The sequence below is a fragment of the Acinetobacter sp. CIP 53.82 genome, assembly GCF_000369465.1.
Taxonomy (GTDB): domain Bacteria; phylum Pseudomonadota; class Gammaproteobacteria; order Pseudomonadales; family Moraxellaceae; genus Acinetobacter; species Acinetobacter indicus.
In genome coordinates, this window is sequence record NZ_KB850045.1 from 564,630 (window position 1) to 621,668 (window position 57,039).

General features: G+C 46.8%; 56 protein-coding genes and 4 tRNA genes (1 of these 60 cut by a window edge). 35 read left to right on the top strand and 25 right to left on the bottom strand.

Annotated features, from left to right (window positions below; translation table 11 throughout):
• The 7 genes from F905_RS03195 to F905_RS03225 all read right to left on the bottom strand — a co-directional run.
• On the bottom strand, positions 1-22 hold the 5' end (the start) of the coding sequence (locus tag F905_RS03195) for a CoA transferase subunit B (RefSeq protein WP_005177056.1). Its footprint begins 617 nt before the window's first position; only the first 22 of its 639 coding nucleotides appear in the window; it begins with the start codon at positions 20-22; its stop codon lies off the left edge, out of view.
• 3 nt (positions 23-25) lie between these two features.
• Complete coding sequence (locus F905_RS03200; RefSeq protein WP_005177058.1) at positions 26-730, bottom strand: CoA transferase subunit A; 705 nt, start codon at positions 728-730, stop codon at positions 26-28.
• Positions 731-826: 96 nt separating this feature from the next.
• Positions 827-1,729, bottom strand: a complete 903-nt coding sequence (locus F905_RS03205) for a hydroxymethylglutaryl-CoA lyase (RefSeq protein ID WP_005177060.1) — start codon at positions 1,727-1,729, stop codon at positions 827-829.
• Positions 1,726-3,720, bottom strand: coding sequence for an acetyl/propionyl/methylcrotonyl-CoA carboxylase subunit alpha (locus F905_RS03210; protein ID WP_005177062.1), 1,995 nt, complete (start codon positions 3,718-3,720; stop codon positions 1,726-1,728). The genes F905_RS03205 and F905_RS03210 overlap by 4 nt, the downstream gene beginning before the upstream one ends.
• 20 nt (positions 3,721-3,740) lie before the next feature.
• Entirely contained in the window at positions 3,741-4,535 is a 795-nt protein-coding gene (locus F905_RS03215) for an enoyl-CoA hydratase/isomerase family protein (protein WP_005177064.1), read from the bottom strand.
• A gap of 12 nt (positions 4,536-4,547) precedes the next feature.
• Positions 4,548-6,149 (bottom strand): carboxyl transferase domain-containing protein, encoded by a 1,602-nt coding sequence (locus F905_RS03220; protein ID WP_005177066.1) that lies wholly within the window; start codon positions 6,147-6,149, stop codon positions 4,548-4,550.
• 34 nt (positions 6,150-6,183) lie between these two features.
• The gene (locus F905_RS03225; RefSeq protein WP_005177068.1) at positions 6,184-7,356 is read right to left on the bottom strand and encodes an isovaleryl-CoA dehydrogenase; all 1,173 of its coding nucleotides are present in this window, start codon (positions 7,354-7,356) and stop codon (positions 6,184-6,186) included.
• A 147-nt stretch (positions 7,357-7,503) separates the two neighbouring features.
• Here F905_RS03225 and F905_RS03230 point away from each other — a divergent pair, with 147 nt between their 5' ends.
• From F905_RS03230 to F905_RS03250, 5 genes are all read left to right on the top strand, one after another.
• Positions 7,504-8,133, top strand: coding sequence for a TetR/AcrR family transcriptional regulator (locus F905_RS03230; protein WP_005177074.1), 630 nt, complete (start codon positions 7,504-7,506; stop codon positions 8,131-8,133).
• A 102-nt stretch (positions 8,134-8,235) separates the two neighbouring features.
• Complete coding sequence (locus tag F905_RS03235) at positions 8,236-9,924, top strand: AMP-binding protein (protein WP_005177077.1); 1,689 nt, start codon at positions 8,236-8,238, stop codon at positions 9,922-9,924.
• 317 nt (positions 9,925-10,241) lie between these two features.
• Positions 10,242-10,913, top strand: a complete 672-nt coding sequence (locus F905_RS03240) for a class I SAM-dependent methyltransferase (protein ID WP_005177082.1) — start codon at positions 10,242-10,244, stop codon at positions 10,911-10,913.
• A gap of 63 nt (positions 10,914-10,976) precedes the next feature.
• Positions 10,977-11,774: a thioesterase family protein gene (locus F905_RS03245; RefSeq protein WP_005177084.1), complete on the top strand. Its 798-nt coding sequence runs from the start codon at positions 10,977-10,979 to the stop codon at positions 11,772-11,774.
• A gap of 84 nt (positions 11,775-11,858) precedes the next feature.
• Positions 11,859-12,635 (top strand): Rossmann-like and DUF2520 domain-containing protein, encoded by a 777-nt coding sequence (locus tag F905_RS03250; RefSeq protein ID WP_005177087.1) that lies wholly within the window; start codon positions 11,859-11,861, stop codon positions 12,633-12,635.
• Positions 12,636-12,791: 156 nt separating this feature from the next.
• Here the strand turns inward: F905_RS03250 and trmB are convergent, their stop codons facing one another.
• On the bottom strand, positions 12,792-13,508 hold the full coding sequence (trmB, locus tag F905_RS03255; protein ID WP_005177088.1) for a tRNA (guanosine(46)-N7)-methyltransferase TrmB: 717 nt from the start codon (positions 13,506-13,508) through the stop codon (positions 12,792-12,794).
• Between the two features lie 220 nt (positions 13,509-13,728).
• Between trmB and F905_RS03260 the strand changes: the two genes are divergently transcribed.
• Positions 13,729-16,137, top strand: a complete 2,409-nt coding sequence (locus F905_RS03260) for an ExeM/NucH family extracellular endonuclease (RefSeq protein WP_005177089.1) — start codon at positions 13,729-13,731, stop codon at positions 16,135-16,137.
• Between the two features lie 69 nt (positions 16,138-16,206).
• Here the strand turns inward: F905_RS03260 and F905_RS03265 are convergent, their stop codons facing one another.
• Positions 16,207-17,652 (bottom strand): SulP family inorganic anion transporter, encoded by a 1,446-nt coding sequence (locus F905_RS03265; protein WP_005177090.1) that lies wholly within the window; start codon positions 17,650-17,652, stop codon positions 16,207-16,209.
• Positions 17,653-17,870: 218 nt separating this feature from the next.
• Here F905_RS03265 and F905_RS03270 point away from each other — a divergent pair, with 218 nt between their 5' ends.
• The gene (locus tag F905_RS03270) at positions 17,871-18,482 is read left to right on the top strand and encodes a glutathione binding-like protein (RefSeq protein ID WP_005177091.1); all 612 of its coding nucleotides are present in this window, start codon (positions 17,871-17,873) and stop codon (positions 18,480-18,482) included.
• A gap of 119 nt (positions 18,483-18,601) precedes the next feature.
• Here the strand turns inward: F905_RS03270 and F905_RS03275 are convergent, their stop codons facing one another.
• The 5 genes from F905_RS03275 to F905_RS03295 form a co-directional block, all read right to left on the bottom strand.
• Positions 18,602-19,387, bottom strand: coding sequence for a thiazole synthase (locus F905_RS03275; protein ID WP_005177093.1), 786 nt, complete (start codon positions 19,385-19,387; stop codon positions 18,602-18,604).
• Positions 19,388-19,399: 12 nt separating this feature from the next.
• Positions 19,400-19,597, bottom strand: a complete 198-nt coding sequence (gene thiS / locus F905_RS03280; protein ID WP_005177095.1) for a sulfur carrier protein ThiS — start codon at positions 19,595-19,597, stop codon at positions 19,400-19,402.
• A gap of 32 nt (positions 19,598-19,629) precedes the next feature.
• Positions 19,630-19,995 (bottom strand): DUF423 domain-containing protein, encoded by a 366-nt coding sequence (locus tag F905_RS03285; RefSeq protein WP_005177099.1) that lies wholly within the window; start codon positions 19,993-19,995, stop codon positions 19,630-19,632.
• Between the two features lie 221 nt (positions 19,996-20,216).
• On the bottom strand, positions 20,217-21,086 hold the full coding sequence (gene rpoH, locus F905_RS03290) for an RNA polymerase sigma factor RpoH (RefSeq protein ID WP_005177101.1): 870 nt from the start codon (positions 21,084-21,086) through the stop codon (positions 20,217-20,219).
• A gap of 136 nt (positions 21,087-21,222) precedes the next feature.
• Entirely contained in the window at positions 21,223-21,459 is a 237-nt protein-coding gene (locus F905_RS03295) for a sulfurtransferase TusA family protein (protein WP_005177103.1), read from the bottom strand.
• A 386-nt stretch (positions 21,460-21,845) separates the two neighbouring features.
• Between F905_RS03295 and F905_RS03300 the strand changes: the two genes are divergently transcribed.
• Complete coding sequence (locus F905_RS03300; protein ID WP_005177104.1) at positions 21,846-22,058, top strand: cold-shock protein; 213 nt, start codon at positions 21,846-21,848, stop codon at positions 22,056-22,058.
• Positions 22,059-22,153: 95 nt separating this feature from the next.
• On the top strand, positions 22,154-23,305 hold the full coding sequence (gene rhlB, locus F905_RS03305) for an ATP-dependent RNA helicase RhlB (protein WP_005177106.1): 1,152 nt from the start codon (positions 22,154-22,156) through the stop codon (positions 23,303-23,305).
• 112 nt (positions 23,306-23,417) lie between these two features.
• On the opposite strand, the gene F905_RS03310 is transcribed toward rhlB, so the two are convergent.
• Positions 23,418-23,798, bottom strand: coding sequence for a hypothetical protein (locus tag F905_RS03310; protein WP_005177108.1), 381 nt, complete (start codon positions 23,796-23,798; stop codon positions 23,418-23,420).
• 224 nt (positions 23,799-24,022) lie between these two features.
• On the opposite strand from F905_RS03310, the gene F905_RS03315 reads away from it, so the two are divergent.
• The 14 genes from F905_RS03315 (at position 24,023) to F905_RS03380 (ending at position 37,243) form a co-directional block, all read left to right on the top strand.
• Positions 24,023-24,598, top strand: a complete 576-nt coding sequence (locus F905_RS03315) for a nitroreductase family protein (protein ID WP_034597478.1) — start codon at positions 24,023-24,025, stop codon at positions 24,596-24,598.
• Positions 24,599-24,628: 30 nt separating this feature from the next.
• The gene (locus F905_RS03320; RefSeq protein WP_005177113.1) at positions 24,629-25,702 is read left to right on the top strand and encodes an NAD(P)H-dependent glycerol-3-phosphate dehydrogenase; all 1,074 of its coding nucleotides are present in this window, start codon (positions 24,629-24,631) and stop codon (positions 25,700-25,702) included.
• 84 nt (positions 25,703-25,786) lie between these two features.
• Positions 25,787-26,242 carry a SixA phosphatase family protein gene (locus tag F905_RS03325; RefSeq protein ID WP_005177115.1) on the top strand — a complete coding sequence of 152 codons (456 nt, stop codon included), beginning with the start codon at positions 25,787-25,789 and terminating at the stop codon, positions 26,240-26,242.
• Positions 26,243-26,275: 33 nt separating this feature from the next.
• Positions 26,276-27,415 carry a type II secretion system protein GspL gene (gene gspL / locus F905_RS03330; RefSeq protein ID WP_034597481.1) on the top strand — a complete coding sequence of 380 codons (1,140 nt, stop codon included), beginning with the start codon at positions 26,276-26,278 and terminating at the stop codon, positions 27,413-27,415.
• Positions 27,415-27,894, top strand: a complete 480-nt coding sequence (gene gspM / locus F905_RS03335; protein WP_005177121.1) for a type II secretion system protein GspM — start codon at positions 27,415-27,417, stop codon at positions 27,892-27,894. The genes gspL and gspM overlap by 1 nt, the downstream gene beginning before the upstream one ends.
• 90 nt (positions 27,895-27,984) lie before the next feature.
• Complete coding sequence (locus F905_RS03340; protein ID WP_016658357.1) at positions 27,985-28,986, top strand: quinone-dependent dihydroorotate dehydrogenase; 1,002 nt, start codon at positions 27,985-27,987, stop codon at positions 28,984-28,986.
• Positions 28,987-28,990: 4 nt separating this feature from the next.
• The gene (locus tag F905_RS03345) at positions 28,991-29,566 is read left to right on the top strand and encodes a CvpA family protein (RefSeq protein WP_005177127.1); all 576 of its coding nucleotides are present in this window, start codon (positions 28,991-28,993) and stop codon (positions 29,564-29,566) included.
• 24 nt (positions 29,567-29,590) lie between these two features.
• Positions 29,591-31,129, top strand: a complete 1,539-nt coding sequence (gene purF, locus F905_RS03350; protein WP_005177128.1) for an amidophosphoribosyltransferase — start codon at positions 29,591-29,593, stop codon at positions 31,127-31,129.
• A gap of 90 nt (positions 31,130-31,219) precedes the next feature.
• Positions 31,220-33,109, top strand: coding sequence for a M48 family metallopeptidase (locus F905_RS03355; protein WP_005177130.1), 1,890 nt, complete (start codon positions 31,220-31,222; stop codon positions 33,107-33,109).
• 136 nt (positions 33,110-33,245) lie between these two features.
• Positions 33,246-33,917: a hypothetical protein gene (locus F905_RS03360; protein WP_005177134.1), complete on the top strand. Its 672-nt coding sequence runs from the start codon at positions 33,246-33,248 to the stop codon at positions 33,915-33,917.
• A complete protein-coding gene (locus F905_RS03365; protein ID WP_005177136.1) occupies positions 33,914-34,882 on the top strand; it encodes a 2-hydroxyacid dehydrogenase in 969 nt (322 codons plus the stop codon). Before F905_RS03360 ends, F905_RS03365 begins: the two co-directional genes overlap by 4 nt.
• A gap of 82 nt (positions 34,883-34,964) precedes the next feature.
• Positions 34,965-36,404: a M48 family metalloprotease gene (locus F905_RS03370; RefSeq protein WP_005177138.1), complete on the top strand. Its 1,440-nt coding sequence runs from the start codon at positions 34,965-34,967 to the stop codon at positions 36,402-36,404.
• Between the two features lie 38 nt (positions 36,405-36,442).
• Positions 36,443-36,838: a GFA family protein gene (locus F905_RS03375; RefSeq protein ID WP_005177142.1), complete on the top strand. Its 396-nt coding sequence runs from the start codon at positions 36,443-36,445 to the stop codon at positions 36,836-36,838.
• Positions 36,839-36,886: 48 nt separating this feature from the next.
• Entirely contained in the window at positions 36,887-37,243 is a 357-nt protein-coding gene (locus F905_RS03380; RefSeq protein WP_034597653.1) for a hypothetical protein, read from the top strand.
• A gap of 117 nt (positions 37,244-37,360) precedes the next feature.
• Here F905_RS03380 and F905_RS03385 read toward each other — a convergent pair whose 3' ends face one another.
• Together F905_RS03385 and rpsU are read right to left on the bottom strand one after the other, a co-directional pair.
• Positions 37,361-37,807: a GatB/YqeY domain-containing protein gene (locus F905_RS03385; RefSeq protein WP_005177146.1), complete on the bottom strand. Its 447-nt coding sequence runs from the start codon at positions 37,805-37,807 to the stop codon at positions 37,361-37,363.
• Positions 37,808-37,840: 33 nt separating this feature from the next.
• Entirely contained in the window at positions 37,841-38,056 is a 216-nt protein-coding gene (gene rpsU / locus F905_RS03390; protein ID WP_001136722.1) for a 30S ribosomal protein S21, read from the bottom strand.
• A gap of 147 nt (positions 38,057-38,203) precedes the next feature.
• Here rpsU and tsaD point away from each other — a divergent pair, with 147 nt between their 5' ends.
• Positions 38,204-39,220, top strand: coding sequence for a tRNA (adenosine(37)-N6)-threonylcarbamoyltransferase complex transferase subunit TsaD (gene tsaD, locus F905_RS03395; RefSeq protein WP_005177148.1), 1,017 nt, complete (start codon positions 38,204-38,206; stop codon positions 39,218-39,220).
• 47 nt (positions 39,221-39,267) lie between these two features.
• Here the strand turns inward: tsaD and F905_RS03400 are convergent, their stop codons facing one another.
• Positions 39,268-40,419: an IS4-like element ISAbe18 family transposase gene (locus F905_RS03400; protein WP_005177151.1), complete on the bottom strand. Its 1,152-nt coding sequence runs from the start codon at positions 40,417-40,419 to the stop codon at positions 39,268-39,270.
• A 234-nt stretch (positions 40,420-40,653) separates the two neighbouring features.
• On the opposite strand from F905_RS03400, the gene F905_RS03405 reads away from it, so the two are divergent.
• On the top strand, positions 40,654-41,289 hold the full coding sequence (locus F905_RS03405) for a hypothetical protein (protein WP_005177153.1): 636 nt from the start codon (positions 40,654-40,656) through the stop codon (positions 41,287-41,289).
• A 113-nt stretch (positions 41,290-41,402) separates the two neighbouring features.
• Here the strand turns inward: F905_RS03405 and F905_RS03410 are convergent, their stop codons facing one another.
• Entirely contained in the window at positions 41,403-42,275 is an 873-nt protein-coding gene (locus tag F905_RS03410; RefSeq protein ID WP_005177155.1) for an ATP-binding protein, read from the bottom strand.
• Positions 42,276-42,455: 180 nt separating this feature from the next.
• Between F905_RS03410 and F905_RS03415 the strand changes: the two genes are divergently transcribed.
• The 6 genes from F905_RS03415 to F905_RS03440 all read left to right on the top strand — a co-directional run bounded on the left by F905_RS03415 (position 42,456) and on the right by F905_RS03440 (position 45,365).
• Positions 42,456-43,970, top strand: coding sequence for a DUF3336 domain-containing protein (locus F905_RS03415; protein WP_005177157.1), 1,515 nt, complete (start codon positions 42,456-42,458; stop codon positions 43,968-43,970).
• Complete coding sequence (locus F905_RS03420; RefSeq protein WP_005177160.1) at positions 43,936-44,772, top strand: protein kinase domain-containing protein; 837 nt, start codon at positions 43,936-43,938, stop codon at positions 44,770-44,772. The genes F905_RS03415 and F905_RS03420 overlap by 35 nt, the downstream gene beginning before the upstream one ends.
• Positions 44,773-44,879: 107 nt before the next feature.
• A tRNA-Leu gene (locus tag F905_RS03425) sits at positions 44,880-44,964 on the top strand.
• Positions 44,965-44,997: 33 nt separating this feature from the next.
• Positions 44,998-45,071: transfer RNA gene (locus F905_RS03430), tRNA-Trp, on the top strand.
• A gap of 39 nt (positions 45,072-45,110) precedes the next feature.
• Positions 45,111-45,195 (top strand) — tRNA-Leu (locus F905_RS03435).
• 85 nt (positions 45,196-45,280) lie between these two features.
• A tRNA-Leu gene (locus F905_RS03440) sits at positions 45,281-45,365 on the top strand.
• A 158-nt stretch (positions 45,366-45,523) separates the two neighbouring features.
• Here the strand turns inward: F905_RS03440 and F905_RS03445 are convergent.
• Complete coding sequence (locus F905_RS03445; RefSeq protein ID WP_005177162.1) at positions 45,524-45,727, bottom strand: hypothetical protein; 204 nt, start codon at positions 45,725-45,727, stop codon at positions 45,524-45,526.
• Between the two features lie 452 nt (positions 45,728-46,179).
• Here F905_RS03445 and F905_RS03450 point away from each other — a divergent pair, with 452 nt between their 5' ends.
• The gene (locus tag F905_RS03450; protein WP_005177167.1) at positions 46,180-46,452 is read left to right on the top strand and encodes a hypothetical protein; all 273 of its coding nucleotides are present in this window, start codon (positions 46,180-46,182) and stop codon (positions 46,450-46,452) included.
• 15 nt (positions 46,453-46,467) lie between these two features.
• Here F905_RS03450 and gloB read toward each other — a convergent pair whose 3' ends face one another.
• Complete coding sequence (gene gloB, locus F905_RS03455; protein WP_005177169.1) at positions 46,468-47,202, bottom strand: hydroxyacylglutathione hydrolase; 735 nt, start codon at positions 47,200-47,202, stop codon at positions 46,468-46,470.
• Positions 47,203-47,331: 129 nt separating this feature from the next.
• On the opposite strand from gloB, the gene F905_RS03460 reads away from it, so the two are divergent.
• Positions 47,332-49,308 carry an acyltransferase family protein gene (locus F905_RS03460; protein ID WP_005177170.1) on the top strand — a complete coding sequence of 659 codons (1,977 nt, stop codon included), beginning with the start codon at positions 47,332-47,334 and terminating at the stop codon, positions 49,306-49,308.
• Between the two features lie 60 nt (positions 49,309-49,368).
• Here F905_RS03460 and F905_RS03465 read toward each other — a convergent pair whose 3' ends face one another.
• Entirely contained in the window at positions 49,369-50,601 is a 1,233-nt protein-coding gene (locus F905_RS03465; protein WP_005177173.1) for a pyridoxal phosphate-dependent aminotransferase, read from the bottom strand.
• A gap of 155 nt (positions 50,602-50,756) precedes the next feature.
• Between F905_RS03465 and msrB the strand changes: the two genes are divergently transcribed.
• Together msrB and F905_RS03475 are read left to right on the top strand one after the other, a co-directional pair.
• Complete coding sequence (gene msrB, locus F905_RS03470) at positions 50,757-51,176, top strand: peptide-methionine (R)-S-oxide reductase MsrB (RefSeq protein WP_005177175.1); 420 nt, start codon at positions 50,757-50,759, stop codon at positions 51,174-51,176.
• Positions 51,173-51,655: a glutathione peroxidase gene (locus tag F905_RS03475; protein WP_005177178.1), complete on the top strand. Its 483-nt coding sequence runs from the start codon at positions 51,173-51,175 to the stop codon at positions 51,653-51,655. Before msrB ends, F905_RS03475 begins: the two co-directional genes overlap by 4 nt.
• A gap of 124 nt (positions 51,656-51,779) precedes the next feature.
• Here the strand turns inward: F905_RS03475 and dapC are convergent, their stop codons facing one another.
• The 3 genes from dapC to purT are packed head-to-tail and all read right to left on the bottom strand — an operon-like array spanning position 51,780 to position 56,866.
• Positions 51,780-52,949 carry a succinyldiaminopimelate transaminase gene (gene dapC / locus F905_RS03480; protein WP_005177188.1) on the bottom strand — a complete coding sequence of 390 codons (1,170 nt, stop codon included), beginning with the start codon at positions 52,947-52,949 and terminating at the stop codon, positions 51,780-51,782.
• Positions 52,950-52,973: 24 nt separating this feature from the next.
• Positions 52,974-55,637, bottom strand: coding sequence for a [protein-PII] uridylyltransferase (gene glnD, locus F905_RS03485; protein WP_005177196.1), 2,664 nt, complete (start codon positions 55,635-55,637; stop codon positions 52,974-52,976).
• 23 nt (positions 55,638-55,660) lie between these two features.
• Positions 55,661-56,866 carry a formate-dependent phosphoribosylglycinamide formyltransferase gene (gene purT / locus F905_RS03490; protein ID WP_005177197.1) on the bottom strand — a complete coding sequence of 402 codons (1,206 nt, stop codon included), beginning with the start codon at positions 56,864-56,866 and terminating at the stop codon, positions 55,661-55,663.
• Between the last annotated feature and the right edge of the window lie 173 nt (positions 56,867-57,039).

Genomic DNA, 57,039 nt, shown 5'->3' on the forward strand with positions numbered 1-57,039 from the left:
TTTGATTACGCGTCCAAGCCATGGTTTAAGCCTCCGCCTTTAAAGTCATTTGTTCAATACGTTTTTCAGGATGTGCATTTAACACAATGCGGTTGACATAAATCCCCGGCAGATGAATTTCATCTGGATCGAGCGCGCCAATCTCTACAATTTCTTCGACTTCGGCAATGGTGATTTTGCCCGCCATGGCACAGACCGGATTAAAGTTTTGTGCAGTTTTACGGAAAATCAGGTTGCCGGCCTTGTCGGCTTTATAGGCTTTGACCAGGGCAACATCGGCAGTTAAAGATTCTTCTAAGATATAATCCTGACCTTTAAACTGGCGCACTTCTTTGCCTTCCGCGATGACGGTACCGACACCGGTGGCGGTAAAGAAGGCTGGAATACCTGCACCGCCGGCACGTAATTTTTCTGCCAGCGTACCTTGCGGGGTCAGTTCAACTTCCAGTTCACCACTCAGGAACTGGCGTTCAAATTCCTTGTTTTCACCGACATAGGATGAAATCATTTTTTTAATCTGTTTGGTTTCAAGCAGCAGCCCCAGACCAAAACCATCGACACCGGCATTGTTGGAAATACAGGTCAGCTGTTTGGCACCGGTGTCTTTTAGCGCGGCAATTAATGCTTCAGGAATCCCGCACAGGCCAAAACCACCTACGGCCAGGGTCTGGCCATCCTGAACCACGCCATTTAAGGCGGCTTGTGCGCTGTCATAGACTTTATTTGCCATGTGTCACCTCTATTTTTTATCCTTTTTCAGCAGGTTGCTGCTGTTACATCCTTGAGTGGCTTGAGGGCATTGCTCAAGCCGGGTTTTATTCGGTTATTAAGCGCAGGCTTTTTGCCAGTAGGCATTGGCATAATTTGATGGATTATTGCGCTGTAAAACATTGCTGATATTACGACTGGCCTGCATCAAGGCATCCAGCTGAATACCGGTTTCATAGCCCATGTTGGACAGCAGATAATACAGATCTTCGGTCGAGACATTGCCGGATGCGCCTTTGGCATAAGGACAGCCCCCTAAACCGGCAATCGACGAGTCAAAAACGCGAATACCTTGCAGCAGTGATTGATAAATATTGGCGATAGCCATGCCATAGGTATTATGAAAATGACCGGCCAGCACCGTTGCATCCAGCTCAGCCAGACAGGCATCCCAGACTTTTTTCACCCGGTCGGGTGTGGCGGTGCCAATGGTTTCACCTAAAGACACTTCATAGCAGCCCATATCCAGCAGGCGCTGCGAAACTTTTGCCACCTGCTGTGGATCAATCGCGCCTTCGTACGGACAATCGACCATACAGGACACATAACCACGCACACGAATGTTGTGCGCTTTGGCTTCACGCATCACATCGCTGAATTTTTCAAAACTTTCATCAATTGAGCAGTTGATATTTTTACGGGTAAAACTTTCAGAGGCTGCGGTAAAGACCGCAACTTCTGTACAACCCACTGCCAGCGCAGATTCAAAACCTTTCAGATTTGGCGTGAGCAGGCTGAACTGAATGTTTGGATCTTTGGGCAAGCCGGCAAACAGCACATCGCTGTCTGCCATTTGTGGTACCCATTTGGCCGATACACAGGAACCAACTTCAATGGCCTGTAAACCGGTTTGCATTAAATCCAGAATCAGCTGTCTGCGGTCATCCAGGGTTAAGGGTGTTTTTTCATTTTGCAGGCCATCGCGTGGCCCGACTTCAACAATTTTGACAAATTCGCTCATGCGACTTCCTCCGCCAGCGGCTGGAATTCCACCAGCTCATCGCCAGCTTTGACCTGATCACCGGTCTGGAAGTAAGAGCTGGCCACGATGCCATCATGCGGTGCACGAATCGAGTATTCGATTTTCATGGCTTCGAGGGTCATCAGGACATCGTCTTTTTTGACTTTGTCATTGGCCGCGACCAGTACCTGAGTGATGACACCCGGCATTGGCGCAGTCAGGTTGTTTTCAGCACCTTGTTCATCATCCTGGTTAAATACCGGTTTCAGATAGGTAAATTTATAGCTCTGGCCATTCTGGAACAGGGTAATGCCATGTTCAGTCTGGCTAAAGGCCAGTTTTTGCTGTTTGCCGGCCAGCTTGAATTGCAGGGTATGCGCATCCAGTAACTGACCCTCAAGCTCAAAAGTCTGACCCTCATACTGTGCGACAAAGCCATGTTCTTGTGCTGCAAACTGGATATTTAAGGTTTTGTCATTACATTGTAATTTGATTGTCTGCCCCGATTGCAGGTTTAAACGCCAGAAAGCATTGGTCTGCCAGACCGGATTGCTGGCGCTCGGGTTCTGGGTCAAACGTGACAGCAATTCGATGAAGGCCGCGCTGACCACCAGTGTACTGTTCAGCTCTGTGGCCGGTTTTAGCAGGAATTCTTCTTCGCGCTGAATCAGGCCAGTATCCAAATTGGCATTCTTGAAAGAATCGCACAGTACCAGACGATCCAGGAAGGCAATGTTGTTGCCCAGACCATCGACATGGAACTGACCTAAAGCATGGTGCATTTGCGTTAATGCTGCTTCACGGTTTTTGCCCCAGACAATCAGTTTGGCAATCATCGGGTCGTAGTAGGTGCTAATTTCATCGCCTTCAACAATACCGCTGTCGACACGTACCGCTTCATTTTGTGCTGGATAATGCAGATAGCTGATTTGACCAATCGCCGGAATAAAGCCTTTTTCAGGTTCTTCGGCATAAACACGTGCTTCTAAAGCATGGCCGTGAATCTGCAATTCGTGCTGCTGTTTTGGTAAAGGCTCACCAAAGGCGACGCGTAATTGCCACTCGACCAGATCCTGACCGGTAATCATTTCAGTCACCGGGTGCTCAACCTGCAGACGGGTGTTCATTTCCATGAAGTAGGCGGTCCCGTCTTGCTCGACAATAAACTCGACGGTGCCGGCACCGACATAATTTACGGCACGCGCGGCATCAATTGCGGCCTGGCGCATGGCTTCCAGTTTATCTTCCGGCATTTTCGGTGCTGGTGCTTCTTCCAGTACTTTCTGATGGCGGCGCTGTACCGAGCAATCACGCTCAAACAGATGCACATAGTTGCCATGGGTATCGCCAAACACTTGCACTTCAATATGACGCGGCTGCACTACATAGCGTTCAATCAGTACATCTTCATTGCCAAAGCTGGAACGGGCTTCACTCTTACATGAGGCTAGGGCGCTAAGGAAATCTTCACTGCGCTCAACCAGACGCATCCCTTTACCGCCACCGCCGGCGCTGGCTTTAATCAGCACCGGATAGCCAATGTCATCGGCTTGCTGTTTTAAGAACGCAGCATCCTGATTGGTGCCATGATAACCCGGTGTCAGTGGTACGCCGGCTTTTTCCATCAAGGCTTTAGAGGTGGCTTTTAAACCCATCGCCAGAATGGCGTCAACTGGCGGGCCAATAAAGACAATGTTGTTGTCCTGACAGGCAAAAGCAAACTGGTCATTTTCAGACAGGAAGCCATAACCCGGGTGAATGGCTTGTGCGCCGGTGCTTTTTGCGGCTTCGATAATCCGTTCAATCTGTAAATAGCTTTGTGCTGCTGGTGATTCACCAATATAGACTGCTTCATCGGCCAGTTTGACATGCTGGGCCTGAGCATCTGCATCTGAATAGACTGCAACAGTTGCAATTCCCAGTTTTTTGGCAGTACGAATGACACGGCAGGCAATTTCACCACGGTTGGCAATTAAAATCTTTTCAAACATCGTTAGGATCCTTCTAGTTGTTATGCCGTGGTCTTGATCCAGGCCGGGCTTTGTTTGTTAAGGAAAGCATTTAAGCCGTTTTTCGCCTCATCTCCCTGGCGAACGTGGGCAATATGCTGTGCGGTTTGCAGCAAGAGGTCCTCGGTCAGGACTTGCTGGTTCACCATCTGAATGAGCTGTTTCGATGCGTGCTGTGCTTCAGGGCCACCGAGTAATAAGGCCTGCACAATTTCATCAATTTTGCTGTCCAGCTGTTCCGGTGCGGTCACTTCATGTGCCAGACCAATAGCGTGTGCCTGTGCTGCAGAAATCCGTTCAGCAGTTAAAAAGTAACGTGATGCCTGACGTGCGCCAATGGCACGAATGACATAAGGGCTGATGGTGGATGGCGCCAGGCCTAAACGTACCTCAGAGGTGGCAAATTTGGCATCGGTGCTGGCCACACAAATATCACAGGCCGAGGCCAGACCCATACCACCGCCAAAGGCAATGCCATGTACGCGGGCGATGGTTGGCTGTTTTAAGGTGGCCAGACTTTGCAGCATTTTGGCTAGCTTGAGTGCATCGGCTTCATTGTCGGCTTGTGAGGCCTGACCGGCCTGTTTCATCCAATTCAGGTCGGCGCCGGCAGAGAAGCTCTTGCCGCGTCCTGCCAAAATCACCACGCGTATATCATCACGAGTATTCAGATGCTGAAAGCAGGCGTGTAATTCTTCAATGACCTGCGTATTAAAGGCATTGTGCAGTTCGGCACGGTTAATCCACACCGTGGCCACCTGATCTTGCTGTTCGAGTTGTAAAAATTGATAATCCATTTTTGTCACCTCTTACATGCGGAACACGCCGAATTTGGTTGGCTGGATTGGGGCATTTAATGCCGCCGCCAGACTGAGCGCCAATACTTCACGTGATTGTGCTGGATCAATAACACCATCATCCCATAAACGCGCAGAAGCATAATATGGATGACCCTGACGTTCATACTGGTCACGAATAGGCTGTTTAAACTGATCTTCTTCTTCCGCTGACCAGCTGCCACCTTTGCTTTCAATCTGGTCGCGTTTTAAGGTCGATAGTACACTCGATGCTTGCTCACCGCCCATCACCGAAATACGCGAGTTTGGCCAGGTCCACATAAAACGTGGTGAATAGGCGCGGCCACACATGCCATAGTTGCCGGCACCAAAAGAACCGCCAATCACCAGGGTCAGTTTTGGTACATTGGCTGTCGCGACTGCCATTACCAGTTTGGCACCATTTTTGGCAATGCCTTCATTTTCATACTGACGGCCAACCATAAAGCCGGTGATGTTCTGAATAAACAGTAGGGGAATGTTGCGCTGGGTGCACAGTTCAATAAAGTGTGCGCCTTTTTGTGCCGACTCGGAAAACAGAATCCCGTTGTTGGCAATAATACCAACCGGCATACCGTACAGTTTGGCAAAGCCGGTGACCAGCGTGGTCCCAAAACGTGCCTTGAACTCGTCAAAACGTGAACCATCGACAATACGGGCAATCACTTCACGCACATCAAACGGTTTACGTGCATCAGTCGGGACAATGCCGTACAGCTCTGACGCATCGAATAATGGTGCTTCGACATTTTCCGGCTGCGGATTTGGTTTTTTATTTAAATTGGCGACGATGTTGCGGGCAATCGCCAAAGCATGTTCGTCATTTTCTGCCAGATGATCGGCCACACCTGAAAGGCGAGTGTGCACATCGCCACCGCCCAGATCTTCACTGCTGACCACTTCACCGGTGGCAGCTTTCACCAGTGGCGGGCCCCCCAGGAAAATCGTACCCTGATTCCGCACAATAATGGTTTCATCGGACATGGCAGGGACATAAGCACCGCCAGCAGTACAGCTGCCCATCACCACGGCAATCTGGGCAATGCCCATGCTCGACATGCGCGCCTGATTGTAGAAAATACGGCCGAAGTGGTCACGGTCTGGGAACACTTCATCTTGCAGCGGTAAATAGGCACCGCCAGAATCGACCAGATAGATACAGGTCAGATGGTTCTGCTCGGCAATTTCCTGAGCGCGTAAATGCTTTTTCACAGTCAGCGGATAATACGTTCCGCCTTTGACTGTCGCATCATTGGCAATGATCATACAGGTCACGCCATTGACCTGACCGACACCGGCCACCACACCGGCAGCAGGCACATCATCCTGATACACCTGATAGGCAGCCAGCTGACCAATTTCAATAAAAGCCGTACCCGGATCAATCAGGTGGTCAATCCGTTCACGTGGCAGCAATTTGCCACGGTCTAAATGTTTTTGGCGTGCCGTTTCACCGCCGCCCAGGGCAATTTTCTGGACTTTCTGTTTCAGGTCATCGACCAGGGTTTGCATCGCTGCGTGGTTGTTTTTGAACTCTTCGCTGCGAATATTGATTTTGCTCTGTAATTGATTCATGCCAACATCCTTGTCTATTCTTGTGATTTATTTTTTAGGCAGTTTCGTTAAACAGTTCGCGGCCAATCAGCATACGGCGAATTTCCGAGGTGCCTGCACCAATTTCATAGAGTTTGGCATCACGCCATAAACGTCCAGCAGAAAATTCATTGATATAACCGTTCCCACCTAGCGTCTGAATGGTTTCACCGGCCATCCAGGTGGCTTTTTCGGCTGCATATAAAATTGCGCTGGCAGCATCTTTACGCAGGCTGCGGCTATGCTCGGCTTTGTCACATTCTGCACCTACGGCATAGACCAGTGCCTTACATGCCAACCAGGTCGAATACATATCAGCAATTTTGCCTTGCATCAGCTGGAATTCGCCCAGTGCCTGACCAAACTGTTTACGCTCGTGGATATACGGAATCACGGTGTCTAGGCAGGCATCCATAATGCCCAGTGGGCCTGCGCTTAATACAGCACGTTCATAGTCCAGACCACTCATCAGCACTTTTACACCATTGCCGACACCGCCGAGGACGTTTTCTTTCGGTACGCGCACGTTGTCAAAGAACAGTGGATAGGTATTCGAGCCGCGCATGCCCAGTTTGTCCAGGTGCGTACCGTGGCTAAAGCCCGGCATGGTTTTTTCAATCAGGAAAGCGGTCATGCCTTTGGCGCCGGCTTGGGTATCAGTTTTGGCATAGACCACCAGCACATCTGCATCGCCACCGTTGGTGATCCACATTTTTGAACCGTTTAGCAGATAATGATCGCCCTGATCTTCAGCTTTGAGTTTCATGCTCACCACATCGGAGCCGGCATTCGGTTCTGACATGGCCAATGCGCCGACATATTCACCTGAAATCAGTTTCGGTAAATAGCGCTGTTTCTGTTCTTCGTTACCATTACGCTTAATTTGGTTCACACATAGGTTAGAATGTGCCCCGTAGGAAAGGCCAATGGATGCTGAGGCACGTGAAATTTCCTGCATGGCAATAATATGTGCCAGATAACCGAGGTTGGTGCCACCATATTCCTCACTTACAGTCAGACCGAGTAAACCCATGTCCCCAAACTTTTTCCAAAGATGAGCAGGGAATTCGTTGTCACGGTCGACCTGTTGAGCAATGGGTGCGATCTCTTTTGCACAAAATGCAGCAACTGAATCACGAAGGGCGATCAGTGTTTCATCCAAACCGAAATCCAAGCTTTGTAAATTCATTTCTTCATCCATCCTGCGGTTATATTTGTTGTTTCCAAAAAAGCATTTTTGTTGTGCTTGGTTTTTAACATACATCGAAAATTTAAAAAAGTGAACTAAAATTCACAAAATGATTTACAATTCATTTTATCTGGTTGAGAATAAGATATGAGTTATAAAAGATCATCATTGATGCAGGAACGAATGGAACAGAATCGCCTGTCGATTTTGCAGTCCGCTCGTGAACTAATTGCTCAAGGGGGCTTTAAAGAGGCGTCGATTCAGGCCATTGCGGAACGCGCCGGTGTATCTACCGGTCTGGTCTATCGATATTTCGAAAACAAAAGCCAGATTTTAATTGAAGTGTTGTCGAATGCGATTCAGCATGAGGTTGAAATTTTGAACCACATTGCCGGCTCGGATTTATCGCCAAAACAGAAATTGCAAAAATCTGTTACAACTTTTGTGAAGCGTGCCATGAACAGTCCCCAACTGGCGTATGCGCTCATGTTTGAACCGGTTGATCCGGAAATGGAACATGAACGTTTTCGCAGTAAACAGCTGATCAAGCAGAGCATTAAGGAAATTTTGGCTGAAGGAAAAGTCAATGGTGAGTTTGAGTTTGAAGATTTGAACACCGCCGCACTGGGCGTGGTTGGCTCTATGACTTTTGTGGTGATTGAACCTTTAAACCCATCTCGCAATGTGATGTTTGATCAAAACTATAAGGATTACTTTGTCAAACAGATTGCCGATTTTTGTGTGAATGCAGTACGTCGACAGGAGGGAAGTGAGTAAAAAACGATAAAAACGGCAGGGAAGACAGACAGGTAGTCGTGGTTCAAAAACAATTAGTAGAGTTGAAAATCAGAATTACAAAGAATCAAGGAGAACGATTCAATGACACAAGTACGGTTAAGCTACGCCTACGGAACGAGCAGCCAGCCTTTACTGGGCACAACGATTGGTGAAAAATTTGATCAGGCTTGCGCGCAATACGCCGAACAGGATGCGGTGGTCAGCCTGCATCAGAATGTGCGTTTGAGCTACCGGCAGTTGCAAGAGCAGGTGAATGCCTTTGCCTGCAGTTTGCTGAAATTGGGCTTTCAAAAAGGTGACCGTCTTGCAATCTGGTCGCCGAACTGCGTGGAATGGACCATTACCCAGTTTGCGGCCTTTAAAGCCGGCATTATTCTGGTGAACCTGAACCCGGCCTATAAAAGCAATGAGCTGGAATATGTACTGAATAAAGTGTCGTGTAAGGGACTGGTGATTGCCTCGCAGTTCAAGACCACCAATTATCAGGAGATTCTGACCAAAATTGCCCCGGAGCTGAACCAGGCAGCAAGCAAAGTGCTGAAAGCCGAGCGCCTGCCGCATCTGAAACATATTATTAAAATTGATGATCAGGAACATGCCGGATTACACCGCTTTCAGGATTTACTGACCCCGCCAAGCAAAAAAATACTGCAAAAACTGCAGCAGATTTCTAGTGAATTGCAGTTTGATGAAACTATTAATATTCAGTTTACATCGGGCACCACCGGGAATCCGAAAGGCACCATGCTGACCCATAACAACATTTTAAATAATGGCTATTTTGTCGGTGAAGCAATTCATCTCAGCCCGGCAGATCGGGTCTGTATTTCAGTGCCGTTATTCCACTGTTTCGGGATGGTGATGGGGAACTTGGCCTGTATCACTCATGGTTCCACCATGGTTTATCCATCAGCCGTATTTAACCCGCTGGATACTTTAAAAGCCATTCAGCAGGAAAAATGTACCGCCACTTATGGCGTACCGACCATGTTCATTGCCATTTTAGAGCATGAACAGTTTGATGAGTTTGACCTGTCAAGCTTGCGCACCGGTATTATGGCCGGCAGTCCATGTCCGCAGGAAATCATGCAGCGCGTGATTGACCGCATGCATATGTCGGAAATTACCATCTGCTATGGCATGACTGAAACAGCACCGGTAAGTGCGCAAAGTTCAACGGAAGATTCGGTGGAACGTCGCGTCAGTACCGTAGGCCGAGTCCATCCACATCTGGAAGTCAAAATTGTCGATGAAGAGGGCAAAGTGGTACCACGTGGACAGCTCGGTGAACTCTGTGTTCGCGGTTATTCGGTAATGCTCGGCTATTGGGAAGATCAGGAAAAAACCGCAGAAGTGATTGATGCTGCACGCTGGATGCATACCGGTGATATCGCTGAAATGGACGATGAAGGCTTTGTCAAAATTAAAGGCCGGATTAAAGATGTGGTGATTCGTGGCGGTGAAAACCTGTTCCCGAAAGAAATTGAAGATTTCCTCTATACCCATCCGGCGGTTTGCGATGTACAGGTGATTGGCGTACCTGACCATAAATATGGCGAAGAACTCTGCGCCTGCATTATCTTGCATGAAAACGACCCTTGCACAGAAGAAACCATTCGCCAGTACTGCGCCGAGCATATTTCACACAATAAAGTGCCACGTTATGTGCGTTTCTTTAGCGAGTTTCCAATGACGGCATCGGGTAAGGCGCAGAAGTTTAAGCTGCGTGAATTTATGCGTGAAGAGTTAAACCTAAAAGAAATTGCTTGATTCATGCAGGCATCTAATCACATGACAGGGCGACAGGAATGTCGCCGTTTCACTGTATGTGAAAAACTCTGATGTGAGCATGTAGGCGAGATCTTACTTTTGACGGGCCAAAAGTAAGCAAAACCCCTCTATTTTGCTGAAGGGACATCCTTGTCCCTCAGCAAAATGGCGACCTCCATGTCGCCGGTCATGTGATTGAATCTCGGGAAAAATCAAATCAGAGCAAAATTGCTTTGCTTTCCGCGAGCTGTCATGACTTTCCAACAAGAATGATCTTCGCAAGTCTATTCAAAAGTCAGAGGTAGAGTGAGTTAAAGATGGCCAAAAACTTTCACAGTGAAGTCATTGTCGCCGGCTATGATGATCACATCCGTAAACTGATTCCCGGCTATGAACTGGTACATCAACAGATTGATGCCATTCTAACAGCAGAATTACCGGAAACTGCGCATATTCTGGTGGTCGGGTGCGGGACAGGCTATGAGCTGACCTATTTATTGGCGCATCATCCACAGTGGCAGATTACCGCCATTGATCCCTCCCGTGCCATGCTGGAACAGGCACAAAATACGATCCGGTCAATTGCAGGTGCCGAGCGGGTGCAGTTTATTCAGCCCGATACCCAGAGTTTAGAGTCCCCTCAGCCTTTTGATGCGGCACTGGCCATTCTGGTGGCGCATTTTATTCCCATGCCGGCCAAAGCCGATTTTTTTCAGGACATCTGCCAGCGCTTAAAACCGGGTGGTGTTTTCCTCAGTTATGACCTGATGCAGCCTGAAACATTGGCTGAACAGCAAGTGCTGCAGCATGTAGCGGTGCAACAGGGCTTAACAGTGAGGCAGAGTGAAAAGATGATTGCACATCTGGATGATGATTTTGAACTGGTTTCGGCTGAACAGACCAAAGACGTATTAACAAAAGTCGGATTTAAAAGTTGCAGGGTTTATTGTCAAATCATGAATTATTATGGTTTTTTTGCACGAAAATAAACGAAACAGAGGCTACACAGGCAGGTAGCACACAGACCAAAGAGCAAGGAAGTAGGGAAAATAATGTCGGCATATTACAGTTTTATCAGACGTGAACAGCATGCAGATGGTAGCAGCACAGCTTATTATGAATCGAATATTCATGCTCAGGGCGCGTGGAATCCGCATGAGCAGCATATGGCACCTGCCACCGGTATTCTCTGTGCAGAGCTGGAACAGTTCCAGCCACGTGCAGAAATGCGCATTGGCCGGGTCGGGCTGGATATTTTTGGTTTGATTGCCTTTGGTGAATTTTCGATTACCACCCGCATGATTCGCCCAGGCAAAACCATTGAGTTGATTGAAGCGGAAATGTGTGCCAATGGCAAAACCTGTATTGTGGCACGTGCCTGGAAAATGCTAACCTCCGACACTCGGGCCATTGCCGGTCTGGAAGATTTACCGGCAGAAAGTCCGGACTATTTACCCGAGTGGGATGGCATGCGCTGCTGGCCAGGCGGCTATATTCAAAGTATTCAGACCCGTGCCCATCTGGACCATCGTCCGGGCAAAGGCATTGTCTGGCTCAGTAATCAGCTTGAAATGATTGACGGCCAGCCGACATCCGATTTTACCCGCCTGATGGGCATGGTAGATACTGCCAATGGCGTGGTGCCACGTCAGGACCCGAATGCCGGTTGGGGCTTTCCAAATTTGGATCTGCAAATTCATCTGCACCGCTTGCCGCAAGGCCAGTGGCTGGGACTGGAAGTGGTACAACAATATGGTGAAGATGGTATTGGTCTGACCAGCGGCATTCTGCATGATGTTCATGGGCCATTTGGACGCAGTGAACAGATTCTGACCTTAAGAAAGTTCTAAAACTGGCTCAAATCTATCAGGACGAATTGATTCGTCCTTTTTTTATTGGCATGCTGTGGGCAGTTCAAAATATAGATGAAACAGATGCGAATCGGGATTATTGGCGCGGGACGGGTAGCACATCATCTGGCACAGACATTGAGTGCACGGCACCAGATAGTACAAATTTATAGCCGCAGTTTGGATAAGGCAGCGCAGCTGGCACAGCAGGTACAGGCCAGTGCAATTCATAGCCCTGAACAGTTTGATGCGACACTGGACTTGGTGATCATTGCGGTGAGTGATCAATCCATTGCCGCAGTGATTGAGCAGGTGCATCCTCATCTGCCTGAAGTGCTGATGGTCCATACCTCCGGCAGTACTGCAATGCAGCTGTTACAGCAGGCACATGCACGTGCCGGAGTATTTTATCCGCTGCAAACCTTTAGTCTGGAACGTGAGATTGACTGGAGTCAGACCCCTGTATTTATTGAAGCGGCAGATGAAGACGATCAGGCTGTATTATTGCAGCTGGCCAATGAACTCAGTCAGCGGGTCTATGCCTATAGCTCCGAGCAGCGTCTGAGCCTGCATCTGGCCGCGGTGTTTGCTTGTAATTTCAGTAATTATTGTTATGACATAGCCCGGCAAATTGTTGATGTCCAGCAGGTCGATTTTAGTCTGCTGTATCCGTTAATGCTGGAAACGGCGCAGAAGGCCACCCAGGCCGATCCTAAAACCATGCAGACCGGCCCGGCCATGCGTGGTGATCAGAATATTTTACAGATGCATCAGCAGTTATTGGCTGATGCGCAGCGACCTGATTTACAGGCGGTCTATCAACTATTCAGCCAGCAGATTTTAGAACGTCATCAGTCATAAACCATTGTTGTTATCTTCGGTTTTATACTGGTTAATCGAGTCGTTGATCTGATCTTTTAAATCACTTTTGACTGGTAGATCATCTATTTTGTCTAATCTCAAGATAGGGACGTATAAAAAAAGCGCTGAGATTTCAGCGCTTTTTCAACTTTGTGATTAAGAAATTTTCTTAAAGATAAAGTCGTTAATCTTGTGACCGGCTTCAATACCGCGGCGTTCAAATTTGGTTTGCGGGCGCCATTCCGGACGTGGATAGCTGTTGCCTTTGCCTGCCAGGTTTTCTAAACGTGAACGGTTGTCCAGCACGTCCAGCATCCATTCTGCATACGGTTCCCAGTCAGTTGCTGCATGGAAAGTACCGCCCATTTCCAGTTTTTGTTCAATCAGTTCCATACGCTCATCCACCACAAAGCGGCGTTTGAAGTGGCGTTTCTTTTGCCATGGGTCCGGGAAGTACAGTTGCACGGTGTTAATGCTGTTGTCTGGCATTTCACGCAGCACCTGAATTGCATCGGCATCCAGTACGCGCAGGTTGCTTAAACCGGCTGTGCCTGCTTCATATACGCACTGGGCAATACCCGGCACATGCACTTCAATACCCACAAAGTTACGCTCCGGATTGGCCTGCGCCATTAAGACCAGTGAACGGCCCATCCCAAAACCGATTTCCACCGTTAAAGGACGTTCTGGATGTTCAAAATGCTGACGTAAATCGCCAACCGGATATTCCAAAATTAGGTGACCATATTGTTCAAGCGCAGTACGTTGAGAGGTGTTGAGTGGTGAGGAACGACGCATAAACGTCACAATTTCACGGTGCTCGTTTAAGTTGTCCAGCTCGACGACTTGCTGGTCTAATTGATCATTCGACATAACTTTGGCAATTGTAAAAAATTCAAATGCGGTATTTTAAGTCCTGAGCAGTTGAAGTCAAATTTTTTCATGCATTGCGCTATTTTTTTCACGGTAGCTGTCATGAAAATGCAGAAATAGTTTCATCAAATGTTCATGCATCTGTCATGTCTAAAAAATAGCCTGAATAAGCTTTAACAACTGATAAAAAACAATGAAATTACATACTTTATGCTGGGCCATGGCACTCATGGGTTGTGGCTTTTCTGCACATGCAGAGCTGATGTTCAGTCAATATGTCGATGGTACGTCGAACCGTAAGGGACTGGAGATTTATAACCCCGATACGACAGCGGCCGATTTATCTCAGTATCAAATCAAGATTTTTTCCAATGGCTCGACCACAGCCGGACTGACGGTGTCTTTAGAGGGAGTGTTGCCGGCCAAAGCTGAATATCTGGTCGGGCGAAGTGAATTGCAGCTGGTGCTGGGCGATCTGGTCAAAAAAATCGCGGGTCTGAACTTTAATGGTAATGATGCGGTTGTGCTGTATAAGCATAATACACCGGTCGATCGTTTTGGTGTGCTTGGACAGACTACGAGTTGGGCAGAGGGCACCAGTTTAAGCCGCAATAAAACCACGCATAGTGTTAGCTCAGTTGACCCAACAGCACCTTTTGATGTGAACAGTGAATGGACGGCTTGGTCTGACCGGAATGCTTTTAGCCAGTATTTGCTACCAGAAGGAGAGCAGACGCCGCCTGTGACGGAAACGATTAGCTGTAGCAGTTCTGATACTGCCATTGCCGATTTGCACAGTGCCAGCAAGAACCAGATCTATACCGTGCGTGGGGTGATGACCGCAGATTATCGTTATAGCAATGGTTTTTCCGGTTTTTATCTGCAAACGCCAGATAGCAAAGCCAAGCCAAACCTGAATAATGCGATTTTTGTTTATATTCCGGCCAGCAGCCAGATTAAAGGTGGTCAGGTTGGGGAAGAGGTGATTTTACGTGGCCGGCTCACTAGCTATCAAAACCAGGTCCAGCTGGACCAGCTGACCCAGGATATTCAAACCTGTAATCCGCAAGCGGCAAGCTGGGTGGCACCAAAAACAGTAAATTTACCCTTTGAAAGCCTGACGGATGTTCAGCAGCATGCACCGCAGCGTTATCAGGGCGCACTGGTTAAATTGCCGCAAACTCTGACCGTCAGTGAAAACTATAATTATGGCCGTTATGGCGAGCTGGCCTTAAGCCTTGGGCGTTTATATATGCCGACCAATCTGTATCCGGCCAAATCTGCCGAAGCACTCAGCCTAGCCAAGCAAAACCTGCTGTCCAAAATTATTCTGGATGATGGCTATAACAACCAGAACCGGACGCCGTGGTTGCCGCTGAACTTTAATGCGCAAAATACCTTAAGAGCCGGCTATGAGCTGCAAAATATAGAAGGGATTTTGGAATATCGTTTTAACCAGTGGCGTATTCAGCCTGTTCAGGGCAGAACCTTGCCGAATATCGTGGCAGACAAAAATGAGCGCAGTAGCGTCAGCGCTAAAAATACTGCCCAGATTCGTGCTGCGGCCTTTAACGTCCTGAACTATGACAATGGCGCGGCACAAGGCTTCCCGACCGAGCGCGGTGCAAAAACCAAAGCAGAGTTCGACAAGCAGCATCAGAAAATTGTCAGTGCCTTAAAAGCCATTGATGCCGATGTCTATGGCCTGAATGAAATTGCCAACAATGGTTATGGCCCAGACAGCGCCATTGCCTATTTAACCCATAGCTTGGGGCCAGACTGGAAGTATGTGACACCGCCAAATGCAGATCGCTTGGGCACCGATGCCATTGCCGTAGCAATAATTTATAACAGCAAACGCCTGACGCCGGTGAATGCTGCTGCCGTGTTTGATGATGGTACACAATTGAACCGTGTCACCATAGCGCAAAGTTTTAAGCCTGTGGCGGGTGGTGAAAGCTTTACCGTGGTGCCTCAGCATCTAAAATCCAAAGGTAGCTGTCCTGATACCGGCCTAGATGCAGATCAGAGCGATGGCCAGGGCTGCTGGAATAGCACCCGTGTGACCGCAGTACAGAAATTAATGCAATGGCTGGCGACTAATCCAACCAAAGTAACGAAGCCCAATGTCCTGATTCTGGGCGACTTAAACAGTTATGCCAAAGAAGATCCGATTTTGGCGCTGGAAAAGGCCAACTATAAAAATCTGTTTAATGATGAAAAAATCGGACAGGGTAAACAGGCTTATAGTTATGTGTTTGGTGTGGCCAGTAATACCCAGGGCTATGGCGGCGCCGGTAATTTAGACCATGCCATTGCCGATGCGCAATTGTATCCACGGGTTAAACGTGCTTTTGCATGGGCCATTAATGCCGATGAACCGACGGCGCTGGCCTATAACGAAGACTATAAAACCGCCGAGCAGATTCAGGCCTTTTATAGCCCGGATGCTTTCCGTTCATCTGACCACGACCCGATTATTATTGATCTGGATTTGGCAGATGCACCGGTAGAGCCAAAGCCATCGGAAGACTCCAAAGCGGATACCCATGGGGGGAGTACCGGTCTATGGTCATTATTGGGATTATTCGGTCTGAGTGCTGCGGCTTGGTTACGTCGCCGTAAATAAGGCGGGTATTGATCTGCCATAAAAAAACGCCTGATTATCAGACGTTTTTTTATGTGGTTTTACTCAAGCTTAATTCGGACTTAATTTATCAATCAGGGTGTCACTGGCTTCATTCAAGCCAATCAGCTCGACCTGAATCCCGCGAGCTTCAAATTTTTGCACCACGGTATTCAGCATATTCACTGAGGTTAAATCCCAAATATGCGCGTGAGTCAGATCAATCTTTACCTGTTGTAGATTTTCCTTAAAGTCAAAGAACTGGAAAAACTTGTCCGAGCTGCTAAAGAAAATCTGTCCGGTAATCTGATAACGGCGTGTATCCTGTACGCGTTCAGACTGAACTTTGACTTCACTTTCCAGCTTATTCACCAGGAATAAGGCCGACAGCAATACCCCAACGAAAACACCCAAGGCCAGGTTGTGTGTGGCCAGTACAATCGCCACCACGGTCAGCATCACAATATTACTTTGCTTTGGATGCTTGCTAAAGTTACGCACCGAATCCCAGTTAAAGGTGGTAAAGGCCACCATAATCATAATCGCCACCAGCGCCGCCATTGGAATATAAGCCAGCCAGTCTTTAAAGAACACCACCAGACACAGCAGGAAAACGCCGGCGACCAAAGTAGAAAGACGGGTACGCGCACCAGAGCTGACGTTAATAATCGACTGGCCAATCATGGCACAGCCGGCCATCCCGCCCATAAAACCGCTGACAATATTGGCATAGCCCTGACCACGACATTCCTGATGACGGTCACCTTCAGTTTCCGTCACTTCATTCACAATGGTGGTGGTCATCATGGTTTCCAGTAAACCCACTGTCGCAAGGGTGATGGAATAGGGGAAAATAATCGCCAGTGTTTCAAAATTCAGCGGAATTTCAGGAATTAAAAATACCGGTAAGGTGTCTGGAAATTGTCCCAGATCACTCACCGTACGCATATCGGCACCCAAAAACAGCGCCAGCAGACTCAGCACAATAATGCAGATTAAGGGTGAGGGCACCGCCTTGCCAATTTTAGGCAGATAGGGAAACAGATAAACTACCGCCAGCCCCAGGCCGACAAAGACATAGCCCCACAGATCCATTTGCATCAGCTCTGGAAGTTGCGCGACAAAAATTAAAATCGCCAGCGCATTCACAAAACCATAGACCACCGATTGCGACACAAAACGCATCAGCTTGGCCACTTTAAAATAGCCGGCCACCACTTGAATGATTCCGGTCAGTACCGTTGCCGCCAGCAAATATTGCAGCCCGTGCTCTTTGACCAGGGTAATCATCAGTAGCGCCATGGCACCTGTCGCGGCCGAAATCATTGCCGTGCGGCCACCAAAAAAGGCAATGGTCACGGCAATACAGAAGGAGGCATATAGGCCAACTTGTGGATCGACACCGGCAATTGCAGAAAAGGCAATGGATTCAGGAATCAGGGCCAGCCCCACCACCAGACCGGCCAGCACATCGGTCCGGATATTGGAAAACCACTCTTCTTTTTTCAGACTAATCACAATCGGCTTTTCATGAAACTTTAAAGGCGACTATGGTAAAACAAATGAAGTGAAAAAAGCAGCCGCAATCCACTTGAAAAAGCGCCGCGCTTGCTCAATATTGAAAAGGTAAATGTTTTTTACGCATTTACGCTTTTTTGCAATTTACAGGTTCGATCACTTGAAAGTTTGTTAGAAGCCATTTAAAACAGTTAGTAGTTATATAACAAGGATCAGATATGAAGCTTTATTATTCACCGGGTGCATGTTCTTTAGCGGCCCATATTATTTTAAATGAAATTAATGTAGATTTTGATTTAGAACGTGTCGACCTGAAAACCCATAAAACCGAAAAAGGTCATGATTATTACGAAATTAATCCAAAAGGCTATGTTCCGGCGCTTGAGATTAATCCAGGTCTGATTCTGACCGAAAACGTGGCAATTTTACCGTTTCTGGCCCAGCACGATCCAAAACAAGATTTAATTCCGCCATCAGGCATGGGCCGTGCCAAAGTGCTGGAATGGTTAGGTTATCTGAATTCGGAACTGCATGATGCCTACGCGGTATTCTTCGGTGGCCAGTTAACCGATGATGAAAAAAATAAAGCCTATGCTGAAATTGACCGTCTGTTAAGTTATATTGATAAAACTATTGGTGAATCAGACAATGAATATCTGGTCGATGATAACTTTGGCCCGGCCGATGCCTATTTATTCGTACTGACCAACTGGTCGAACCATATTCATCATGATTTAACCCCATATACCCATATTATTGCGCTACGCAATAAAGTGGCCGAGCGTCAATCGGTGCAGATTGCCATGCGTGATGAAGGCTTGATTCCTTGATTCAGGTCTAAAAAACGCAATAAAAAAGGACTCAAGCAGAGTCCTTTTTTCATGTTTCGCTTTTAAATCAAGTGAAACCTAGAAGATTAATTTATCTCTCGGCGAAGCTGCAATAGGGTTTATTTAAAGAAATAACCGGTTTCTGGCGAGCTGGCATTGGCCATTCTTTTACGCGGCATCCGACCTGCCAGATAAGCTTCACGACCTGCTTCCACTGCTTTGCGCATTGCCGAAGCCATCAGGACCGGATTTTGCGCTGCTGCAATTGCAGTATTCATTAATACGCCATCACAGCCCAGTTCCATGGCAATTGCTGCATCGCTGGCAGTGCCGACACCCGCATCGACCAGTACCGGTACTTTGGCATTTTCTTTAATAATAGAAATGGTATGCGGGTTTAAAATCCCCAGTCCTGAACCAATTAAGCTGCCTAAAGGCATAATTGCCACACAGCCCATGCTTTCCAGTTCTTGTGCCACAATCGGATCATCCGAGGTGTAGACCATAATCTCGAAACCATCATCAATAAGCGTACGCGCTGCCTTTAAGGTTTCGGTGATGTTTGGATACAGGGTTTTTTCATCGCCCAGTACTTCCAGTTTTACCAGATTGTGACCATCGAGCAGTTCACGTGCCAGCATACAGGTACGCACTGCACTGTTGGCATCAAAACAGCCGGCTGTATTTGGCAAAATGGTATATTTTTCTGGTGGAATCACAGACAGCAAATTTGGCTGATCGGGATGCTGACCAATATTCACGCGACGAATAGCAACAGTTACAATTTCCGCACCGCTGGCCTGAATGGCCAGATCTGTTTCCTGCAGATCTTTATATTTTCCCGTGCCCACCAGCAAGCGCGAGTTAAAAGTGCGTGAACCGATTTTAAGTAGGGTGTCTTCCATACGTGCTCCGTCTTAGCCGCCGCCAACGGCATGAATAATTTCAATGCGGTCTTGATCATGAATAGGGGTGCTTTCCAGTCGGCTTTTCGGCACAATCATCTCGTTTTGTTCTACCGCAAAACGTTTGCCTTCCAACGCCAGTTGTTGCACCAGTTCTAGTAAATTATGGCACTGTGTCTGTTGTAATTCGCCGTTTAAATAAATGTGCATACCTGCAGTTTCCTAGCTGTTCCGTTCCCGAATTATCGGGCATATTTCATGGCATTCCAGGCCAGTACCAGCCAGCCGGCAATCATTAGCGCACCGCCAATTGGGGTAATGGCCCCCAGACCGCGCGGCAAACCTAGCGCCATCACATACAATGAGCCACAGAAAAACACAATCCCGACCTGAATCAGCAGGAAGCTGGCTTTAATGGGAAATTGAGTCATGACTTTGGCCAGAATCGCCAGTGCCAATAATCCGAGGGCATGATAGAAAAAATAATCAGTCGCTGTTTGCCACCACGCCAGTTGAGCTTCTGTTGCGCGTGCTTTTAAGCCATGTGCCCCAAATGCACCTAACATCACCGCAAGTGCTAAATTTAGGGCAGAAATTGCAATCCACATAGCAAGAATGACCTGAGTAAATTTGCGCTCAACCTTAACATTTTTCCGGGCAACGAGAAAGTGAAAAACTTTCACCCTGAAATGTGGTATTGAATCCAGCTTTTTGATTTTAGGGGGGAAGAAAATGGATTTCTTTAAGATCATCGCCCGGTTTCAGCAAGCACAGACAGCAAAAAAGGGCAGATCGCCCTTTTTTAACTTTAGCACTCTGGAATCATCACTTAGTTAGATGACATTGCCACTTTAATTTTCTCCATGGCATTTTTTTCAAGCTGGCGAATACGCTCCGCAGAAACATTATATTCAGCTGCTAGTTCATGCAGGGTCGATTTATCATCATCTAACCAGCGACGCTGCAAGATATTACGCGAACGGTCATCCAGCTGCTCCATGGCTTCATGCAGGGCAGAGGTACTTTGTGCCTCATAATCTTCATCTTCGACCAGACGGGCCGGATCGTAACGGTTATCTTCTAAATAAAGCGCCGGCGCAACATGGGTAGTGTTTTCACTTTCATCATCATTTTGCGCTTCGAAAGCCGCGTCATAAGCGGTCAGACGGCCTTCCATTTCCAGGACCTGTTCCGGAGTGACATTCAGGTCGTTGGCAATCGATTTGGCTTCTTCCAGCGTCAGTTTTTTGCTGGATTTTTTCAGGCTGCGTAAATTAAAGAACAGTTTACGCTGTGCCTTGGTGGTGGCAATTTTAACAATACGCCAGTTACGGATCACGTATTCGTGAATCTCGGCTTTAATCCAGTGCACGGCAAATGACACCAGACGCACGCCCATATTCGGGTCGAAGCGTTTCACGGCCTTCATTAGACCGAGGTTGCCTTCCTGAATCAGGTCACCTTGTGGCAAACCATAACCTGCATAACTACGCGCAATATGGACTACAAATCGCAAATGCGACATGACCAGCATTTTCGCTGCATCTAAATCTTGATCGTAATAATAACGTTCAGCTAACTCTTTTTCTTGTTCAGCCGTTAAAATAGGAATTTGATTGACGGTACTAATATAAGCACCGAGATTTACGCCTGGCGCAGATAATGACAGGGGCATCAACTGATTGCGGCTGTCACTCATGAGTTCTCCTTATAGGATCGGTGGGTCGTATTACCTGTAAATTTCATCTTAATACCAATATCCTTGCAAATTAAGGAAAAAAGGTAGAGAAATGTAAAGTTTTATGCCAATGCATGCTGTTTACTTTAATTGAAAATTATTTAATTTCAATAAAGTAATGAAACTCGTTGGCAGAAATTTGTGTCAATTCACAGCCGTACTGGTGAATCTGACAATAGCGGCTGACATCTTGCTGACTATGCGGGTCAGAGGACTTGAGCAGAAAGTGTCCGGCGCCGGTTTTTTTTAAAGCGCGTTTTAGCATCAGTAAGGGCATGGGGCAGGGTTGTCCCATCGCATCAATGGTGATCATTTCATCGACAGAGTTGTCCATAATCTGCTTTAATCGGGTCTTTAAAAAAGGACTCAAAATATTAGCAAATTTGGTGCCAAATCTAAAGTTTATTTGCGGTTTTTATCAAAATATAACATTGAAAAATCTTGAATTAACTTTGTCAAAAAAAGCATGAATTCTGAATAAGATAAATCAAAAAAAAATCTATTATTTGTCATAAACCCGTGTTAAGCTCGATGCGTATTTAGGATTTGAGATAGGCAGTTGTTGTTTGTCGCCCTATTACAAATTGGATGTAACCGGGATTTTGTTAATAGTTATACAGAATGATTACAAGCTTAGAAATAAAAATATTTTTAAACTTTGTTTACTCTGCTGTTTGCAACACCGGGTGGTCCTTCTTTTTAATCAATGAGGATTAACTTATGACAGCTCGTGAACAAGGCGTAGTTAAATGGTTCAACGACACTAAAGGTTTTGGCTTTATTCAACGTAACGGCGGCGACGATGTATTCGTTCACTTCCGTGCGATTCAAGGCGAAGGCCACCGTTCACTTCGTGACGGTCAACGTGTTGAGTTCAGCGTAGTTAAAGGTCAAAAAGGCTTCCAAGCGGAAGAAGTACAACCTTTAGACTAATCGTTGGATTAATCTGAAAAACGCTCCATCTATTGGGGCGTTTTTTGTTTATAATATGATACGTTTTTGTGATTAATAAGTTAGAGCACATTTTTATGTCATCTGGTTTTGAAACCTTAAATTTACATCCGAAACTGAGACAAGCTATTGCGGCCTTAGGTTTTAAGGAAATGACGCCCATTCAGCAAAAGGTTTTAAAATTTACTTTGGCTGGACATGATGCCATTGGTCGCGCCCAGACCGGTACCGGCAAAACCGCTGCCTTCCTCATTAGCGTAATCAATGACTTATTGAATAATCCGGTGAAAGAGCAGCGTTTCCGTGGTGAGCCGCGTGCCCTGATTCTGGCACCGACGCGTGAACTGGCCTTACAGATTGAAAGCGATGCCAAAGAGCTGGTGAAGTTTACCGACCTACATGTAGTGACCTTGTTGGGCGGTGTCGATTTTGACAAGCAAAAAGCGCAGCTGGATAAAAACTTTGTCGACATTATGGTCGCGACCCCGGGTCGTCTGATTGACTTTGTCGAGCAAAAAGAAGTCTGGCTGGATCAGCTGGAATTTCTGGTGATTGATGAAGCCGACCGTTTACTGGATATGGGCTTTATTCCATCGGTAAAACGGATTGTACGTTTTTCACCGCGTAAAGAGCAGCGCCAGACTTTAATGTTCTCAGCCACTTTTAGCTATGATGTGCTGAATCTGGCCCAGCAATGGTTATTTGAACCGGTGACTGTCGAAATTGAACCGGAAAAGAAAACCAATGCCGATGTCGAGCAGCGCGTATATATGGTGTCGAATTCAGACAAATATAAACTGCTGCAAGATATTTTGCGCGACGAGCCGATTGAAAAAGTCATGATCTTTGCCAACCGCCGCGATCAGGTGCGCCGTCTGTATGACCATCTGAAACGTGATGGCTATAAAGTGGTGATGCTATCTGGTGAAATTGCCCAGGATAAACGCCTGAAAATGCTGGACCAGTTTAAAAATGGCAAACACAACATCATGATTGCCACCGATGTCGCCGGACGCGGCATTCACGTCGATGGCGTGTCGCATGTGGTGAACTTTACCTTGCCAGAACAATCAGATGACTACGTGCACCGTATTGGCCGTACTGGTCGTGCTGGTACGCGTGGGGTCAGTATTAGTTTCCTGGCCGAAGATGATGCTTTCTATTTGCCAGAAATTGAAAAAGCCATCGGACAAAAACTGCCATTAACCCGTTTAGATGGTTATTGCTAGACTTTACTATGTCGTGTTGTTGCTGAGGCAGCTACCCGCATCAAAATGAAAAAATGGATCAGCTCCAAAGGACCTGATCTATTTTTTATTGCATCTTTTGATTACGTTCAGATTAGTTGGCCTGACAGCGGAAGGTGAGTACGGTCTGATAATCATCATCCTGTGCCAGCTGGGCATTACGACCCGAGATGGTGCCGAGCACAGTCGCGGCAGCCTGAATCATCTGTCCGGTCTGTTCATCGACCACGCCTTTTAAAGCGCCGTTATAAGTGGTCTGTTCATCGACCACCACCGGTGTAGCGCGGCTACCACAGGTTTTGTTGGCCGCACTAATCGCATTGTTTTTGGAGATGATATTGCTTTTACCTAAACCGGTGACTTCGTACTGATTATTTTCTTTCTGAATTGCCAGCGAAGAGGTCGGGTTTGAAGCACAGGCGGTCAAAAATAGCGCAGCGGTGGCTGCAGCACTTAAACCAATCAGCTTGTTCATGTGTGGTCCCCATATTTTATTTGTTGAATCAGTCATCTATCTAAACATATCTGCACTTTTAGAGTTTGTAGAAGCTGTAAAGAAATGCAGTTTTATATAGTGGCTCTGTGACAGACAAGCCGGCCATTAAAACTCAGGATTTATACAAATAACCCAACGCAAATAGAGTAAATTCTGTGGTTTATGCTAATCTTGAGGCAGATTTTATAGATAGATATAAGCCAATGACGGATACAATGGAAGCTACGGTTCATCAGAATATTCATCAACGTCAGTCGATTGGGCATCTGGTCGAGCCGGCACCGAATGCAGCGCAGCTGGAGCGTGCCTTTCAGGCAGCCTTGACCGCGCCTGATCATCATCGTTTAAAACCGACCCGTTTTGTGGTGATTCCGGCAGAGCGCCGCGAAGCTTTTGGCGAGTTGCTGGTACAGGCTCTGGCCGATTTAGGCCAGACCGATGCGGTGCAGCTGGAACGTGTGAAACATCATCCTTTCCGGGCGCCATTACTGGTGCTGGCACTGACCAAATTCCAGCCGCATCCTAAAGTTCCGGATTTTGAGCAGACCTTAAGTACCGGGGCGGCGGTACAGAATTTCCTGCTGTCTTTACAGGCACAAGGCTTTGCCAGCATGTGGCGCAGTGGTGCTGTAGTGGAATCAAAATTATTGAAAAAAGCTTTGAAATTAAATGAAGATGATTTAATTTCAGGCATCATCTATATTGGAACTGCCGCAAAAGCGATTGCGCCGCGTGCGGACATTCAGACTGACGCCTATGTCAGTTACTGGACGGAATAAGCATCGCATACGGCTGAGGATATAAAAATAATGTCAGAATTGAATTTTGCCAGTCTGGTAGAACCGGTCAATATTGATCAGAAAACCGCATTAAGAATTACCGTCTTGGGTGGGGGCAGTTTTGGTACCGCCATGGCCAATACCGCGGTGCGTAACGGCTGCGATACCATGATCTGGATTCGGGATGAAGCCACCGCTGAAGAAATTAACCGCACTCATATCAATAAACGCTATTTGCCAGATTTTCCTTTAGAGCCGGGCTTAAAAGCAGTATCGGATCTGGAACTGGCGGTGCGCGACCGAGATATTATTCTGGTCGCCATTCCAAGTCATTCTTTTCGTGATGTGCTGAAGCAGATTAAGCCGTTTATCACCTCGCAAGCGGTGGTGTCCCTGACCAAGGGTATTGAGGCCAAAACCTTCTGCTTTATGAGCGATATTATTCGCGCCGAATTGCCGGAAGTGCCGTATGGGGTGCTGTCTGGCCCGAACCTGGCCAAAGAAATTGTAGCCGGGCAGCCTGCCGGAACCGTGATTGCCAGCCAGTCAGAACTGGTACGTTATGCGGTGCAGCAGGCACTCCATAGTGCTTTATTCCGTGTATTCGGTAGTGATGATGTACACGGGGTGGAACTTGGTGGGGCGTTAAAAAATATTTATGCCGTGGCCATGGGCATGGCCGCCGCGTATAACGTCGGTGAAAATACCAAAAGTATGATTTTAACCCGTGCTTTAGCTGAAATGAGCCGTTTTGCGGTCAAGCTGGGCGCCAACCCGCTGACATTCTTAGGTCTGTCAGGTGTCGGTGATTTATTTGCCACCTGCAGCAGTCCACTGAGTCGTAACTATCAGGTCGGGTTTGCACTGGGCAAAGGCAAAACCCTGGAACAGGCCACACAGGAACTGGGCCAGACCGCAGAAGGGATTAATACCATTGTGCAGGTCAAAGCGCGTTCTGAAGAGCTGGATGTGTATATGCCAATTACCAGCGCCTTGTATGATGTAATTTATGAAGGACAGCCGCCGCTGACGATTGCACTGGCACTCATGAAAAATGGCCATCGTAGTGATGTAGAGTTTGTATTGCCGCATCATGAGGTATAAATTGGTTAAAATATGACAGTTTGATGAACCGAACTGTCATATTTACTGCTTATAATACGGACAAAATGAAATAAGGAAATGTATATGCAATTGACCCTAGTGCGTCATGGTGAAGCTTCACCACCCGTGCATGGTAATGATATTAAACGTCCCCTGACCGAACGTGGGCATACCCAGGCACAGCAAACGGCAGAGTATTTAAAAGATCTGATCCGTCCGGATGTGTTTGTGGTTAGTCCGCTGTTACGTGCCCAGGAAACGCTGGCGCATATCCAGACCTATTTTAAAGATGTGCCTGTGGTGATCTGCAATACCATTAAACCGGATGATGATGCGACTCAGGCTGTTGAGTGGTTATCGCATTTGCCTTATGAATCAATTGCCGTGGTGTGTCATATGAATGTGGTGGCACATATTGCAGAGCAGTTAACTGGGGAATCTTTCCATCCTTATGCGCTGGCAGAAGCGCGTATTTATGAGCAGGCGGTTATTGCTGCAGGTTTATCGACACAAATAAAAAGTTTTATTCCAGACGCATAACAACACACTTTATTTCATGGCAGTACAATAACAATGTTGCAAATATGGATGCCGGAAGCCAATGGGGTTTGGCAATGGTCGAGCGGGGAGTACTGGGTTCAGGCCAATACCCTGGAAGACCTGATTCAGGCGATACAGCTTCATCAGGGTGAAGAAGCAGTGGTGTATTTTCCGAGCCGGGATATACAGATGCTGCAACAGCAGATGAGCAAGGCCCAATACAAGCAGCTGGGGCCAGACGGAATTAAATTCCTGCTAGAAGAATTTGTGATATTGCCAATTGATGCCATGAAAGTGCTGCATCATTTTCAGCAGCCGGACCGCCTGACTTTACTTGGTGTGGCGCAAAGCCATGTCGAAACCTTGCAACATGCTTTGGCGCTATTGCCGGTCAAAGTCACGGCCTTATTGCCAGACTTTTTATTGCTGCCAGTGCCTGAGCCTGATCATATTGTGCTGGCCAATGTCTGTGGCCGGTTGCTGGTACGTGAAAATGAATATCTGGGCAGCTCGGTCGATGATCTGGCTTTATTTCTGGATTATCAGGCGCCTGAACAGCGTTATCAGATCAGTAATTTTACCGCCGAACAGATGCACAGTATTGAGGCTATCAGCACGCATGAGCAGTTAAGCTCTTTCCATTATGAAGTGCCGGTGCTGAAAAAAGTCAAACAGCATCCTTTTAATATTTTACCCAAAGCCAAAAGTGAATCGGGCATTTCGGGTTACTGGAAAGCCTGTGCTGCGGTGTTTTTGGGGATTCTGGTGGTGCAGTTCAGTTATGATGCCACGCGCTGGTATCAGTATAAAAAAGTTGCGAATCAGACCGCGGTGCAGGCGATTGACCAGTTTAAATACTGGTTTGGGCAAAACTATCCGGTCACCGAGCAAAATATTAAAAGCCAGTTTGAATATCAGTTAAAACAAAGCCAGACTGCCGATACCCAGGCCTTACAGCTGCTCAGTCGGATCGGGCCGGTATTGATGCAGAATCAGATTGTGGCCAGACGGGTCAATTATGATCTGTCCAGTCTGAATATGGAATTACAGGCCAGCTCTGCAGCCAGCTTGCAGGCATTGACCCAGCAATTAAACCAGCTGGGCTTTAAAGTCGAGCTAGGTAATATTCAACCGGCCGCCAACGGCGCAATCGGACTGGTGAAAGTACAATAATGAAAGCAGTAGAAAAAATTCAGCAGCGTTGGGATCAGTCGCTGGAAAAATTAAATGACTATCTAGATACGCTCAGTGTGCGTGAACGGATCATGGTGATTTTTACCGGTATTTTTGTACTGGTAGCCGCCATCGGATCGGCGCTGTGGTATATGCACGGCGCGGCAGATCAGCAGCAAAAACGGCTCAATACCTTAAAAGATCTGGTGGTGTGGATGCAAAGCAACGCCGTGACCATGAAGCCGGCCGGGGATGTACAGCTCAGCAGTCTGGAAAAAGTACAGCGCGTGGCACAGCAGCAGGGTTTATCGGTTGCATCGCAGCAGTCGGGTGAAAAAATTCAAATTGTAAGCAGTCATGCACAATATTCAGTGCTGGCCAATTTCCTGACCCAGCTGGCACAAATGGGATTAAGCATTGAAAAAATGGAATTAATTTCCGAAGCCGGGCAGATTAAATTAACGGCGACAGTGCAATAACCGGTAAAAATAAACAATGGTCAAGCATGGTGTTTTCAACAATCTGGGCCTATAATAGGCCGACTTAAAAAGCCGTAGACTTTTGCCGATATGTTGTATTCTCTTGCCCGCCCTTTGTTGTTTTCTTTGGCACCGGAGCGTGCACATGAGCTCACATTATCTTTATTAAAATCAGGTCATAAAATGGGCCTGATGCGTCAGCAGGTGGCAGCAAAACCGGTCACCTGTATGGGTATTGAATTCCCGAATCCGGTAGGTCTGGCTGCAGGCCTGGACAAAAATGGTGCCTATATTGATGCACTGGCCGCTCTAGGTTTTGGTTTTATTGAAATTGGTACCATCACCCCGCGTCCACAAGCCGGTAATCCACATCCGCGTCTGTTCCGTTTACCGCAGGCCAAAGCCATTATTAACCGCATGGGCTTTAATAATGATGGTGTTGACAAGCTGATTGAAAACGTCAAGGCCGCCAAGTTTAAAGGCGTACTGGGGATTAATATTGGTAAAAATGCCGATACCCCGGTAGAAAAAGCGGTTGATGATTATCTGATCTGTTTAGAAAAAGTTTATAATTACGCCTCTTATATTACGGTCAATATCTCATCACCAAACACCAAGAATTTGCGTAGTCTGCAAAGCGGCGATGCCCTGACCGAGCTGTTGCAAACCTTGAAACAGCGTCAGTTGGCGTTGGCCGAAGAGCATCAGCATTATGTACCGTTGGTGCTGAAAGTTGCGCCAGATTTAGAACCATCCGATATTGAATTTATTGCCCAGCAATTACTGCAATTTAAAATTGATGGTTTAATTGTGACCAATACCACCTTGTCTCGTGAAGGGGTAGAGAATTTGCCACATGGCGATGAAGCAGGTGGTTTATCGGGTGCGCCAGTATTTGAAAAGAGTACCGCGTGTCTGGCAGCCTTTGCCAAAACTTTAGAGGGCAAAATTCCTTTAATTGGTGTTGGTGGTATTCTTTCGGGTGAGCAGGCAGTTGCGAAACGCAATGCCGGTGCAACTTTGGTACAAGTGTATAGCGGTTTGGTCTATACTGGCCCGGAACTTGTGAAAGATTGTGTAGACGCACTTTAAAGTCATGAACGCCATCGATATCTTTATACTGATTATTCTGCTCATTGGAGGGCTTAACGGTTTGCGTCAAGGATTTATTAAAGCCTTTGCGAACTTGGTCGGTTGGATTTTTGCCCTGATTGTGGCGGCAAAATATGCTTCCGTTCTAGCGCCTTCAATGACCGCTCTCAGTGCTGATCCGGTGGTTCAGAAAATTGCGGCCTTTGCTTTTATTGTGTTGGTGATTGTGGTGCTGACCTGGATGGTGAGCGCATTATTAAACCGCATCTTGAAATCGCTGAAACTGGGTCCATTAAATCGTTTAGCCGGTGGTGCGTTTGGTACCCTCAAAGGTCTGCTGATTGTGCTAATTACCATTCAGGGCATTGGGCCGTGGGTCGAAAGTTCGCCGCACTGGAAACAGTCCAAATTTATTCAAACCCTTTTACCTTATGCGCCTTGGGCCACACAAATGTCCAAAGATGCCGCCAATGAGGCTTTACAGCACATCAAATCAGAAGATGCTCCGAAATCTTCTGGTTCTTCATCTGAACCTGAACGAAAGGGCGCAGATGAGTCAACGAATAATCCTTTTTATTAATCCTAGCTGGTCTGCGAGGTTGCTATGTGTGGAGTAGTTGGTATAGCTGGTAAATCACCTGTTAACCAAATGTTGTTTGATGCATTAACGATGTTACAACATCGGGGACAAGATGCAGCTGGGATTGTCACTTGCCATGAAGGTCGCTTGTTCTTGCGTAAAGACAACGGCATGGTGCGTGATGTATTCCATACCCGTCACATGCGTGCCTTGCTGGGCAACTACGGGATTGGTCATGTGCGTTATCCGACGGCAGGTTCATCTAGCAGTGCAGAAGCGCAGCCGTTTTATGTGAACTCGCCGTACGGTATTACGCTGGCGCATAACGGTAATCTGACCAATGCCGAAGAAATTCATGAAGACCTGTTCAAGACTGATTTACGTCACATGAATACCGATTCAGATTCAGAAGTACTGTTAAACGTTTTTGCCCATGAATTACAAAAACGCGGCAAGCTGGAGCCGGCAGCAGAAGATATCTTCCATGCGGTAACGCGTGTGCATGAGCGTTGTAAAGGAGCTTATGGCGTGGTGGCCATGGTGACCGGTCAAGGGATTGTGGGCTTCCGTGACCCGCATGGGATTCGTCCGTTAATTTACGGTTCGCGTGAAACCGATGAAGGCATGGAATACATCATTGCCTCTGAATCGGTGGCAATTACGGCACTGGGCTTTAAAGTCGAGCGTGACCTGGCACCGGGTGAAGCCATCTTCATTGACTCTAACGGCCAGATGTTTACCCAGCAGTGTGCGGCGCAATCTGAATATCATCCATGTATTTTTGAATATGTGTATTTCGCGCGTCCAGATGCGACCATTGATGGTATTTCGGTATACAAAGCCCGTTTAAAAATGGGTGAGAAGCTGGCGCAAAAAATCCTGCGTGAATGGGGTGAGGAACACGATATTGATGTCGTGATTCCAATTCCAGATACTTCGCGTACTTCGGCCTTGGAACTGGCCAACACCTTAGGTGTTAAATTCCGTGAAGGCTTTATGAAAAACCGTTATATCGGTCGTACCTTCATTATGCCAGGTCAGCAGCAGCGTAAAAAATCGGTACGTCAAAAGCTGAACCCGGTTGAGCTGGAATTTAAAGGCAAGAATGTGTTACTGGTAGATGACTCGATTGTGCGTGGTACCACCTGTAACGAAATTATCCAGATGGCACGTGACGCTGGTGCCAAACGCGTATTCTTCGCTTCAGCGGCACCGATGGTGAAATATCCAAACGTGTATGGTATTGATATGCCGGCTAAATCTGAGTTGATCGCCTCTAGCCGTAGCGTCGAAGAAATTCGTGAAATTATTGGTGCTGACCGTCTGATTTTCCAGGATCTGGAAGATTTGAAAGCTGCAGTACGTACCCATAAAGTGCCAGAAGTGAATGATTTCGATTGCTCGGTGTTTGATGGGGTTTATGTCGCAGGCGGTATTGATGAAGCCTATCTGGATAATCTTCAGCAAAAACGCAGCGATACAGCTAAAAAGAAAAAAGACAATTATATCGATGTGAATATTGATGCTGCATCGGTAGATTTGACCGGTTTGAAAGAAGAATAATTCTTGTAAAACTGGCAGGAAAAGCGGGAAATTCCCGCTTTTTTCATTTATGATGTCGCCTAAAGACAATGTAATTTAAGGAAATTTACATTGAAAGATGTAGGTTACTACTTTATTAAAAACAAGAATATGATGTGGTCTGCAAGCCTGTGTCTGCTTGCGGTCATCCTGACCATTTTTATTTTAAATACTGTACTGGGTTTGCTGGTGCATTATATTGATGCTTCGCAGTCCATTTACTGGCATAGCTTAAGTCCTTATCTGGTCGCGGTACTGCTGTCTTTAATGGGCATTTCCATTGCCATTGAATTATATATTTTCCGTTCTGGCGGCCACTCACTGGCCAAGCAGCTGTGTGCACGTCGTTTAAGCCTGATTGAAAGCACGCCGGAAGAAAGTGTTGCCTTAAAAATTACCGAACAGCTGGCCGATACCTTCGCGATTGATACGCCGGCGCTGTATGTCCTGCCGGATGAGGTCGGGGTAAATGCACTGACCGCCGGTTTTTATCCACGCGATATTGCGATTATTCTGACCTGGGGCGCCTTGCAAAACCTGGATGAGCAGGAACTGTATGGCTTGCTCAGTCATGAGTTTCATCAAATTTTAAGTGGTGAAACTGCGGAAAATACCAAGCTGAAAATTCTCTACAGCAGCCTGACCACGTTTAGCCAGTGGGGCAGTAAAGTGGCCAAACTCGGCTTTGGCAAGCAGTATTACAACACCGCTTATGCACCTGCCACGCCTTTTGTTGCACTGGGCGGCATGATCTGGCTGATTGGCAGCTTAGGCATGCTGATTACCCGTTTTATTAAATATTTAAACCTGAGCGGGCGTACCTTTAAAAACGACCTGAAAACCAAACGTTTAATCCAGAACAATGCCAATATTCAAACCCTGCTCAGGATTTATGTGCACCATGCCGGTTCGCAAATTCACAGTGAATATTCGGAATCAATTGCGCATATGTGTTTTGCCAACTCGCTGAGTCCGCAAAGCTGGTTGAATATCCATCCGAGTATTGATGCGCGGATTTATGAGTTAAATCCGGCACTGGTGCAGGATCTACAACTGGAAAATTTAAAAAAGCTGCGCAGTCAGCCCTGGTTTGGTCTGTTTCGTTCACTGGAAGAGGTCAACGGTGAATATTATGCGCCGTGGAGTTCGCCGCAACCTTTGCCTTTATTGCGATTATCCCCGATTAGCTTTGCCATTAAAGATGCAATCAAGCCGCTGAAACCGGAAATCCGCCGTAATATGCCGCGTCCGGAACTGATCCAGCGTGCCTTGCAGACGGCCACTGGTTCGCGGGAAGTGATGATGGCGATTTTAATGATTCGCCAATACCGCGAATTTATTCCGCCTGAAGTAGAAGTCAGCCGTGCCATTGTCGATGCCTTGTTAAATCTGGATGGTCGGGTGCATATCTCCATTTTTCTGGAAGCCTGCCAGAATATTGGCGGCATGCCGGCCAGTATCGGGCGGCAGTTCTTGACCAAGCTGGCCAAAATTATTCAGGAAGATGGGGAAATTGGCCTGTTAGATGCCTTGCTGCTGGAGCGGGTCAAATCTGAGTTGAACCTGCTGCCGCTGCATACCCCGACGGCGTTGGATGAAGTTAAACCGCAAATTGTGCGTTTAATTGATGCCTTATTGCATGTCCAGCAGATCAATAGCGGCAACCAGCTGGAAGTACGGGAAAAAATTTTACAGCGCGTGCTGACACCGTATGAGATGTCGCTGTATGAAGAAATTTCTGATGAGCCAATTGATCTGGCAGAAATTCTGAATGATATGGCCGGGCTGTTGTTGCGTGACCGTTTAAGTATTCTGGGTATTGCTGAAGCCTGTTTGTGGAATGACCGGATTATCACTCAGGATGAGCTGGATGTACTGGAGCTGCTGTACTGGCGTTTAGGCTTTGCCACCGAAGAAATGGTCGAGCGTATGCAGAAGAAAAACAGTTTAATGATTATCTAAGCACTCTATTTCTGAGTGCGGTAGGCGGATCGAGTCATCCTCATTGAGCAGCTTTAATATGACTGGATGCAGAAAGCACAGCAAAACCGGACTAATCCGGCTAGAATAGCCCTATGGACATAAGTGACGATAGCAGATGATTGGGCATCAACGTGAGATTTTGGCAAGTTTGGGAATTGATATATGGATTCCCCGGGACGCTGCATCTCAAAATTTGCCCACATCTTCCTTATGGCGAGATCAGGCCCCGGCAGAACTGCTGACTGAAATTGTCATGCCGGCAGCTGTCGCGGCGACAGTACCTCAAGATATTGCCTTACAATTCAGACAGCCTGTTGCGGAACCACAAGTCTCTCCGCAAGAGAATCCAGTCGAAAGCCCGGCAGAACCTGTCACGCCTGCGGCTCTGGTTGAAGTGCAGCCTGCCTTACAGATTGATGCATTCCATTTACAAGCCATTGCTACAAAACAATATACGATTGTGCTGGATGCCACCCACATCAATGAGTCGCAGCAACAGTTATGGCGTAATATCCAGCGTGCGGCACAGGCAGAATTTTTTGAGCTGAATTGGCCCTTTGCTTTGCCTGAGCTGCAAGATGGCCGGGCGGTCTCGGTGTATGTGCAAGGTTTTCTAGATGCGATTGCACTGGAGAAAAAGATCATTGTGCTGGGGCAATTGCCTCATTTACAGTTAACGCAAGCTACAGCGTTGCCCGCTTTGGCCGAGATGCTAGAACAGCCCCTATTGAAAAAACAGCTATGGCAGGCTATGCAAGATAAAAAACACATGACGGATCAGGAATGAAACAAAAAGTTATCGCATTTAGTCAGGTTGATCAGGACGTTTTAAGCCAGCTGAAACAGCAGTATGACGTGGTAGAAATTAGCCCGAAACTGGGTGATGTTAATGAGCAGATTCGTACTCATGTCCAAGATGCTGATGGCATGATTGGTGCGGGGCGTTTGCTCAATGCCTCTAACCTGACGGGTGCGCGCCGTCTTAAAGTGGTTTCCAGTATCAGTGTCGGTTATGACAATTATGATGTGGACTATCTGACGGAGCAAAAGATTTATCTGTGCCATACACCGCATGTGTTAACCGAAACCACTGCTGATTTAGCTTTTAGTCTGTTAATGGGAGCCGCGCGTCAGCTGGCCTATCTGGATCGCTGGACCAAACAGGGCGAATGGAAACGTACCGTTGGCCCGGCCCAGTTCGGTCAGGATATTCATGGTAAAACTTTAGGGATTATTGGTCTGGGGAATATTGGTGCGGCCATTGCCCGTCGTGGGCGCTATGGCTTTCACATGAATATTCTGTACCATAACCGCCGCGAAAATCTGGCGCAGGCACAACCCTTAAATGCGCAATATCGCAGTCTGGATGAGCTGCTACAACAGTCGGACTATGTAGTGGTCGCGGTGGATTTAAACGCCGACTCGACCGCTTTAATTGGTGCGCGTGAATTTGAGCTGATGCAAAAGCATGCGGTATTTGTGAATATTGCCCGTGGTTCCGTGGTCAATGAACAGGCCTTAATTGAAGCGCTGAAACAGCAGAAAATTTTTGCGGCCGGTCTGGATGTCTATGAAAAAGAACCGCTGCAAAGTTCGGAGCTCTTTAATCTGGACAATGTGGTGACCTTGCCGCATATTGGTTCGGCGACGGCAGAAACCCGTAAAAAAATGGCCTGGCTGGCCTATAAAAATCTGGTGGATGTGCTGGAAGGCCGGCAGCCGGGCTACGCGGTGAATGGCGGATTTGCGTAAAACTTCCTAACACTTCGTTGCATATTTCTTCGATATTGAATGCTATATTCAAGACACGAGCAGATAATTTGAGAACGGCAATTTGAAACGGTTGTTTTTAGCAGGTAGTTTAGGCCTGCTTACAGCATTCACTTCGACACATGGGGCAAACTTCACCACTTCACCACAATTTAATGTGCCAGAAATTGGCGCAGGGGTGGGGCTGATCGATCAGCAAAAAGAACGCATGATTGGTGAAAAAGTCTATCGTGAAGTGCAGCGTCAAATGCCGGTGGCGCAAAATCCGTGGCTGGAAGACCAGCTGTTCTCGGTCTTCTCGCATCTGCTCAGCCAGACCCAAATGGGCCAGCCCATTGGTCTGCTCATTATTAATGATCCGCAAATTAATGCCTTTGCCGTGCCAGGCGGTCTATTTGCCTTAAATACCGGTCTGGTGACTTCTGCGCGTAATATGGATGAAGTGGCAGGGGTGATGGCGCATGAAATTGCCCACGTGACCCAGCGTCATTATAGCCGTTCACAGGAAGCTTTTAAGGGACAGGGTCTGCTGGCACTAGCAGGTGTGCTGGTGGGTGCATTGGTGGCATCCCAGGCCGATGGTGATGCCGGTGCTGCCGTAATGATGGGTTCACAGGCTGCATTAATGGATAAGCAGCTGACCTATAGCCGTAATCAGGAACGTGAAGCCGACCGGATTGGCATGCAATATATGTATACCGCCGGTTATAACCCGCAAAGCATGGCTGATTTTTTTGAGGTAATGCACCGTGCCACCAGCCGGGTCAGTTTCCTGCCAGATTTCTGGTTTACCCATCCACTAACCACAGAACGGATGAGTGAAGCGCGTTTACGTGCCAACCAGTTGCCACGGGTGAAATCATCATTACGTGATGAAGAATTTGATATTTTAAAACAGTACACCTTGGTGGTATCCAATCAGGCGACAGAGCAGCAATTGCAGGTGCTGGCCAGCCGCAATAACTTTGCTGCACAACTGGCTTTAGCGGCCTTTTATACCCGGCAGGGAGATTATGCCTTGGCACAGCAAACGCTGGACCAGGCCAAAAATCATCGCCGTTTACATCATCTTATTAGCTTAATTCAAACTGACATCTATTTAGGGCAGAATAAGCTGAGTGAGGCTTATAAAGTCATCAGTTCGCCTGCGCGGATTATGCCGGAGAACCGGGCCTTGAATTACAAGCTGGCTGAAGTGCTGATCCGGCAGAATCAGCCGGCTGAAGCACAGGCACTGGTGCAAAAGTTCCTGAACAGGAACGAGCGTGATTTAAGTGCCTGGCGTTTGATGCAGCAGGCCGCCAATATTGATCGTAGTTCGCCATTACGCACGGTGAATGTATTGCGTTATCGTGCAGAACTGCAATACTGGTCCGGATGGGAGGAAGAGGCAATTAAATCCTTGCTGCATGCCCAGCGTCTGGCCAAAGACAATCAGGCCATGACTGCCAAACTGAAAACACGTACCACAGAAATGCAGCGGGAACGACAGCTCAAAATTTAACAGCATGAAAAATCATAATAACAATAAGGAGAACAATGATGTTACAGGGACAATGTTTATGCGGGCTGGTGTATTACCATTATCAGGCCGAGCTGGAAAAGACCATTTTATGTTTTTGCCAGCATTGCCAGCGTGCGCAGGGGGCCATGCTGGGCTGGAATAGCCCGATTGATCAATCCAAATTTCAAATTGTACGCGGACAGCAATATTTAAAAGAATATTTTCACAGTCCGAATAAGGCGCGGGTGTTTTGTCAGGAATGTGGTAGCCCGATTTATTCTTATCGTTTAGATTTACCAGGGATTCTGCGTTTGCGTTTGGGAACGGTGACTGAAGGCTATGTGCCGGCGCCGACCGAACAGGCTTTTGCGCATCGAAAACCGCAGTTTTTGCAAGTCAGTCTGCTGGAAACCTCTGTAAGGCATGGGGTTTAAAATGCTAGAATTCTGGCTCTTGGCTAAATAATGATTTTAAATAACGCGATGAAAAAATTATGGATGGGCATATTGCTCTGGGGGAGTCTGTCTGTGGTCCAGGCAGCGAGTGTGGAGCAGTATGTACTGGCGGTTGAGCAGATTAACCAGAGTTATAAGCAGCAGACCCGGCAGTTTTTAAAGGGCTTGAATCCGCAGCAATCGGGTTTTAGTCCGGCGCAGCAACAGCAGTTTTGTGGCATTGTGCAGAATTATATTGATCAGCTGTATAGCGCTGCAGATGAAAACCGTGCCTATCTGGATCCGCAATATCGCCACATGACCAAGCAGGATGTGGCCCAGCAGGTGTATTCATCTAAAGAAATGCAGATGCTGAAAAAATATCAGGTCAATTGTGCACACTGATAGAAGTGACTCAAGAACTGCTTAAAACTTTAGGCAGTTTTTTTATTTTCGGGAAAATAAACTGATACAGCTGTTGATGCTGTTCGGGGAGGAAGTGAGGCGTATGCCTGACTTGAATTAGCTTAATTTGGCTTTAATTTTGGCAGATACTTGTGCAGGATCGGCGCGCCCGGCTATGAGCGGACGCAGAGAATTCATCACCTTACCCATATCTTTCATGCTAGTAGCTTCTTGCGCTGCAATCGTTTGCGCAATGATGGAATCAAGTTCTTCCTCAGTCATAGCTTCTGGTAGAAACTGAGATAACACCTCAATTTCGGCTTGTTCCTTACTAGCTAAATCTTCTCGGCCAGCACCTTCAAAGGCTTTAACCGATTCTTTACGTTGTTTAATTTGCTTTTCAATGACCGCAAGAACCTGAGCATCGTCAAGCTCTTTGCGCTCATCGACTTCGATTTGCTTAATTGCCGCCTGTAGACTACGAATGACCGTTAACTTGTCCATTTCTTTAGCGCGCATTGTCGCTTTCAAAACGTCAGTAATCTGGCTTTTTAAAGTAGTCATGTTTTAATCCAGGCAGTCAATCACAAATTAATCTTAGTAAAGGCGAGTAGTACGTACTGATTCACGCGCCAATTTCTTTTGGTAGCGTTTAACAGCAGCAGCTTTTTTGCGCTTACGTTCTTGAGTTGGTTTTTCGTAGAATTCACGCTTACGTACGTCAGCTAAAACACCTGCTTTTTCGCAAGAACGTTTGAAACGACGGATAGCTACGTCTACTGGTTCGCCTTCTTTCAATTTAACTTGTGGCATGAAGAATCCTCATTAAGTTATGGATAAGATCTGGGGCCGAATTGCCCTCGATCACAAGTGAAGGTCAGTATTTTACTCATTTACATCTCATATCACAAGTCTATAATAGTTCCCGCAATAAATTTGATACAGGTTATAGGCAGTTTAATGATCGTTTTAGGCTTAGAAACATCGTGTGATGAAACAGGACTCGCGCTGTACGACAGTGAGTTGGGTTTACGCGGACAGGTGCTGTATAGCCAGATCAAACTGCATGCCGAATATGGCGGCGTGGTGCCAGAACTGGCCTCACGGGACCATGTGCGTAAACTGATTCCATTAATGAACGAACTGCTTGAGCAAAGCGGTGTGAAAAAATCGGATATTGATGCCGTGGCCTATACCCGCGGTCCGGGCCTGATGGGCGCCTTGATGACCGGGGCTCTATTTGGCCGTACCTTGGCATTTGCCTTAAATAAACCTGCGATTGGCGTGCATCATATGGAAGGGCATATGCTGGCACCGTTATTGTCTGCAACGCCGCCTGAATTTCCATTTGTTGCACTTCTGGTTTCAGGGGGGCATTCACAGCTGATGGCCGCGTATGGCATTGGTCAGTATGAACTGCTGGGTGAGTCAATTGACGATGCGGCCGGTGAAGCTTTTGATAAAGTGGCCAAGATGATGGGCTTGCCGTATCCGGGTGGGCCGAATATTGCCAAACTGGCCGAGCAGGGTGATCCGAATGCTTTTGCTTTCCCGCGTCCGATGCTGCATCAGGATTTAACCTTTTCCTTTAGTGGTTTAAAAACTGCCGTTTCGGTGCAGATGAAGAAACTCGGTGATGAAAACCGTGATGCCGATATTGCCGCCAGTTTCCAGGAAGCGATTGTAGATACTTTGGTAAAAAAATCGGTGAAAGCATTAAAACAGACCGGTTTAAAACGTCTGGTGATTGCTGGTGGCGTGAGTGCTAACAAGCGCTTGCGTGAACGTCTGGAAGCTGATTTAGCCAAGATTAAGGCTACTGTTTATTATGCAGAGCCTGCACTGTGTACCGATAACGGCGCCATGATTGCCTTTGCCGGTTATCAGCGTTTAAAAGCAGGGCAGCAGGATGGTTTGTCTGTGACCACGACTCCGCGCTGGCCGATGACGGAATTGACCAATCCAGAGCAAGTATAAAAGAGCATGTAAAAGAGGCGAAAGCCTCATTGCTGTCCCACAATTTTTCACAAGAGGAAGCTCATTTGAGCTTCCTCTTGTTTTATAGGTATTTTATCGGGTGAAAATAAAGCTTTTAAAGTTCTTCTTTCAAACAAATTCACTTGAATTATTCTGAGTAAACGTTGAACTGTCCAACCTGTTTTTCCTAAATGTCGAGCGAAACTCACCAATAAATAGGCGATCATCGCAATCCAGATTTGTGTCTGAATTGCGTTCCTGCTGCGGCCTAGAAACGCTTTTAATTTGAGATTCTGCTTAATCGCCTTAAAGAACAGCTCAACTTTCCAACGATCTTTATAAATCGCCGCAATGGTGGAGGCGGCTAAATGAAAGTTATTGCTGAGAAAGCTAAAGTGCTTGCCACTTTGCTGATCTCTATATTCAATTCTTCTTAACACTGGGGCTTTTCTTTTTAGGGCATGTGCGCTATTCAGCTGAATGGTTTCATCTTTTAGAATACCTTTGGATTCAAGCACTGGATGTTGCTGGATCACCTGATACACAGATTTAGGCCTAAAACGTGTGACAAATCCAATGTTTTGAGCAGTCAGATTTGCATACCATTGGTAATCGACATAGCCTTTATCAAAAACTACAATGCTGCCAGCAGGAAACTGGAATTTGCGGCCTTGTACCATGTCATTTTCTTTGCCATTTTCAACTGCAACAAACTCAGGAATATCATTGCTGTGATTCAATCCTATACTGAGTTTCATGCTGGCTTTTGAGTCGTGAACTTTGGCCCATTCACATAAGGAAAGCGACAGGTCAATATGACTGGCATCCAAGGAATACAAGGGATTCTTAAAGCGAAATTTATGAGCTACTTTTGAGTGTTCATAGTATTTAAGCAACTTGTAAATTAGCTGTTGATACAAGGCAGCAGGCTGCTGCTCATTGATTCGTGCCAGCGTGCTTCGGGGAATAGACTTTGCTCCGAGATGACTCAGCTTTTCCTGTTGGCACTCCAAATTGGATTGAATATCTCTCAGACTTTGCCTACAAGAGAATTGAGACATCAATATGGCAATAAACTGATCCCACCGGGAAGCCGCTCTAAATTTCTGTCCAACATGGTGTACTTTAGCAAGTTGTTCAAAATCCTGTCGCACAACAGGTTTAATTAGCTCATGAAATACGGTATTCTGATGTGACAAAACCTGAATCCTGGTCGTTAAAGTGTTTGTTTGCACTCATATTTTAACTGTTAGGACTCAGGTTTTTTTATTTAAAGCAAACTATGGGACAGCAGTGGCGAAAGCCTCTTTTTTAATGCTTATAATGCAATGAATTTAATAATTTTTTATTGAGTTAAAATGAAATCAGTCAGATATAAAGATTTAAATTTGGGTAATGGGATATTTGAAGGTTGGAATGATCAGCAGGGTTAGATGATATGCGGTTATGAATGGGGTAACTCTAAGAAAGATCAGGAGCAGTCACAGGACGCAAAGCCAGTTGATTTTAATATCGCTTGTACCTTTAGTAACAAAGTTCCGAGATATGGGCAGGGTGCTTTATCATGGCCCTATGATAATAGAATTAAACGGTGGTTTGCTTTATGGGGGCATCCGCTAGATAGTAATGAATATGGTCAGGATTTTGATAAGTCCATTATACAGACCAATTGGGCCAATACCTGCAATCATCAATTAGCGAATTACTCGCATCTGTTGGGCGAAGAACAGGTCAATAATTTTATAAATCATATCAGTACCTTAAAACCTAAGATTATCCTGTTTATGGGAAGTCAGCTGATACATCTTTTAAGAAATCCTATAGTTAAAGCCCGTTTTGAAGAAATTGTGGGTACAGAAATTCCAGATAGTTTTGTAGTGAAGCAAAAGAAAGAGTTTTCAGGAAGAAAATTTAAAATATATTTTTGTGAGTTTGAAAACTGTCAAATTATAGGTTTACCACATCCATCTTCAAGCCGCGGGTTATCTGATCGGTATATTGAATTATTTGAACCTGAAATGAATACGATCATTTCACAATTTAAAAAAGAAAAAGCGATTAATCCTTAAGATAGAAAGCCCAATCTCACAAGGTTGGGCTTTTCAACATGAGCGAACAGATTGTAGATGAGGATTTTCAATCCATAATCGCTATTTCTGTCTGGCAGAGCAATATAGGCAACTTAAAGTTGCTTTAACTGCGCAGACCCAATCCAGTGCTTCGAGAACTGATAAGCGGCACGACCAGAACGCTGCCCACGTGCCTGACACCAGCGTAAAGCTTCGGCACGCGCTTCAGCGGTGAGCTCCATCTCCGCCTTTTGCAGATAATGCTCGACAATTTCTAAATACAGATTCTGATCCATTGGATAAAACGACAGCCACATCCCGAAACGATCGGACAGCGAAATTTTTTCCTCAATCGCTTCCTGTGGATGCAGCTCGGTATATTGCGGCACATCTACCCGTGTTACCGGTGTATTTTCATGCATAAACTCAGGTAATAAATGCCGGCGGTTACTGGTGGCATAAATCACAAAATTACTTGAACCGGACTGTAATGAACCATCTAGCACGCTTTTTAAAGAACGATAATTTTCATCTTCGGCGTTAAAGGCCAGATCATCACAATAGACAATAAATTTTTCCGGCCGATCTGCAATCAGCTTCTGAATTTCAGGCAAATCCGATAAATCATCACGTTCAATTTCAATTAACCGTAACCCTTGTGCTTCATACTCGGTTAGCAGGGCACGCACAATGGAAGATTTTCCGGTACCACGTGAACCGGTAAGCAGTACATCATTGGCCGGTAAGCCTTTTAAAAACTGCAAGGTATTTTGAATTACTTTTTCTTTTTGTTTTTCAATGCCTTTTAAATCTTCCAGATAGATTTTTCGTGGCTGGTAAATGGCTTTTAACTGTTGATCCTGCCATTTAAAGGCCGATGCAGAAAAATCGGTGGCTTGCTTGAGTTCAGGCAAATGTTGCTGGAGCTGCTGTAAAATGGTTGCAAGCGAGGTGAGAATATTATCGGGTAAATCAATATGCGCCATGATTATTCAGCTTTTCGGTCTAGGTCAAAAGATTATCGGGTGCACAAACGACTGTATACCAAGGCGAAATGATTTAGCAATGAAAACATGAATTATGCAATTGAAGAATGTCTGAAATTTCTGCATAGTTAGGAGACATCGACAGATCAGCGCCTATTCAGCGAAGCGCAGAGGGAAGCTATGTTGTTTAAAGAGTTTAGCCAGGACATTAATCCTCATCAGGCCTATCGGATCAAAAAATTAAAACGAAAAATAGAACATGCCGAGAGTTACGAAGAATGGAAAAATCTGGCACTAAAAATAGATGAAGAATCGGGGGCGCAGGAATGGAAGTATGACAACACCTCGCCGTATTTTGATGCTGAAATTATTGCCCATCGTCTGAATTTATTACGCCGTTACCGCCTGGCAGAGCGAACCAGCGATCTGATGTATATTCTGCGTGAAGGCCTGACCTATGATGTGGCCAATATTGCCCATCCGATGCTGTTTACCGCGACCTATGTCGGCACCAAAAAAATTATTGAAGATTATATTGAAGAAGTCAGCAACAGTCTGGCCTTTATTGCATCCAAAGAATGCCATTTGCTCAGTACCCAGGAAAAAATAGAATTTTTTAAAAACTGTCAGGTGGCTTATGGCCAGCCGGCGATTATGTTTTCAGGCGGGGCAACCTTGGGCCTGTTCCACACCGGTGTGTGCAAGGCGCTGCTCGAGCGTGACCTGATGCCGCAAGTGCTATCTGGCTCCAGTGCCGGGGCGATTATGACCGCCATGCTTGGCATTTCTAAACCATCGGAGATGATGCACATTTTAAATGGCGAATCGTTCTTTACCGAAGCTTTTCATTTTCGCCGCTGGGAAGACATTTTAAAGGGCAATGGCGGTATTGCCGATGTGCGCTATCTAAAAAAATTCCTGCTCACCAACCTCGGTGATGTCACCTTTGAAGAAGCCTTTAAGGTGTCCGGGCTGCATATCAATATTGCAGTTGCGCCTTATGATGCATCACAGGAAGCACGCATCATGAACAGTTATACCTCGCCAGATTTGCTGGTCTGGAGTGCGGCTTTGGCTTCCTGTGCGGTACCGGTGCTGTTTCCGCCGGTGCGTTTGACCAGTAAACGGCAGGATGGGGAACATACGCCCTATATGGGCAGAACCCGCTGGGTAGATGGCAGTGTGCGTAGTGATTTCCCGCAGGAAAAAATGGCGCGTTTGTATAATGTGAATTACACCATTGCCAGTCAGGTCAATCCGCATGTGGTGCCGTTTATGCAAACCGATGCCGAGCGTTTCCGTAAAGATATGCTGAGCTGGCCGGAGCGCATTGTGCGCCGCCAGGGCAAAGTGATTAGTAAGGGGATTATGGACTTTACCCGTGAACGTGTCGGTGGTGTGCCGGCGGTGCGTCGTCTGCTCGATCATGGCCATGGCATTGTCGATCAGCGTTATTATGGTGATGTGAATATTGTTGGCAAATATGGCTGGCGTCATTATAGCTATATGTTACAAAACCCGCGTCCACACCTGTTCCGATTGTTACAACGCGAAGGTGAACGCGCCACCTGGCCAAAAATCTCCATGATTGAAACCCATGCCCGCGTGGGTAAAACCATTCAGCATTGTCTGGAACTTTTAGAATATCAGCAGAACCCCGTTGAACACGCCAAATCCGAATTTATTGCCGTTTAGTCCGGCTGAACTTGAACACTATTGTTTTGAGTTAAAAACCAAGCCGCAAAGCTTCAAGATGGGGCGGCGTCTGTTTCAGTTTCAACAAGGGCAATCTGTATACTGGTTGAAAGCCCAGCAGAGGGATGCGCATCCGCAACTGAGCGCAGGTTTTTGCCGAGAGCTGGATTTCTATCGCCAGTTTCAGCAGGCAGATGCACCGGATTTTCTGCTACCTTTCTATTGTGCGCAAAATACCGAAATCCTACGCATCCAGCAGGAGAGCTTTCAGGATTATCTGATTGTGCCGAATGCGCCGGCGTTTTTTGCTTTAGCCCCCTCACAATTTAGCCAAAGCCAGATTCAAACACGCTTGCTACAGGTACTGGATAGTCTGGAACAGCTAACACGGTTGGGCTATCTACATGCAGATTTAAAAGTCGAACATTGGCGCGAATGGACAGGGCAGGTCAAACTGATTGATTTTGAACAGTTGCAGGCCATAGATGATCCGCTAATGTCCAATATGACCGCCACACCACGCTATATGGCACCTGAATTATTTCATGGTGAAGCCAAAACGCTGGCCAGTGATCTCTATGCATTGGGGATTATTATCTATGAATGGCTGACTCAGCGCCGTTTACAGGCCAAAAGCTATCAGGATTGGGCCTATTTGCATTGTCAGCAGCTTAAAATTGAGTTACCCGCAGCGTATTTGGGCTTTCAAGACTTGCTTGAGGTGATGCTCAACAAACAAAAAAGCCAGAGAGAAGTCAGTTTTTTTGCCTTAAAAACGCTGTTAAGCACTGAAAATGCTTAAGAAAAAACCAAAATAGAGGCTTTTGTTTTTTATTTAAACAAACAAGTGGCTTTTTCATAAAAAGGGCTTGTCATTGGGAAGTGATCTCTATAATATACACAGCCATCGGGGGCGTGGCGAAATTGGTAGACGCACTGGATTTAGGTTCCAGCGCTGCGAGGCGTGAGAGTTCGAGTCTCTCCGCCCCCACCACTTAAATATCAAGTGAGCTTGATTTTAGGTAACAGAGGATTGGTGTAATGGTAGCATGACGGTCTCCAAAACCGTTCGTCAAGGTTCGAATCCTTGATCCTCTGCCAGAATTTTGAGAAATCCAGCATTAAGTTGGTACCCGGTATGGGGGCGTGGCGAAATTGGTAGACGCACTGGATTTAGGTTCCAGCGCTGCGAGGCGTGAGAGTTCGAGTCTCTCCGCCCCCACCACTTAAAATTAGCAAGGTCAAAATCCTCGCTTTTTTGTTGAACCGGCCAGCTTGAGTATTTCTTAAAAAAATTGGCATCTTTATATGGGGATGTGGCGGAATTGGTAGACGCACTGTGTTCAGGTCGCAGCGCCGCAAGGTGTAAGAGTTCGAGTCTCTTCATCCCCACCAAATTCTGAAAAAGCAGGGCAGATGTCCTGCTTTTTTATTGCCTGTTATTTTGTCAGGCCTTTATCTCGCCCAAAGAAAAGCCCGCAGAACAGACGGTTCAACGGGCTCAAGTTATGAGAACACTTTATTTTTCTCGATCAAAGAGTGCGTAAACGAATTCAGGCTTTTAAGTGGTCCTCAAATTCTTCACCGAGTTGTACCGCCAGTGCATTGCCGGCCAGTTCACCCGTGACCAGACCATATTCTTTTTTAAAACTAAAGGTAAAACCACGGCCATCGGCTAAATTTTTGACTGAATATCCCAGTTTTTCTAACCAAATACGAAAGGCAATTAAATTTTTAGCTTTTACCACTTTTTTCACGAGCGTACTCCCTTATCTTCAATAAAGTATAGATATGGTTATATCAAGATTTTTTAAAGGGCAAAATTCAAGAATGTGTCAAAAAATATTGAGATTGATGATTTTTGCAGCAAAAAATCCAGAATTTGAGCGCCTAAAAAACGTGTATTGATGAATAAATCAGCAGAATTTTAAGCAAATTTTAAATTAATTGATTGATATATTTGATGTATTTTTATTCTAAATTTTCAACATTATCTATGGGCTATTTAAGCCGGCTTGAAATAATTTGTTAAATATTGATGACAACACATCTTTAAGTATTTCTTACAACCTCGGCCTGGCGCGAGATAAAAAGTTGTAGCGATCTGCCGGCTATAATTTGCATACGCTGAGTGATTGATGGCTTTATTTTAAGCCATAGCGGGCCTGGAGATCGGGTATCATAAAGTACAGCCACAGGAGTGAGTAAGATGACGCCAAATACCATTGAAGCTGACGTACAGCAGACCATTCAACAGATGCAGCAACAGGGCCAAACCCCGGTGGCGGTAATGCTAGGCCATGAAGACTGGCTGGTCTTTACCGAACAATCGCAGGTGGCCTACACTCCATTTGGCAGTGCGCGTCGTTATCAACCAGCGTTGGGCGGCTTACTGCTGGTACGCATTGATGAAATGAATGCGGTACGTGTGGTGACACAGACCGAGCTGGATGCGTATGCGGCCAGTCACCAGCTGTTATAAACCGGTTAAACCGCTTTAAAAATTATCTTTCATTTCACGTAATTTTTGGAATTCTTCGACGCTGTCCACCCGTAAAAAAGGATTGGTCTGCAGTTCCAGTTCAATGGTACTTGGCAAGGTCGGCTGATTTAGCAGGCGTAAATCTTCCACCTGCTGATAACGCTGTTGTAGCGCCAGATTATCCGGTTCAACATGCAGGGCAAATTTGGCATTGGACAGGGTATATTCGTGGGTGCAGTACACTTGGGTGCGCGCTGGTAATGCCGCCAGACGGTTTAAAGAGTGATACATCTGCTCAAAGGTGCCTTCAAAAACCCGGCCGCAGCCCATCGCAAACAGGGTATCACCGCAAAACAGGGTATCGATGGCATCCATAAAATACACAATATGCCCCAGGGTATGGCCGGGAACCGCCAGTACATCCACCTGCAGATCATGAAATTTAAAATGGGCTTCATGCTGCAAAGGGTGGGTGATAAACGGAATTTTACTCAGCTCTTCGCGTGGTCCATACACTGGAATATTGCGGGATTGCAGCAGCTCCGGCACACCCCCAATATGGTCTTTATGCCAGTGGGTCAGCCAGATCTGGCTTAAATTTAAACCATGCTCACGGCAATACTGTTCCACCGGTTCGGCTTCGGTGGGGTCGACCACAATCACATCTCTGGATGTAGTATGTTCCAGCAGCCAAATATAATTCTGTAACTGGTTCTGAATATCCAGCAGATGCACTTTATAGTTGCTCATCCCTTACCCCCACATAATATAATGCCCAGTATAGCCTGAAAGCGATGTTGTCGTCGCTGTGTATCCAAAATTGATCTTTGACTGAAAAGGTCTACAATAAGCCACGTTTCAATTTTCCCCTGCACGTTCATGAGTTTTGCCTATCGCGCCGATATTGACGGTTTAAGAGCGATTGCCGTCCTGTTGGTGATTTTTAATCATATTGGCCTGTCTATTTTCCCCGGTGGTTATATTGGCGTCGATATTTTCTTTGTGATTTCGGGCTATTTAATTACCTTGATTTTAAGCAAAGAAATCCAGAACCAAACTTTCTCAATTGGTCGCTTTTATAAAAAGCGGGTGGTGCGTTTGGCACCGGCCTATTTTACTGTACTCAGTGTGGTGAGTCTGGTGGCCTGGCAGGTGATGCTGCCCGATGAGCTGAGTCGTTATTTCGACAGTGTCTTTTATGCCACGTTTCTGATGGCCAATATTTATATGCAGCGTGAAGTCGGTGATTACTTCAGTCAGAGTGTCAATGAAGTGCCGCTGCTGCATTTATGGTCGTTGGGCGTTGAAGAGCAGTTCTATATTTTCTGGCCGCTGATTCTGCTGTGCTTTATGAAAAGAAGTAACCGGCAATGGGGTCTGCTGATGGTCGGATCTTTTATTCTCATGTCGTTGCTGTATGCGCAGCAGCAGTTGAGCGTGAATGCCGAGAAAGCCTATTACAGTATGCCGGTCCGCGCCTTTGAACTGCTCTTGGGTGCACTGATCTGCTTTTTGCCACAAATAAAATGGTCAAAATGGCTGGCGCAAACGCTGGTCTGGAGTTGTCTGGCGCTGTTGTTAGGCACGGCAATGTGGTTGGATCATGCCACACCCTTTCCGGGCGCAATGGCGCTGATTCCATGTCTGGCAACGGCCTTGATTATTTATATCGGCCAGAGCGTGCAGTCGCAGAATGTGGTACTGACCAACCGTTTTAGCCTCTGGATGGGCAAAATTTCCTATCCTTTATATTTATGGCACTGGCCGGTGATCGTGCTGTTCAGTATCTATATGCTGCCGGTTAATGCCGGTTATCAGCTGGCCATGGTGCTGCTCAGTATCGCGCTGGCCTATCTGACTTATCGTTATATTGAACAGCCGAGCAAAGGTTTTGTGATGGCTGCCAATTACAAGGTCATTCTGAGCGGTTTTGTGGCGCCGGCGCTCTGTTTTATTGGCGTGGCGCAGCTGGTCAGTCAGCATCAGGGTTTTCCGGAGCGGCTAAGTCCGCAAGTGCAAAACCAGATGGCAGCCTTAAATTCGTTTGCGCATGGCATCCGGCAGAAATGTCACAGCTTTCCCAATCCTGGAACGCTGGCCAATCCGCAAGACTGTGTGCTGGGTGTGGAAAAACCGCAGATTGATTTTATGCTGATTGGTGACTCACATGCCAACAGTTATACCGGACTGCTGGATGTCTGGGCCAAAGATGCCGGACTGCGCGGTTATGACAGCACTCAGGACACCACTATTTATTTACCCGGTGTCCAGCGTGGCCGTGGTGAGCATGAAGTGACTGCCTTTCAAGCCCGCAATGATGCAATTGAGGCGCATTTAAAACAGCATCATTATCAATTTGTGGTGATGTCAGCCGCCTTTAGCCAGTATCTGGATGCCGGGCATGATCTGCATCCGAGCGCAGAAGAGGGCAGTCAGGCCGCGAATCATTTAGACAGTTATTTTGCCGGTTTACAGGCTGCGGTGGATAGTGCACTGGCCAGCAGCGAGTATGTAGTGATGCTGATGGATGTTCCGGTGATTGATCCGGATCAGGCCAATTGTTCATTACGCCGTGAATGGCTGGGGATTGAGCGTGAATGCGCGGTGTCGGCAGATGAATTCCAGCAGAGCAATGCACCAATTTATCAGTGGATGAATGAATTGCAGCAGCAGTATCCACAACTGATTGTAGTGGAGCCGACCAAGGTGCTGTGTGATGCGAAGCAATGTGATTTAAGTGTCGAGGGGACGCCGCTGTATCGAAATCAGGATGATGATCATCTCAGTTTTAAAGGTTCGGAAGCGCTGGGGCAGGCTTATTTACAGCAATACGGCAATCCGCTGAAATCACTTTAATTTTTCCCGTTTGCACAAAAAAGCCGTGAATTGATCACGGCTTTTTTATTGTATTTCAGCTTAGCGGATTTTTGCCAGGAAACGGCCCAAACGGCTAAGCGCTTCACGCAATTCATTTTCAGCCGGCAGGAACACCACTCGGAAATGATCTGGGGTTGGCCAGTTAAAGCCGGTGCCTTGAACCAGCAGCACTTTTTCGGCTTTCAGGAAATCCAACATCAGTTTTTCATCATCTTCAATGGCGTAGACATTTGGGTCCAGTTTCGGGAAGCAGTACATCGCACCTTCTGGCTTGACGCAAGACACACCCGGAATTTCGTTCAGCATTTCCCAGGCAATATTGCGCTGTTCATACAGACGGCCACCCGGACGGATCAGGTCATTAATTGACTGATAGCCACCAAGCGCGGTCTGAATCGCATATTGCGCCTGATGGTTGGCACACAGACGCATAGAGGCCAGCATGTCCAGACCTTCAATATAGTCGGCTGCGCGTGAACGGTCGCCAGTAATGGCCATCCAGCCAGAACGGTAGCCGGCAATACGGTAGGCTTTAGATAAACCGTTGAATGAAATACACAGCTGATCACCGGCAAGGGCTGCAACCGACACATGCTCAATGCCGTCATACACGATTTTGTCGTAAATTTCGTCGGCAAATAAAATCAGATCATATTTTTTTGCCAGCGCGACAATCTGTTCCAGCACATGACGTGGATAAACCGCACCGGTCGGGTTGTTTGGGTTAATAATCACAATACCGCGGGTATTGGGTGTGATTTTGCTTTCCATATCGGCCAGATCTGGATACCAGTGATTTTCTTCATCACATTTATAGTGAATGGCCGTACCACCCGATAGATTGACCGCCGCCGTCCATAGTGGATAGTCCGGCATTGGAATCAGCATTTCATCGCCATCATCCAGCAGGCCTTGCATGGCCATTACGATTAGCTCAGACACACCATTGCCGATATAGACATCATTAACGTGCAGGTCAAAAATGCCTTTTTGCTGATAATACTGGCAAATAGCCTTACGTGCCGGGAAAATCCCTTTGGAGTCGGTATAACCGACTGCATTCGGCAGGTTCAGCGCCACATCGTTAATAATTTCCTGTGGGGCTTCAAAGCCGAAGGGGGCGGGGTTACCAATATTCAGTTTAATAATTTTATGGCCGGCCTCTTCCATTTCATTGGCCGCTCGTAACACAGGTCCGCGAATGTCGTAGCATACATGCTCGAGTTTTGAGGATTTTTTAATTTCGCGAGGAGTCGTGTTACCTGTGGACATAATTCCATCCAATTATATGTTTCTGTTAGCAAAAAATAGATTACGCAATTATCACAATCTATACTGAAATTTAGCTAGATATTTTGCAAGCTCTAGCGTAAATATGGAAGTACTGAAGCATGACATTGAATGTCAAAGATTTAAAGGAGTTAGTGATGGGAAAACTCAATAAAACAGACCGAGAATGGCAAAGAGAGTTATCACCAGAAGAGTTTCGGATTACACGACAAAAAGGAACCGAACCGGCCTTTACAGGGAAATACTGGAACAGCAAACAGGATGGGGTGTATGTGTGCCGTTGCTGTGGAGAAGCCTTATTTTCTTCCGACACCAAATACGACAGCGGCAGTGGCTGGCCAAGTTTCTACCGTCCAATTGCCCCGGGGGTTGTGGAAGAACATAACGATCAGTCGCATGGCATGGTGCGTACTGAAATTGTCTGTCATCATTGTGATGCACATTTGGGCCATGTTTTTGATGATGGACCGCAACCGACCGGCTTGCGCTATTGCGTCAACTCGGCGTCATTAGAACTAAAAACACAAGAAAAAAGTGATGAGGAAACCTATCCATGACCAACATTTATCAGTTTGAGGCTGAGTTGTTAGATGGGAAAAATAAATCATTTGCCGATTATGAAGGCAAGGTTTTATTGGTGGTGAATACCGCCAGCAAATGCGGTTTTACCCCGCAGTTTGCCGGACTGGAAAAGCTGTATGAAAAATACAAGACCCAAGGCTTTGAGGTGCTCGGCTTTCCCTGTAACCAGTTTGGTGGCCAAGACCCCGGTTCCAATGAGCAGATCGGGGCCTTTTGCCAGAAAAATTATGGGGTCAGCTTTCCCATGTTTGCCAAGGTCGATGTCAAAGGCCCGGAAGCACACGCAATTTTCCGTTATTTAACCAATAACAGCAAAGGCATTTTGGGCAACGGCATCAAGTGGAACTTTACCAAGTTTTTAATTGGTAAAGATGGCAAAGTGCTGAATCGCTATGCACCAACCACCAAGCCGGATGCATTGGAACAGGATATTGAACAGGCTTTACAAGGTTAATACAGGACAAGCGACTTCAGCATCAGCTTTAATTTTGGGGATGATCCTCATCCATGCAAACAGTGTTTAGTCCTGCCTAAAATGAAAAATCCACTCAATAGAGTGGATTTTTTAATATCAGCACCTACAAAATCGCTTTGAGGCGTTGAATCACCTGTTCGCACTGGGCGATATCGGCCACCAAGGCTAAACGGACATGATTTTCACCCGGATTACCTTGCTCGGTTTCACGCGATAAATACCGGCCCGGCAACACTTTAATATGCGCTTTTTCCATCAGCATTTTGGCAAAGGCTTCATCATTATCAACTTTGAGCCAGTAATAGAAACCGGCATCCGGTTTTTGTAAAGGGAGTAGTTGCCCCAGCTCGCTTTGGAACAAGTCAAATTTGGCGCGGTATTGCACGCGGTTGTCTTCAACGTGCTGCTCATCATCCCAAGCCGCAATAGAGGCCAGTTGATGCTGTACCGGCATGGCTGCACCGTGATAGGTACGGTATTGCAAATACGGTTTCAGTAAATCGGCATCGCCGGCAACAAAGCCTGAACGCATCCCCGGCAGATTGGAACGCTTGGACAGCGAATGGAAAACCACGCAGTTTTTATAGTCGTCGCGGCCCATTTCGGCACAGACTTCGAGCAGACCGGTCGGGGCTTCATCAAACCACAGCTCTGAATAGCATTCATCTGAGGCAATCACAAAACCGTATTGATCAGACAGTGCAATCAGCTTTTTAAACTGGTCTTTGGACAGTACCGCACCGGTCGGGTTGCCCGGCGTACAGACAAATAGCAACGCGGTTTTTTCCCAGACTTCGGCTGGTACGGCATCAAAGTCACCTAAATACTGGTTGTCTTCGGTACAGTTAATGAAATACGGCTTGGCCCCGGCCAGTAAGGTTGCGCCTTCATAAATCTGGTAAAACGGGTTTGGCATCACCACATACGGTGCATCTTCACGTTTCACCAGTGCCTGTACAAAAGAGAAGATCGCTTCACGGGTACCTGAAACCGGTAAAACATGGTGATCTGCACTGATGCTGTTCAGCTTGAAACGGCGACTTAGCCACTGGGCAATGCTGTGGCGTAATTCAGGCAGACCCTTGCTGTTCGGGTAAGTCGATAAATGCTGGAAGTTGTCAATAATGGCCTGTTTTACAAATTCCGGTGCCGGGTGCTTCGGTTCTCCAATTGAGAGGGGAATCAGCGGTAAATCGGCCGGTTGTATATCCTGAAAAAGTCGGTTTAACTTTTCAAATGGATAAGGGTGCAATAAAGACAAACTTGAGTTCATGTAATCGTTACCGATAGGTTGATGTTAATGTTGGCACACCTGATTTGAGGCTTCATCAAGTGCTGCCTTTAATTTGGCCGCAAAGCTTTTGGCTTCTTCTGCATTCATGGGCGCGCCATCTTTTTTGGTGACAAAGAAAATATCTTCGGCACGTTCGCCTAGGGTGGCAATTTTAGCAGAATGAATATCCAGCCCCTGCATCATAAACAAGCCGCCGACTTTGGCAAGTAAGCCCGGCTGGTCAAGTGTCGCAATTTCCACCATGTTCTGGTTGAGTGCGGCATTCAGGCTAATGTCTACAGTATTTTCAATATCAAAATGGCGCAGCTGGCGCGGAATCAGGCGCTGCATCAGTCCCGGATATTTATCCGACTGGCTTAATGCGGTGACCAGTGATTGAATCACGGTGTCCTGACGCTCGGCATCGGTTAACAGGGTGCCAAAACGGTCCAGCACCACATAAGTATCTAAACTAAAGGCTTTGGTGGCGGTAATAATCCGCGCGTCCTGCACATCCAGATTCATGCGGTCTAAAATCGCCACCGTGGTGGCAAACAGGTTCGGCTGATCTTGGGTGTAAATAAAGATTTGCACCGCATCTTGCGCATATTTACGATGCGCGCGCATCAGTACCAACGGTGCCGGATTATCACTGTGCTGCAAGATGGCACGGGTATGCCAGGCAATTTCATCGGCGGTTTCTTTCAGGAAGTATTCATCGCCCAGTTCCTGCCAGACTTTTTCCACTTCTTCCAGCGAGAAATCCTCGACCAGTAATTCGCTGGCCGCAAATTTGGTGTCTTCAATCAGCATCTGATAATCCACCGGACGACCCAGGCCGGAACGGATCACATCACGGGCATGGGTGTATAGCTGGCGCATCAGCGAGGCGCGCCAGGTGTTCCATAAGGTTGGATTGGTGGCGTTAATATCGGCCACAGTTAGGGTATACAGATAATCCAGATGTTCCATATCGCCCATCAGTTCGGCGAAAGCTTTGACCACATCCGGATCGGAAATATCTTTTTTCTGTGCAGTGACCGACATCAGCAGGTGGTTTTGCACCAGCCAGGCCACCAGATTGCATTCACGTTCGGTAAAGCCATGCGTGCGGCAGAAGGCAATCGCATCGGCGGCGCCAAGTTCACTATGATCGCCACCACGACCTTTGGCAATGTCATGGAAAATTGCGGCCAGATAGACAATGTCACGACGCGCCAGACGCTGGAACACCGAGCTGACCACCGGAAAATCTTTGGCAAATTCCGGTTCTTTAAAGCGGTTCAGGTTGCGAATCAGCAGCAGGGTGTGCGCATCGACGGTATAAATATGGAACAGGTCATATTGCATCAGGCCGGTAATTTGCCCGAAAGCCGGAATATAGTTGCCCAATACACCATAGCGTTTCATTGCCACCATGGTGTCATATAAACGGTACGGCGAGCGTAAAATCGCCATAAACAGCGCCTGATGGACTGGATTATCACGAAAATCGCGGTCAATCCGTTTGGCAGCCAGGGTCAGCAGGCGTAAGGTGCGGGCACGAATCCCGGTAATTTCAGGACGATTGGCCAGCAGATAGAAAATTTCCAGAATCGCACTGGGCTTTTCAGAAAAAATCTTGTGATGCTGCACCGCCAGTTTGCCATCGACCAGTTTGAAGTTTTCATTAATTTCTTCAATCTGGCGTTCATATTGCGGCAGGCGCGGGGTAATCACCGATTCATTAAAATAGGCCAGTAACATTTCATTTAGCGTCGACACCTGCTGCGCGGTGCGGTAATAACGCTTCATGAACTGTTCAATCGGATAATTGGGTGATTTGCCTTCTTCACGGACATAGCCGAACTTGGCTGCAATATCACGCTGATAATCAAACAGCAGGCGGTTTTCATCGCGTTTGGTCAGCAGGTGCAAATAATGGCGAATTTCCCAGAGGAAACTTTCGGCTTCTTCCAGTACGCCCAGCTCAAACTCGGAAATAAAACCCAGATGCACCAGATCATAAATACGGTTGACACGGAAATGCCGTTTGGCAATCCAGCCAATCTGGTTAATATCGCGGATGCCACCCGGCGCGGTTTTAATATCCGGCTCTAAATTGCTTTCGGTATGGTTGTGCTGAGCATAGCGTTTGGCTTGCTCTTCCATCTTGGCATCAAAAAAGGTTTTATCGGTCCAGGTTTGCGACACAATCCGGCGTGGCCATTTGGCCAGATGTTCATTGCCAATAATCAGTCGTGCTTCAATTAAAGCGGTCGCTACCGTCAGGTCATTGGTGGCCTGAATCACGCAATCCTGAATGGTACGCACACTAATGCCGGGTTTGAAATTACCGACATCCCACAGCGATGAAATAAAGGTTGAAATCAGTTTTTCCTGTTCCGGTGAGATTTCATCTTCTGACAGGATCATGATGTCGACATCGGAATAGGGCAACATTTCGCGGCGGCCATAACCGCCCACCGCAAACAGGCCTAAATCGGTCTGGTCCAGTCCGGCATGTTGCCACAGGAATTTTAGCGCCTCATCAATAAAATTGGAGCGCGCCAGAATAATGTCACGGATCGAATGTCCATTTTCAAAACATTCCCCCAGCTGATGTTCAACATCACTTCGCCACTGATTAATGGCCTGAATGTCATGGTTACTTTTTACGTAATTCAGCAAGGGTAAGGTGTTGATCATGAACAGCGTTCCGTGTTGTGCGACTAGTTTTGATTGACACTGACGTTTTGTGCAGTAGCGTAAGCCAGCTCACGTGCCTGCTCAGTGGTTTCTGCGCGGGCGGTGGCCACACCCATGCGGCGACGCTTGAAGCCTTCCGGTTTGCCAAACAGACGTAAATCAGTATCCGGGTGAGCTAAAGCAAGATTCAAGCCAGAAAATGACAGGTTCTGGTCATCCACACCGGCATAAATCACTGCACTGGCAGCCACACTATGACGCGCCGTGTTCACTGGCAAGCCGAGAATAGCACGGGCATGTAATTCGAATTCACTCTGGTATTGTGAGGCCAACGTGACTAAACCGGTATCGTGTGGACGAGGTGACACTTCACTAAACCACACTTGATCGCCTTTGACAAACAGTTCTACCCCAAAAATACCGCAGCCGCCAAGTGCGCTGGTAACCTTGTGGGCAATACGTTTGGCTTCTGCTAAGGCCTGGCTGCTCATTGGTTGTGGCTGCCAGCTTTCCACATAATCACCGGCATCCTGACGATGGCCAATCGGGTCGCAGAATGAGGTTTCAATTTCACCAGTTTCTGGATGTTTAGAGCGTACCGTGAGTAGGGTAATTTCAAAATCAAAATCAATCTGCGATTCAACAATCACGGTGCCCTGATTCACACGGCCACCGGTTTGCGCATAGTCCCAGGCGGCATCGACTTCATCAAAGCTTTTTACCCGGGATTGGCCTTTGCCTGAGGAGGACATCACCGGCTTCACAAAGTTTGGATAGCCAATATCATCACAGGCTGCACGGAAGCTTTCCAGCGAGTCGGCAAAACGGTAGGCAGAGGTTGGCAGTCCCAGTTCTTCTGCAGCTAGACGGCGGATGCCTTCGCGGTTCATGGTCAGATTGACTGCCTTGGCTGATGGAATCACGGTAGCAACGTTTTGCGCTTCAATATCCAGCAGTACTTCTGTGGCAATGGCTTCAATTTCCGGCACAATCAGATGCGGTTGCACCTGAGCAATCAGCTGTTTCAGTGCGTTAGAATCGGCCATATTAATCGTGTGGGCATGATGCGCTACTTGCATGGCAGGGGCATGATCATATCGGTCGGCGGCATGCACTTCTACACCTAAACGTTGTAAAGAAATCACCACCTCTTTCCCCAATTCTCCTGAACCCAATAGCAATACTTTAAATGCCGAAGCTTGAAGAGGAGTACCAATCGTCACGCTCATGTAATTCATCCATGCTTGATTTTATGGGCTTTTAGCATAGCAGAACTGCACCGCGATGTTAGTGCCGATTTGGAGAAAATCGTGATTTTGTCCAACAATTTTTAGACGCAGTAAGCAAGAGGAAATACAGTGTTGAAAACGCAGCACAACTGCTGCACTGCGTCAATGTATCT

What these genes read in the sequence shown, in the direction of transcription:
- glnD (WP_005177196.1), bottom strand. Translation starts at nt 55,637, where the DNA reads ATGATCAACACCTTACCCTTGCTGAATTACGTAAAAAGTAACCATGAC.
- F905_RS03320 (WP_005177113.1), top strand. Translation starts at nt 24,629, where the DNA reads ATGTCAGAATTGAATTTTGCCAGTCTGGTAGAACCGGTCAATATTGAT.
- gspL (WP_034597481.1), top strand. Translation starts at nt 26,276, where the DNA reads ATGTTGCAAATATGGATGCCGGAAGCCAATGGGGTTTGGCAATGGTCG.
- F905_RS03405 (WP_005177153.1), top strand. Translation starts at nt 40,654, where the DNA reads ATGATATGCGGTTATGAATGGGGTAACTCTAAGAAAGATCAGGAGCAG.
- F905_RS03410 (WP_005177155.1), bottom strand. Translation starts at nt 42,275, where the DNA reads ATGGCGCATATTGATTTACCCGATAATATTCTCACCTCGCTTGCAACC.
- F905_RS03365 (WP_005177136.1), top strand. Translation starts at nt 33,914, where the DNA reads ATGAAACAAAAAGTTATCGCATTTAGTCAGGTTGATCAGGACGTTTTA.
- trmB (WP_005177088.1), bottom strand. Translation starts at nt 13,508, where the DNA reads ATGTCGAATGATCAATTAGACCAGCAAGTCGTCGAGCTGGACAACTTA.
- F905_RS03250 (WP_005177087.1), top strand. Translation starts at nt 11,859, where the DNA reads ATGCGAATCGGGATTATTGGCGCGGGACGGGTAGCACATCATCTGGCA.
- F905_RS03285 (WP_005177099.1), bottom strand. Translation starts at nt 19,995, where the DNA reads ATGTGGATTGCAATTTCTGCCCTAAATTTAGCACTTGCGGTGATGTTA.
- F905_RS03415 (WP_005177157.1), top strand. Translation starts at nt 42,456, where the DNA reads ATGTTGTTTAAAGAGTTTAGCCAGGACATTAATCCTCATCAGGCCTAT.
- F905_RS03315 (WP_034597478.1), top strand. Translation starts at nt 24,023, where the DNA reads ATGACGGATACAATGGAAGCTACGGTTCATCAGAATATTCATCAACGT.
- F905_RS03475 (WP_005177178.1), top strand. Translation starts at nt 51,173, where the DNA reads ATGACCAACATTTATCAGTTTGAGGCTGAGTTGTTAGATGGGAAAAAT.
- F905_RS03325 (WP_005177115.1), top strand. Translation starts at nt 25,787, where the DNA reads ATGCAATTGACCCTAGTGCGTCATGGTGAAGCTTCACCACCCGTGCAT.
- F905_RS03360 (WP_005177134.1), top strand. Translation starts at nt 33,246, where the DNA reads ATGATTGGGCATCAACGTGAGATTTTGGCAAGTTTGGGAATTGATATA.
- F905_RS03260 (WP_005177089.1), top strand. Translation starts at nt 13,729, where the DNA reads ATGGCACTCATGGGTTGTGGCTTTTCTGCACATGCAGAGCTGATGTTC.
- F905_RS03210 (WP_005177062.1), bottom strand. Translation starts at nt 3,720, where the DNA reads ATGTTTGAAAAGATTTTAATTGCCAACCGTGGTGAAATTGCCTGCCGT.
- F905_RS03215 (WP_005177064.1), bottom strand. Translation starts at nt 4,535, where the DNA reads ATGGATTATCAATTTTTACAACTCGAACAGCAAGATCAGGTGGCCACG.
- F905_RS03460 (WP_005177170.1), top strand. Translation starts at nt 47,332, where the DNA reads ATGAGTTTTGCCTATCGCGCCGATATTGACGGTTTAAGAGCGATTGCC.
- F905_RS03230 (WP_005177074.1), top strand. Translation starts at nt 7,504, where the DNA reads ATGAGTTATAAAAGATCATCATTGATGCAGGAACGAATGGAACAGAAT.
- purT (WP_005177197.1), bottom strand. Translation starts at nt 56,866, where the DNA reads ATGAGCGTGACGATTGGTACTCCTCTTCAAGCTTCGGCATTTAAAGTA.
- dapC (WP_005177188.1), bottom strand. Translation starts at nt 52,949, where the DNA reads ATGAACTCAAGTTTGTCTTTATTGCACCCTTATCCATTTGAAAAGTTA.
- F905_RS03275 (WP_005177093.1), bottom strand. Translation starts at nt 19,387, where the DNA reads ATGGAAGACACCCTACTTAAAATCGGTTCACGCACTTTTAACTCGCGC.
- F905_RS03225 (WP_005177068.1), bottom strand. Translation starts at nt 7,356, where the DNA reads ATGAATTTACAAAGCTTGGATTTCGGTTTGGATGAAACACTGATCGCC.
- F905_RS03300 (WP_005177104.1), top strand. Translation starts at nt 21,846, where the DNA reads ATGACAGCTCGTGAACAAGGCGTAGTTAAATGGTTCAACGACACTAAA.
- gspM (WP_005177121.1), top strand. Translation starts at nt 27,415, where the DNA reads ATGAAAGCAGTAGAAAAAATTCAGCAGCGTTGGGATCAGTCGCTGGAA.
- F905_RS03235 (WP_005177077.1), top strand. Translation starts at nt 8,236, where the DNA reads ATGACACAAGTACGGTTAAGCTACGCCTACGGAACGAGCAGCCAGCCT.
- gloB (WP_005177169.1), bottom strand. Translation starts at nt 47,202, where the DNA reads ATGAGCAACTATAAAGTGCATCTGCTGGATATTCAGAACCAGTTACAG.
- tsaD (WP_005177148.1), top strand. Translation starts at nt 38,204, where the DNA reads ATGATCGTTTTAGGCTTAGAAACATCGTGTGATGAAACAGGACTCGCG.
- F905_RS03205 (WP_005177060.1), bottom strand. Translation starts at nt 1,729, where the DNA reads ATGAGCGAATTTGTCAAAATTGTTGAAGTCGGGCCACGCGATGGCCTG.
- F905_RS03380 (WP_034597653.1), top strand. Translation starts at nt 36,887, where the DNA reads ATGAAAAAATTATGGATGGGCATATTGCTCTGGGGGAGTCTGTCTGTG.
- F905_RS03375 (WP_005177142.1), top strand. Translation starts at nt 36,443, where the DNA reads ATGTTACAGGGACAATGTTTATGCGGGCTGGTGTATTACCATTATCAG.
- F905_RS03270 (WP_005177091.1), top strand. Translation starts at nt 17,871, where the DNA reads ATGAAGCTTTATTATTCACCGGGTGCATGTTCTTTAGCGGCCCATATT.
- rpoH (WP_005177101.1), bottom strand. Translation starts at nt 21,086, where the DNA reads ATGAGTGACAGCCGCAATCAGTTGATGCCCCTGTCATTATCTGCGCCA.
- F905_RS03220 (WP_005177066.1), bottom strand. Translation starts at nt 6,149, where the DNA reads ATGAATCAATTACAGAGCAAAATCAATATTCGCAGCGAAGAGTTCAAA.
- F905_RS03450 (WP_005177167.1), top strand. Translation starts at nt 46,180, where the DNA reads ATGACGCCAAATACCATTGAAGCTGACGTACAGCAGACCATTCAACAG.
- thiS (WP_005177095.1), bottom strand. Translation starts at nt 19,597, where the DNA reads ATGCACATTTATTTAAACGGCGAATTACAACAGACACAGTGCCATAAT.
- F905_RS03245 (WP_005177084.1), top strand. Translation starts at nt 10,977, where the DNA reads ATGTCGGCATATTACAGTTTTATCAGACGTGAACAGCATGCAGATGGT.
- msrB (WP_005177175.1), top strand. Translation starts at nt 50,757, where the DNA reads ATGGGAAAACTCAATAAAACAGACCGAGAATGGCAAAGAGAGTTATCA.
- rpsU (WP_001136722.1), bottom strand. Translation starts at nt 38,056, where the DNA reads ATGCCACAAGTTAAATTGAAAGAAGGCGAACCAGTAGACGTAGCTATC.
- F905_RS03465 (WP_005177173.1), bottom strand. Translation starts at nt 50,601, where the DNA reads ATGTCCACAGGTAACACGACTCCTCGCGAAATTAAAAAATCCTCAAAA.
- F905_RS03345 (WP_005177127.1), top strand. Translation starts at nt 28,991, where the DNA reads ATGAACGCCATCGATATCTTTATACTGATTATTCTGCTCATTGGAGGG.
- F905_RS03240 (WP_005177082.1), top strand. Translation starts at nt 10,242, where the DNA reads ATGGCCAAAAACTTTCACAGTGAAGTCATTGTCGCCGGCTATGATGAT.
- F905_RS03200 (WP_005177058.1), bottom strand. Translation starts at nt 730, where the DNA reads ATGGCAAATAAAGTCTATGACAGCGCACAAGCCGCCTTAAATGGCGTG.
- F905_RS03385 (WP_005177146.1), bottom strand. Translation starts at nt 37,807, where the DNA reads ATGACTACTTTAAAAAGCCAGATTACTGACGTTTTGAAAGCGACAATG.
- F905_RS03295 (WP_005177103.1), bottom strand. Translation starts at nt 21,459, where the DNA reads ATGGACAACTCTGTCGATGAAATGATCACCATTGATGCGATGGGACAA.
- purF (WP_005177128.1), top strand. Translation starts at nt 29,591, where the DNA reads ATGTGTGGAGTAGTTGGTATAGCTGGTAAATCACCTGTTAACCAAATG.
- rhlB (WP_005177106.1), top strand. Translation starts at nt 22,154, where the DNA reads ATGTCATCTGGTTTTGAAACCTTAAATTTACATCCGAAACTGAGACAA.
- F905_RS03340 (WP_016658357.1), top strand. Translation starts at nt 27,985, where the DNA reads ATGTTGTATTCTCTTGCCCGCCCTTTGTTGTTTTCTTTGGCACCGGAG.
- F905_RS03310 (WP_005177108.1), bottom strand. Translation starts at nt 23,798, where the DNA reads ATGAACAAGCTGATTGGTTTAAGTGCTGCAGCCACCGCTGCGCTATTT.